Genomic DNA, 53523 nt, shown 5'->3' with positions numbered 1-53523 from the left:
GTCGGCATTTCCTCGTAGGCGACCGTCTGGGCGATGTGGTCGACATGGTCGAGATGTGCCGGCACCACGGCCTCAGCCTCTGGCTCTGTCCCTGCCCCTGTTCTTGTCCCGGCCCCTGCCCCTGCCTCGTCGTCGACGGGGATAAAATCGATCTCGGAAAAGCGGCCGGCTTCGCCTCTGTCGTCGAGCAGGTAGATCAGCCCGCCACCGACGCCGCGGATCGCCGGGATCTCCACCTCGCCGGGGCCGACCGCCTGGATGAACGGTTCGGCACCGAGCGCCATGGCGCGCGCAAGTGCTGCCTGCGCATCGTCGACGACAAGCGCCGTCGCATAGGCCGAGGTGCCGTGCACCGCAAACGAGGCGCTGGCAAAACCCCTGTCCTCGGTATTGACGAGAAGCCGGATGCCGCCCTGCTGAAACAGCGCGACCTTCTTCGTCCTGTGGATGCCGATCCTTCGAAAGCCGAGCGTCTTCAGGATCGCCACGAGATCGGCGGCATCCTTCTCGTCGGCGGAAAATTCCACGAAACCGACGCTCCTGACCTTTGCCCGGTCCGGCATCGCCGGCACCGAAAGGCTTGCCGCACCGGGGCTGCTGCGGCGCACCCGGTCGCCGAGATAGATCAGCGAGCGGTAGCCGTCGGCGGCAATCGCCCGGGCCTGTCCGCCGCGGAACTGGTCGTTGAAGATCTCCAGCGAGAAATAGCCGTCATAACCGGTTTCGGCGACGGCGGCGGTAAACTCCCTCACCGGAAGATCGCCCTCGCCCGGCATGTTGCGGAAATGCCTCGACCAGTAGAGCAGGTCCATGTCGATCAGCGGCGCATCGGCGAGCTGCACGATGAAGATCTTGTCCTTCGGGATCGAGCGGATCGAATTGATGTCGATCTTCTTCGACAGGGTGTGGAAACTGTCGAGGATGAGGCCGATATTTGGATGATCGGCGCGTCGGACGATCTCCCAGGCGTCGCGGTGGTCGCTGATATGCCGGCCCCAGGCGAGCGCCTCGTAGCCGACCTTCAGGCCGCGGCTGGCCGCCCGCTCGCCGAGCTCATGGAAATCGGCCGCCGCCCGCTCGATGCCGCCAAGCGACACCGGCGAGACATTCGAGCAGACCAAGAGAAGATCGGTGCCGAGCTCCTGCATGACGTCGAACTTGCGCTCGGCCCGGTCGAAGGTGCGCCCCCGCAGCGGCTCCGGCATGCCCTCGAAATCGCGGAACGGCTGGAACAGGGTGATCGTCAGCCCATAATCGCGAACCATCTTCCCGACATCCGCAGGCGACCCGTCAAAGGCCAGAAAGTCGTTCTCGAAGATCTCAACCCCGTCAAACCCGGCTCTCGCAATCGCCTCAAGCTTCTCAGGCAACTCACCGCTGATCGATACCGTCGCTATCGAGGTCTTCATCGCTCTCCACTCCTCCAAATCCATCCGCCATGCCCAGCGCAGCCGCTGCAATAGGCCTGCATTCGTGCAAAAATATTTTGTACTAAATAGTACGTAACATCAAACGGGAAGAAACAAAGTCTGTCGAGGAGGTGCCTCACCACCCGGTGACCCAATGCGCCCACGGTTCGATCACTGCCAAAAATGTCTGACGACCGCGGATCGCTTGAGGCTAAAGTTTTAGCTGGTCCGCCCAGGCCCGGACCATCTGCGCCATTGTGGCGAGGTGATCGGCTGTCGAGAAGCCGGAGATCGTCTTTCGCGGCTTGAGGTCGTGATCGCCATCCTCCAGCCAGAGGAATTCGATACTGTCGGATAACTGGTAGCCGGAGACCTCTTCCCGCGTGCCGAATTCGTCGCGCGTCCCCTGGCATATCAGCGCGGGCGTCTTCAGAGCCTTGAGATGCTGCGTGCGAAGCTGATCCGGCTTGCCGGGTGGATGAAAGGGATAACCGAGGCAAAGGAGCCCCGCCACCTTGCCCTTGGCATGGAGGTCGTCGGCGATCATGCTGGCGACCCTGCCGCCCATGGACTTTCCGCCGATAATCAGCCTCTCAGTATTGCCGATGTCATCGATCGCAGCCCCGTATTCCGGATTGAGGGTTTCCGCTTTCGGCGGCGGCTTTCGCTCGCCGGACGTCCGGCGGGCTCTCATGTAGCCGAACTCGAAGCGAGCGACGCGAAAACCTTGGGAGGCGAGAGCATCTGCCGCCGCAGTCATGGAGGCCGAATCCATCGGTGCGCCGGCGCCATGCGCCAAAAGGATCGTGACGCTGGAATTGCTCGGTCCCTGGATGAGAAATCGTTCCTGCATGGCGCCTCTCCCGCGATCACTCTTCAAGGCCTCATAGCAACCATTCTTCGTCGCCTGCAAGGAAATGATCGGGACCTGACTCGGCGCCTGAAGAAGCAAGCAATGTCAAACTACATCCTCCTCCCGCTCTACTGGCCTGCCGGCATTTTCTGATAGACAGTAGCGATCAGCGGGTGCAAATTTTTATGCCTAGGCGGGAGGAACCGTTTCGCGCGTTGCGCGTTTGTTATGGTTGGCATCAGGGAGGAGACACACATGCCGCAGACAAGCTGGCAAAAGCCGGTTCGCGTTGCATTCGGCCATCTCGGCACAGAGGTCATCAACGGACCTTTCGAGGCGTTGGCTTTATTGACCGATCGGTGGCCGGATATGCGCGGACCGCATTTCGTCAAGGCACGCAGCGTCTGCCGGGCCGCGCTCGACGGCCGCAGATCACCGGAGGAAGCGCGCCAGCAATTCGAGCAGGCAGTCAGTGAAGCGCAGCTTCACCTGAACTAGACGTCAAGCCGGTGAATGCCGGCTTTTTCTTTTGCTGCTCATATGCCGAGAATATCGCCCACCAATCTCGGTATCCGACCGGAAAGAGAAATCGGCGCGAACAGGATGGAAAAGCAGATGCACGGTGCGCGGCTTGCCGCGACGGGCCGATGATCCAGCGTTTCATCAGCGACAGAAACATCCCCAGCTGCAAACCGGCCCCGATGGTCGTGGAACTCGCCCTCGATCACCAGCGTCAGTTCCAGTCCCTTATGCCCATGGTGGGGAAGGGCCCTACCCGGGCGCAGCCAGAGAAGACTGGCTTCCACGTCCTTGGATTTTTCGATGACATACTGCCGGAATCCCGGCAGCCGTGTTCGCCATGGGATGTCCGCAAGATCGCCCCCCGCATAGGATTGCAGGAGGGAGGGCAGACCGGATCGGGAATATTGGGACTTTTCGCCTGTGATCACGGGCGGGCGTGAGAGGAAGATCTTTTCGAGGCTCTGATCCCGATTTGACATTGCAAGCGGTTCGCTGCCGGCCAAAACCTCACCGGCTATTCCCTCGAGCAGACTTGCAAGGCGCGCCGCCGCAGCTTGCATTTCCAGATAAGACCCGACAAGCACATCGGCCGGTTTCGGAAGAGCGCCGGCCACGTAGTGTGCGATAAGAAGGTCTAACCTCTCCAGGTTCAGCAGCATGTCCAAAGGCCAGTTCGTAAGTGAAATTCACGCTGCGCGAAAATCATGAATGACACGGTTCAGTATGGGCTTCAATCGAATTGATATACGTACGGCAGCGGTTTTGGATTACTGTTTCCGTGATATTAAAATCTCAAATCTCAGGGGACCCCCGGGCGCGGCGACCGGCCCCTCGATCGCGCGGCAACCGCCCGCCCGCGGTCTTTCATCAACCGAAGATGGATTTTACCGGGGTCCACTCTTTCCGGAAACAGAATTTCTTGCTCTCCGACGCTTGCCCGCCGAAAAGACCGGTCTTAAATCAGCATGGAACAACAAGGTAGCCCGATGACCTCCCATTCCTCCGTCCTCGACGTGATCGGCAATACGCCCCTTATCCGATTGAAAGGTGCTTCCGAAGCGACCGGCTGTGAGATTTTCGGAAAGGCCGAATTCCTCAATCCCGGCCAGTCGGTCAAGGATCGCGCGGCACTCTACATCATCCGCGAAGCGGAGAAGAAGGGACTGCTGCGGCCGGGCGGCGTGATCGTCGAGGGGACCGCAGGCAATACAGGGATCGGCCTGACGCTGGTCGCCAAGGCGCTCGGTTACCGCACGGTTATCGTCATTCCGGAAACCCAGAGCCAGGAAAAGAAGGATGCGCTGAAGCTATTCGGCGCCGAACTGGTGGAGGTGCCTGCGGTTCCTTATAAAAATCCCAACAACTACGTGAAGATTTCCGGGCGTCTCGCGGAAGAACTTGCCAAAAGCGAGCCTGCCGGGGCCATCTGGGCCAATCAGTTCGACAATGTCGCCAACCGGGAAGCCCACGTTGAGACGACCGCACCGGAAATCTGGGAGCAGACCAACGGCAAGGTCGACGGGTTCATCTGCGCTGTCGGCTCCGGCGGCACGCTCGCAGGTGTCGCCAAGGGTCTCCGGGCGAAAAAACCCAATGTCAAGATCGGCATCGCCGATCCCGAGGGCGCCGCCCTCTACGAGTATTACGCCCATGGCGAGCTTAAATCGGAAGGATCCTCCATCACGGAGGGTATCGGCCAGGGCCGCATTACCGCCAATCTCGAAGGCTTCACACCCGATTTCGCCTATCGCATTCCGGATGCCGAAGCCCTGCCCTTGATCTTCAGCCTCGTCGAGAAGGAAGGCCTCTGCCTCGGCGGATCGACCGGCATCAATATTGCCGGCGCCATCCGGCTTGCGCGCGACCTCGGCCCCGGCCACACGATCGTGACGATCCTCTGCGATTACGGCAACCGCTATCAGTCGAAGCTCTTCAATCCCGATTTCCTGAAATCGAAGGGCTTGCCGATTCCCGCATGGCTTACCCAAAAGCGGCACATTTCCGTCCCCTTCCAGACCGCCTGATACAGATGATCGAGTGACCTATGCCCGTTGAAATCCTCTATCGCGACGACTTCTACCTTTCGACGGCCGAAGCGGTGGTGACGGCTATCCACGAGGACGGCGGCATAGAACTTGACCGGACCTGCTTCTACGCGACCTCGGGGGGCCAGCCCGGCGATACCGGCTTCCTCGAACGTGCCGACGGGACAAAAATCCAGCTCGGCCAGACGAGGCACGGAGCCGCCAAGGACATCGTCATCCATGTGCCGCTCGAAGGCGAGCCGCAACTCCTCGTCGGCGAGAAGCTGACGCTGCATGTCGACTGGCCGCGCCGCTACAGGCTGATGCGCATGCACACCGCCTGCCACCTGCTTTCCGTCGTCTGTCAGTATCCGATCACCGGTGCCGCGGTCGGCGAGGAGGAATCGCGCGTCGACTTCGACATGAGCGAAACGATCGACAAGGACGAGGTGACGGCAAGGCTGATGGAACTCGTCGGCCAGAACCACCCCGTCTATGTGCAATGGATCACCGACGAGGAGCTCGCGGCCAATCCCGGCATCGTCAAATCCAAGAACGTCCGGCCGCCGATGGGCATGGGCCGCGTCAGCCTGATCTGCATCGGCGAAAACTCCAGCATTGACAGCCAGCCTTGCGGCGGCACACATGTCTCCGAAACGCAGGAGGTCGGCGCGATTCACATCGCCAAGATCGAAAAGAAGGGCAAGGAGAACCGTCGTTTCCGCATCCGGTTCGGCGAGCCCGGCACAGAGGGCTGATCTCGGCCCGAGGGAGAGTTACATGAGCGGAACCAGCCGTTTCGTCGTTTCGTCCGAATGGCTTCAGAGCCAGCTCGGCAGCCCTGACCTGAAGATCGTCGACGCCTCCTTTTATCTTGCCGCGCAAAACCGCGATGCCGATGCGGAATATGCTGCCGGCCACATTCCTGGCGCCGTCCGCTTCGACCACGACAAGGTCGCCGACCACTCGAGCGGGCTGCCGCACATGGTACCTTCGCCCGAGGTGTTTGCCGAGACCGTCGGCAAGATGGGAATCCGCGAGACGGACCGGATCGTCATCTACGACGGTCCCGGCATCTTCTCGGCGCCGCGCGGCTGGTGGCTCTTCCGCACCATGGGAGCTCAGAACGTCTTCATCTTGGATGGCGGGCTTGACGGCTGGAAGGCGGAAGGTAGACCGCTCGAAACAGTCCTCCCGAAGCCGGAAGCGGTGACATTCAAAACCAACTTCCGGGTGGATAAGGTAATCGATTTTCAGACGATGCTCTCGATCGTCAGCGACGGCTCGCGACAGATCGCCGACGCCCGTTCGGCCGGACGCTTCGCCGGAACCGAACCCGAGCCCCGCGCGGGCCTGCGATCCGGCCATATGCCCGGCGCCCGCAGCCTTCCTTCCGGTACGTTCTCCGTGAACGGCAAGCTGCGCTCCCTGCCGGAACTCAGAGAGGCGATCGAGGGTGCGGGCATCGATTTCGGCCGGCCGGTCGTGACGAGCTGCGGTTCGGGGATCACCGCAGCGATCATCACGCTTGCGCTCGAATCGCTCGGTCATGAGGACAACGCGCTTTATGACGGGTCCTGGACGGAATGGGGCAGCCGCGAAGACGCGCCGGTCGTCACCGGACCGCCCGCTTCCAAAGTGGCATAAGCCGATGGCAAGGAAGCCGGCACCGCTCAAGGCCCATGTCACGCAACTGGAAATGACTGCACCGCCGAAGGCCAGCCTGCCGGTGCCTGTCAATCTCCAGACGGCAATCATCCGCGCGACCGACATTCCGCTGCATTATTATCGTTATCTCTACCGGCAGGTGGGCAAGCGCTGGCACTGGTATAATCGGCTCAAGCTAAGCGACGAGGAACTTGCCGCGGCGATCCACGATCCGCGCGTCTCCGTCACCGTACTCTATGTCCATGGAGCGCCGGCAGGTTTCTTCGAACTGGCCAAGCAAAGCGACGAGGTCGTCGAACTCTCCTATTTCGGCCTGTTCGAACGAGCGATCGGGCTCGGCATCGGCAAATGGTTTCTGCTGCAGGCGCTCTATATCGCCTGGCAGGACAATCCGCAGAAGGTGACGGTCACCACCAACACGCTCGATCACCCGCGCGCCCTGCAGCTCTACCAGATGATGGGCTTCTCGCCGGTTTCCACCTATGAGGCGCTAGTGACGCCGATGACGGATGCGGAATTGCTCAAGGCGCTGGACGCCTGAGTTCAGGCAAGAAACGGGTGGTTTCCCGATCCGTTCGGGAGCATTCAAAGGCAGATCCAAGAAGGAGTTTGCCATGACCGTCGCCTTCATCGCCATGCCCGCCGCAGATGCCGAACACCTCTGGAACGGCGGCCTAGACGCCTACGGGCGTCAGCCCGAAACAATGGTCTCCGATGGACCCGGCTATCCGTGCCGCCATTGTCTGAAGAATATCAATGCTGGCGAGGAACTTTTTGTGCTCGCTTATCGGCCCTTCCCGGCGTTGCAGCCTTATGCGGAGACCGGACCAATCTTCCTGCACAGGCAACCGTGCGAACGTTATGCAGCCGACGAGATCATCCCACCGATGCTGTCGAGCAGCGACTACATCGTGCGCGGCTACAGCCACGAAGACCGCATCGTCTATGGCAGCGGTGCGGTGACGCCGACGGAAAGGATCGCGTCGCGTGCCGAAGAACTGCTCGCCCGCGACGATATCGCCTATGTGCATGTCCGTTCGGCGCGCAACAATTGTTATCAATGCCGGATAGATAAGGTGACAACGCCGGCTTTCGCCGATGCGGCATCGGCGATCTGAACGTGAAAGGCGCGCCGGTCGAGGTGGCAGGCGCGCCTGCTGCCGTCAGTTCTGGATGTAGCCGGGTTGATCGTCGCCGCGTTCAAGGTTTTCGGCAAAGTCGAGCAGCAGCCGAACGATTTCACTGCCCTTCTTCTCATCCGCTTCGAGCTTGCGGGCGATCGTCTCCCGCAGGTTCAGCATGGCAGCATCGACGCTGCGTGGCAAAGTCGGGCCCCCGTCCCTGCCCCGCTCGTGCCGTTCCTGCCGCTGCTTGATGCGCTCGGCGAGCTGCGAAAGCCGGTCGAGAATCGTCGCCGCGAAGCTCCGGTTCTCATCGAGAAATTTCCGGCCCTCGTCCGTGATCGCGTAACGCTTCTTGTTGCCGTCGGCTTCGGCGACCACATAACCCGCCTCTTCGAGATAGGTCAGGGTCGGATAGATGACACCCGGGCTTGGTGCATAAAAGCCGTATGTCAGATCCTCTATGTGCTTGATGATCTCGTAGCCATGGCGCGGCTCCTTTTCGATCAGCGCGAGAACCACCAGGCGCAGATCGCCCTGCATCAAAAACCGGCCGATGCGGCCGTCACCTTCGTCGCCGAAACCGCGACCACCCGGGCCGCCGCGGCCGCCGGGACCGCGGCCAAATCCGCCGCCAAAGGCACGCGCTGCGAACATTTCCTCAAAACCCCTGCGACCGCCGCGTTCGCCGCAGCCATTCCGTCCATCAAACCGGTGCTTGAACATCTTCATCTCCTTAGATCATCTTTCGATATATCTAAAGCTAGGATAGGAACGAACCGTCGTCAAGATTTGCGATATATCTAAATCATATCTTTTTTGCAAAAATGACGAAAAAGGCGCCGGACCTTTAAGTTCGGCGCCTTCAGCCCCACGATATTTGGGTATTTTAGGCTACTCGATCGGTTTAGATATATCTAATCCGATCGACCCCTCACGCTACGTTGAGGAGGCTTTCCGGTGCGAAAGCTTCGTAACCCAGGGCTTCGGCAACCGGCTTGTTGGTCACCCGGCCCTTGTGGACGTTGAGGCCGTTGCGCAGGTGCCGGTCTTCGGCGATTGCCCGCAGCCCGCGGTCAGCAAGGGCAAGTCCGTGCTGCAGGGTCGCGTTGTTCAATGCATGCGCCGATGTGACGGGCACAGCGCCCGGCATGTTGGCAACGCAATAATGCACGATGCCGTCGATTTCGTAGGTGGGCTCGGAATGGGTGGTTGCATGCGAGGTCTCGAAGCAGCCTCCCTGGTCGATCGCAACGTCGACCATGACCGCGCCCCGCTTCATGCCGGAGAGCATCTCACGGCTGACGAGTTTCGGCGCAGCGGCACCCGGGATAAGCACGGCACCGATAATGAGATCGGCGGAGAAGACTTCTTCTTCGACCGCGTCGATCGTCGAGTAGCGCGTGTGGACGCGGCCGTTAAAGATATCGTCGAGCTGGCGAAGCCTCGGCAACGAGCGGTCGATGATGGTGACGTCAGCACCGAGGCCTGCTGCCATCTTTGCCGCATGCAGGCCAACGACGCCGCCACCGATGACTGCAACCTTGGCCGGCAAGACGCCCGGCACGCCGCCAAGAAGGATACCGCGGCCGCCATTGGCCTTCTGCAGCGCAGTCGCGCCTGCCTGGATCGCAAGCCGCCCGGCCACTTCCGACATCGGCGCCAAAAGCGGAAGACCGCCGCGCTCGTCGGTAACCGTCTCGTAAGCTACGGCCGTGACACCGGACGCGAGCAGGCCCTTGGTCTGTTCCGGATCAGGAGCGAGGTGGAGATAGGTATAAAGAAGCTGACCGTCACGGAGCTGCGCCCATTCCGCCGGCTGCGGCTCCTTGACCTTCACGACCATGTCGGATTTTTCGAAAATCTCTTTCGCCGTGCCGACGATCTTGGCGCCGGCTGCGATATAGGCGGCATCATCCGCGCCGATGCCAGCGCCTGCCTTGGTTTCGATGAAGACCTCATGTCCATGCGCCACATATTCGCGTACCGCGCCGGGCGTCAGGCCCACACGGTATTCATGATTTTTGATTTCCTTCGGGCACCCGACACGCATGCAGCGTTCCTCTCTGTTCGTGGCTTTCGCCTGTTGATGTTCCCAACTCACAGCAAACCAGAGAACCTGCGGAATGTCCTTGCGAAGACGAATTGCGAAAAGCAGAATTTTCGCAGATTATTGCAAGGAACAGAATTTTTTCGGGAAAGCTTCGAATGAGCGCGCTTGATGCCATTGATCTTGCGATAATGCGGACCCTTCAGGATAACGGCCGCATCTCCAATGCGGAGCTTGCCGACAGGGTGGGGCTGTCGCCGTCGGCCTGTTCGCGCCGCCTCGACATCCTGGAAAAGAACGGGACGATCAGCGGCTACCATGCGCGCCTGTCGAACAAGGCGCTCGAGTACAAGATGATGGTCATCGTCCACATCTCGCTGTCGGGCCAGTTTGCCAAGACGCTGACCGAGTTCGAGACAGCGGTGAAACTCTGCCCCAATGTGCTGGTCTGCTATCTGATGTCCGGCGAATACGACTATATCTTGCGGGTAGCCGCCAAGGACCTGGAGGATTACGAGCGGATTCACCGCGACTGGCTGTCGGCACTGCCCCATGTGGTCAAGATCAATTCGAGTTTCGCGCTGCGCGAAATAATCGACCGCCCCAATGTGGGACTCTGAACCACGTTCCGTCGAGTTTTACGGTTCCGCCTAAACCGCCCTCAACTTTTCTCTGCTATCCCGGCTGCGAGGATTAACCGTTGAGGACGCCATGCTCAGCAAGACCATCGGCATGAAGAGCCGCAGTGCGGCTCGCCAAAAGACACGAATTTATGGGACGGTGAGGTATTACAATCAGGAAGCCAAGGGCCGTGTCGTCGATCTTTCCGCGACCGGCATGGCACTCGATCTCGGCGGGCCGTTCCATGCCGCCAATGGCAGCGCGATCAAGATCGAGAGCGAGGAACTCGGCATTCTGGAAGGTACCGTAAAATGGTGCCATCGCGGTCGCCTCGGCATTGAGTTCCGGCCAAATTCGAATGCCGCCGCCCAGGTCTCCTCCTATTTCCGTTTCTTCCATAGAGAGGTGAAGCCTGTCATCAGCCGGTGACAAGCCGCGGACGGACGGCATGGTCCGCTCTCTCGCCAGGGACGTGTTTCCCCTGTCATTTTACTGATGCAAGCGCGTGCGATTTCGCTAATCTGGTTTCAGTCAATAACCAGAGAGGGAAACGCCCATGTCGTTCTTAGCCGGCTTTCAACCCATGACCCGCCGCTCGCTCCTTGGCGGCATCGCCGCGTCGTCGGCGCTCGTGATGCTGCATCCGTTTGCGGCCCGCGCCGCCGGCAACCAGGCGCATCTGCGCATCATGGAAACGACTGACATTCACGTCCACGTCTTCCCTTACGACTATTACGGCGACAAGCCGAACGACACGATGGGACTTGCCCGGACCGCCTCGATCATCGATGCGATCCGAGCCGAAGCCGGAAACTCCATGCTCATCGACAACGGCGATTTCCTGCAGGGCAATCCCATGGGCGATTACATGGCCTATGAGCGCGGCATGAAGGAGGGCGACAAGCATCCGGTCGTCAAGGCGATGAACGTGCTCGGCTACGATGCGGGTACGCTCGGCAACCACGAATTCAACTACGGCCTCGACTTCATGTTCAAGGTACTCGCCGGCGCCGGCTTCCCTTACGTCTGCGCCAACCTGACGAAGGGCCAGCTCGCTTCGGACCCCAAGAAGGACGAGCTTTTCCTGAAACCCTATGTGATCGTCGAAAAGCAGATCCGTGACGGCTCAGGCGCCACGAGCCCGATCAAGGTCGGCTTCATTGGCTTCGTGCCGCCGCAGATCATGGTCTGGGACGCGAAGAACCTCGAAGGCAAGGCGCAGACCCGCGATATCGTCGATGCAGCCAAGGCTTGGGTGCCGGTCATGAAGGAGGAAGGCGCCGACATCGTCATCGCGCTGTCCCATTCCGGGATCGACGGCACCGGCCAGAGCGAACGGATGGAAAACGCCTCTCTCTATCTTGCCGGCGTCCAGGGCATCGACGCGGTCTTCACCGGCCACCAGCATCTCGTCTTCCCCGGCCCGAAGGATTTTGAGGGTATCGCCGGGGCAGACGCCAAGAAAGGCACGCTGATGGGCAAGCCCGCCGTCATGGGCGGCTTCTGGGGCTCGCATATGGGTCTGATCGACCTGCTTATCGAAAAGGACGGCAACAGCTGGAAGATCGTCGATTCGACCTCCGAAGCCCGGCCGATCTACCACCGCGACGAGAACCGCAAAGTCGTTGCCGACGTCAAGGACAAGCCGGAAGTCACCGCCGCCGTCAAGGAAGAACATGAGGCGACGCTTGCCTATATCCGTCGCCCGGTCGGCAAGACCTCGGCTCCTCTCTACTCCTATTTTGCGCTGGTTGCCGACGATCCGTCCATCCAGATCGTCTCCAACGCACAGACCTGGTACATCAAGGACATGCTGAAGGATGGCCAATACAAGGATCTGCCGGTTCTTTCGGCAGCGGCTCCTTTCAAGGCCGGCGGACGCGGCGGCGCGGAATATTTCACCGACGTTCCGGCAGGCGACATCGCCATCAAGAACGTTGCCGACCTCTATCTCTACCCGAACACTGTTCAGGCGGTGCTAATCACCGGCGAGCAGGTGAAGAATTGGCTGGAAATGTCGGCCGGCATGTTCAACCAGGTATCGGCCGGCTCGAAGGACGCTCCGCTGCTCAACGACAGCTTCCCGTCCTACAACTACGACGTCATCGACGGCGTGACCTACCAGATCGACCTGTCGCAACCCACCCGTTTCGACAAGGACGGTAAGCTCGTGAACCCGAACGCCAACCGCATCGTGGACCTCAAGTTCGACGGCAAGCCAATCGATCCGGCTCAAAAATTCGTCGTCGCGACAAATAATTACCGCGCCGGTGGCGGCGGCAAATTCCCCGAAATCGCCGGTGACAAGGTGATCTTCGTGGCGCCCGACACCAACCGCGACGTGATCGTCCGCTACATCGTCGAACAGGGCACGATCAATCCGTCCGCCGATGCTAACTGGTCGTTCAAGCCGCTGCCGGGCACATCGGCAATCTTCGAGACCGGCCCGAAGGCCCGCCAGTTTGCGTCCGCGGTCAAGGGCGCCAAGATCGAGGACGCCGGCGACGGCGCGAACGGTTTCGCCAAGTTCCGGCTGGTGCTGTAGGCGATAATTCCAACACGCGAAAATGCTACGGCAGCCTTTGGGGCTGCCGTCTTTCTTTCCGAACAGAACAGGCAATCAACAGGAACGCTGATGCCCCGATTTTCATTCCAGCAGGTCGATGTCTTTTCCAGCCGGCCGATGCGTGGCAATCCGCTTGCCGTGGTCGTCGGGGCCGACGATCTTTCCGACGAGCAAATGCAGGCTTTCGCCAATTGGACCAACCTAAGCGAAACGACATTCCTGATGGAGCCAAGCAAGGCCGGGGCGGATTACCGGGTGCGGATTTTCACGCCAATTCAGGAACTGCCGTTTGCCGGGCATCCGACGCTCGGCAGTTGCCATGTCTGGCTGGCGCATTCGGGCAAGTCACCATCCGGGTACATCGTCCAGGAATGCGGCGCGGGCCTCGTGCGTATTCGCCGTGACGGCACTCGCCTCTCTTTCGCGGCCCCACCCTTGAACCGGAGCGGGCCGGTCGATCCGACCCTGATTGACCGCATCGCTCACGGCCTTGGCATTCCGGCAACCCTGATCGAAGACGCGAACTGGATCGACAACGGTCCCGACTGGATCGGACTTCTGTTGCCAAGCCGCAGAGACGTACTGGCCGTTCGGCCGGACTACAGTCTGCTGAAGGGACTTCGCGTCGGCGTCATAGGCCGCTTTGACCCCGAACAGGACGGAGCCGACGCCATGTTCGAAGTGCGCGCCTTCAGCAACCGCGGTACGGAAGATCCCGTGACAGGCAGCCTGAACGCCGGCTTCGCCCAGTGGCTGATCGGCGCCGGCATCGCGCCGTCCGACTATATCGCGGCCCAGGGCACGGTGCTCGGCCGCGCCGGACGCGTGCATGTGCGGCAGGAAAGTTCCGACATCTGGATCGGCGGCGAGGTCACATCCTGCATTCAGGGCTCGGTCGAGCTCTGACGACGAGTATCGGGGCTTCAGCCGGGAAGGCTGAAGCCCCCGTGCTCATCTCTTCAGGAGGGGCGAACCAGGCCAAGTGTTCACCACTCTCGATGTAGCATATCGGAGAAACCGCTCAGGCCGCCTCGGCTTTTTGGCCGATCCGCTGAAGCAACAGCTTCAGCTCCGGCACCGGCTTCTGCTCGATGCGGCGGTATTCGCGGCCATCGCGGGTCCGCTGGACTAGTCCGGAATCGAAGAGATCGCGGCGCAGCATGGCGGCATCGCCGAAGAGATGCAGGCTGTTGAGAAATTCGCTGATCTGTCGTTCGGTAAAGTCCCGGCCGGGCGGTATCTTCGACCACAGGTACCAGAGGCAGAGTTCCTGCAGCCCCCGCCTCCCCGGCCAACGGATGAGTTGCCCTGCCTCGTCGAAATGCCGCGCGGTCTTCAATACGCGCCCTTCGTCAGGCGCAGGCCTGTCGTCCAATGTCGGGCGCCATTGCTCGATGACGTCGGCGGTAAGCGTTACCGCGCGGAAATGCTGATAGTTGCGGAAGCCGGCGGCGCGGGTCAGCAGGTTGAGCATCTCCACGTGGCTCGGTCTCTGGTCGAGTTTGTCGAGCTGCTCACGGATGGATTTGGCAAATGCCGAAAGGTCGGCGATTTGCATCGGAAAGATGGATCTCGGCATGTCTTATCCTTCAACGTGCCGTCTCTTCAAAAGCTGTCGCTGGTCGCCGGCTTGTCGACTTCGGCACGGGATAAGTGCTGATCATCTTTAAGGTTGGCAGGTTTAGCTTCCCTTGCGGGACGGCAACGCCTCGGTGAACTGCAGACCGTGGCTCCGTTATAGCAGAGCCTGGAAGCCCGTCAATTCGCTCAGGCCGACGAGGACGGCTCCGCCTCTTCGTTCGTGTCATATTTGCTGATAGAATCGCCGAAAGCCGCGCATGGGAGGAACAGGCTGATGCTGGAACACGTGAAGACGGGCGCGAGCTATGGAGAAGAACCCGGGCTGCGCTTCGCGATCATGCTCGACGGTCACGGCGGCTGCAGGACGCTGAACATCGCCCAGGCCTGCACCTGGAAACCGGAGGACGGCATCATCTGGCTGCATTTCGAGCGCGACCATCCCGCGGCGGCGGAATGGATAAACACGAAAGGCGGGTTCGACCCGCTGGTGGCCGAAGCGCTTCTTGCGGAAGATTCACGCCCGCGCGTGGAGCCGGTGGATGACGGTCTTCTGATCATCCTCAGAGGTGTCTGCGCATCTCCACCGGAAGAAGCCCAGGAGCCTGCTCCTGACATCGATCTCGTACCGCTGCATATCTGGGTCGACGAGCACCGTCTCGTATCCCTGCGGGACAGCGGCCATTACATCACGGCCTTGCGGGACATCCGCAAGGCGCTGGAAAACGGCAAAGGGCCGCGCCAGGCCGGGGAGCTTCTTGCGCTTGTCAGCGAGAAGCTGGTCCGCGACCTGGAACCCGTACTGGACGGTATGGATGAGGAGGTCGACGAACTTGACGACCTGATCTTCCAGGGCGAAGCGGGCGAGGTCCGCCAGAGGCTGAAGCTGCTGCGCCGCCGCTCCGTGCAGTTGCGCCGTTACCTGTCGCCGCAACGCGACGCGCTCAATCGCATAGAACACGACGATGCGCCCTGGTTGACGGAGCGGGAGAAGCTCCGCTTTCGCGAGGTGATCGACAAGCTGATGCGGTTCATCGAATATCTTGATGCGATCCGCGACCGCACCAGCATTCTGCATGACGACCTGTCGACCGTGATCGGCGAGCGTATTGCACGCAGCTCCAACCGCCTCGCGGCATTGGCAGCACTTCTCCTTCCACCGAGCGTCGTCGCCGGTCTCTTCGGCATGAATGTCGGCGGTATTCCCGGTGTCAACGACACCTGGGCGTTCCTGATCATCGTCGTCTTCATTGCAGCCATCTCCGCGGGCACCCTATGGCTGCTGAAGCGCATCGAATGGCTTTGAACCTGCCGCAGACTTGATATCCCATCTCCCGTCGGCCTGTTTAGCGACCTATTCCGCCGCGTCCTGCATTTCGTGCGGCGCGTCCAGACCCAACATGTCCGATAGTTCCTCATGACTCGGGCACGAGGAAAGCCGACGCTGGAAGGTGTCGATCAACCACTGACCCGCAGGCCCCGGCGGATTGGAAGCCTTGCGCATCGCATAGAGCGGGTACTCCCCCTGCTCGTATGCATCGAGCTTCAGCGCAACCAGTCTGCCATCCAGGATATCCCTGGCAACAACGGAGGCGGGCAAGCCGCCCCAGCCGAGACCGCCCCTGATGAGCTGATGCTTGGTCGCAATATCGCTGACCCGCCAGGTCTTGTAGGAAAGCACATTGAAGTCGCGGCCCTTGGTCAGTTCCGACGCGTCGGTGACGACCAACTGTATTTCCTCCCGCACATCGGACACCGTCAGCGGCCGGTTCAGCCTTGCCAGCGGATGGTCGGGCGATGCGACCGGGATCAGGAAGGAATAGCCGATCTTCTCTGCGATGATCGTGTCGTCATGCCTGAGAAGCGCACCACCCAGCCCGATATCGGCGCGACCGCTCATCACCATATCCATGACCATGCCGAGTTCGCCGACATTCAGGTTGAGTGCGACGCTCGGAAACCGCTCGCGGAACTCGCGCAATTCGCTTACCACGGCGTCGGAGGGCACCATGACACTGATCGCCAGCGAGACTTCAGCTTCAAGCCCCTGCTTCATGCTCTTGGCGCGCGCCCGCATGACCTGAAGGTCGGCCACAATACGCCGCGCGTCAGTCAGCATCGCCCTGCCCGCATCCGTCAACTTCGGTTGGCGGGCACCACTTCGTTCGAAAAGCGGCATCTCCAGCTGAGCCTCGAGGTTGGCGATCGTATAACTCACCACCGATTGGGCGCGGTTCAGCGCCCGCGACGCCGCCGAAAAGCTTCCGGTTTCGGCAACCGTCAGAAAGACCTGCAATTGGTCTAGGGTAGGATTGGCATCCATGTCATCATCCAAATCTTCGATAGATAGCTTCGATATTATCTCCGTTTTATCGATAGCCGTCCACGCCTATCTTCTGCGTCGAGAACGAGATCCACCTCGAAAACAGACCTCCCAGAGCAGTAAGGAATGCCCCCATGACCATTCTCCTCGTCACCTCCAGCCCGCGCGCCGAGTCGCTTTCCACCAAGATCGCCTCGGAATTCGTTGAGAAGCTGCAGGCCCGCAAGCCGAACGAGTCCGTCATTCATCGCGACCTCGGCACCGCCCCCATTCCGCACCTCGATATCGTCTCGACGGCCGCAATCCGCAAGGCTCCGCAGGACCGCACGCCGGAAGAGGCTGCCGCTGCCGAGTACTCCGACAAGCTTGTCGCCGAGCTGCTCGCGGCCGACACCGTCGTGCTCGCCACCGGCCTCATCAACTTCAATATCTATTCGACGCTGAAATCCTGGATCGACAATGTCGCCCGCGCCGGCCAGACCTTCCGTTATACGGAAAGCGGCCCGATCGGCCTCGCCACCGGCAAGAAGGTCTATATCGTCCTCTCCGCCGCCGGCGTCTATTCCGAAGGTCCTGCCGCGGGCATGAACCACGCGGTACCCTACCTGAAGACAGTTCTGGGCTTCATGGGGATGACCGACATCGAAGTCATCTATGTGGAAGGCACGGCATTCGGTCCGGAAGCCTTCGACAAGGCCATTTCCGACGCCACCGCGAAGACTTCGGAGCTCGCTCTCGCGGCCTAAGCCTCCGTTCCCGCCTCCGACGAGGCGAGCCTGCCGAGACGGCCGTGAACGTTGTTCCGGCCGTCATTTTTTGCCCTGTAGAGCCGCTCGTCCGCGCAGGACAGAAGCGCCTCGAGAATGAAACCGTCTTCAGGTGCCGTAGCGACCCCAAAGGATGCGGTTACCGGTTGTCCGTCCGGCCGCTTCACCATTCGGCCGATTTCGATACGCAGGCGGTCGGCAAGCATCAGGGCGCCGTTATGATCGGTATCCGGAAGGATCAGCACGAATTCTTCACCGCCGAAGCGAGACAGGTGGTCGGTCGGCCGCGAGCCGATCTGCAGCCGGCCCGCCACGTCCTTCAGGATTTCGTCCCCCTTCAAGTGGCCAAAGCGGTCATTCACGTCCTTGAACCTGTCGACGTCGACAATCACGAGGCTCAGCGCCCGGCCGGCGTCAAGGCAATTGCGGATCAGCCGCGGCGCATCCGCCTCCAGGCGGCTACGGTCCAGGACGCCGGTCAATCCATCGACTCCGCTCTTGGCGAGCAGCGCCTGATAACGCTCGCGGAAGGTCAGGTCATTGAAGATATCGGAGATCTCCCGTGTCGCCCGGGCCGGCCGCGGTTTCTGGTCGATCTTGAGGTAGATCGCAAAAAGCAGGGAATAGACGACCACCGCAACGAGCTTGGCGTACCAGCCTCCGAGGAGGACGGAGAGAGGCGCATCGAAAAGCATGTTGAGGGCTGCGTAGAAGCCGAATTGGTCGAATGTCAGAACGGCCGCACCGCTGACGGCGAACCTGAGAACGACGGAGTTGCGGAAGAGACGTCCCAGCCGCTCATAAAGCAGGATGATGCCGATCGCATCGAGATAAAGCAGGCCAGTGCCCCACACCATCAGCCACCCCATCTCGTTCAGAAAGCCGACATCGACGGCCCGGCCGGCTGGCAGGGTGGTGACGTCATGAAGCTGCACGAACTGGGCTATGCCGACCGTCAGGAGATTTCCCAGAAAGAGCCCGTAGATCGGCTGGCGCACGACTGCTGCGTCCTCCTTCAGGTAAAGGAGCAGGATCATCATCAACTTGCCGGCAAAGAAGATCGAGGAGCCAGGGGAAACGGTTCCGAAGGGAAGCTCGACATAAAAGACCGCTGCGAGGTAGGTCTCCATGAAGTGCATGACGCCGAGTGCCGTCAAAAAGACCCCGAGGCCAAGCACGCGCCGGAAATGAAGAAAGGCGGTCATCAGGGTGAAGTAGATGACCGCTTCCAGCAGGAACAATGCGAGATTGAAAACTTGCATCTTCGACCTGTATCAACCCCTGCAGATCTGAAGCCGTCGCAACGGCTGCTTTTCCCGAATGCGCCGCCCTAACCGGATTAGGTGGTTACGCATGATGAAGCAATAACGGCTTAAACGTTTCAGCCTCAAAAGCTCCGAAATCCTCGATCTGGGGCAACTTTTTCGGCATGTTGCGCAACTGGAGGGCAACGGCCGGATCAACTTCCCGAGCAATCGTCTTCATGCTCGCGGGCCTGCCAAGGAGATAGCCCTGCAGTTCGTCGCAGCCCGCATAAGCGAGGAAGAGCGCCTCCTCCATCGTCTCGACGCCTTCCGCGACAATCTTCATGCCGAGACCTGCACCGAGATCGATGATGGTCCGCACGATGACCTGAGCGCTGGTGACGGCCGCAAGATTGCTGACGAAGCTGCGGTCTATCTTGATCGTGTCGAAAGGATACCGGCTGAGATAGCTGAGAGACGAATAACCGGTGCCGAAATCGTCGAGCGCGATATGGAAACCAATCTGCTTTAGCTCGTTGAGGATTTCGACGGCGCGTCTGTCGTCTTCGATGAGAACGCTTTCGGTGATCTCGAGTTCGATGCGCCGTGGATCGGCTGCAGTCTGGTTCAGAAGTTCGGTGAGATCCGTAACGAAATTCGCATGCCGGAATTGCAGCGGGCTGACATTCACGCTGATATGGCCCTTGACGTGATCGAGCAGGCGGCAGGCCTCGGCGAGCACCCATCCACCCAACTGGATGATCTTGCCGGAAGCCTCGGCGACCGGGATGAAGTCGCCGGGGCTGATCATCCCCCGTTTGGGGTGATGCCAGCGCAGCAGTGCCTCGTAGCCCGTTATATCGCCTGAAGCTGCCTGAACACGCGGCTGCAGATACAGTTCGAACTCGCGGTGCTGCAGGGCAAGATCAAGGTCGGCTTCCAGCGCACGCCGCTTTTCGATCAGCTCGTTCATGCCGGGCTTGAAGATGTGGCATGCATTCCGGCCGGCATTTTTCGCGTGGTAGAGCGCAACGTCTGCGCAACCGATCAAAGCATCCATGTCGTGTGCATGCACGGGGCAGAGCGCACAGCCGATACTCACGCTGATGGCGACCTCCTCTCCATAGCCGATTTTGACGGGGGCGGCCGTTGCGGCAAGCAGTTGATTGCCGAATTGTTCCATTTCATTTTCGGCCGGCACGTCTGCCAGGATGACGGCGAACTCGTCGCCGCCCAGGCGAGCGACCACGGCTTCCGGCCCGGCCTGGTTGGAAAGACGCGCTGCCATTTCGCGAATGACCGCGTCTCCCGCCTGATGCCCATGAATGTCGTTGATGTCCTTGAAACGGTCGATATCGACCATGAAGACGGCGCAACCGGCGCCCTCACCTGCCCACTCTACCAGATCGGCAAGCCGTTCGGAGAAAAGGACGCGGTTGGGCAAGCCGGTCAACGGATCGTGGAGCGCGAGATGCCGCATGCGCCTCTCGGCCTCTTTCCGTTCGCGCAGGTCGACGAGGCAGCCGACCCGCACCGTTTCGCCGCGATAGCGCATGTAACGCCCGCGCGCCTGTACCGGTATCTCCTCGCCGCTTGCGAGCCTCAGCCGGATTTCGTAGGAGCGCCCGTCATCCTTCTCCATCATCATCTGGATGAGGCGCCTGTCGCCCTCGTTCAGGAAGTCAAAGATCGGCCGGCCCACCAGATCTGCGATGGGAGAGCCAACAAGCTTGGCAAGCTGGTCGTTGCCGTCGACGATCAGACCATCCCTGTGCATGACGATGGCCTCGAAGGTGGCGTTGGCGATTGCGGCGACGCGCTCTGCCTCCTCGTGGTCCCGCTTGAGCTCCATCAGCTCGCCGCGGTTGCGCTCCTCTTCCTCGATATTGTCCATCAGACGGTTGAAAAGGCCCGTCAGCTTTTCCGCCTCGTCGCCTTTCACGACCGGCAGACGCTTGGTTAGGTCGGCATTGCCCTCCAGCAGATCACTGATCGCCTCCTCCACATGTCCCACCCCCAGACGTGTGGCATGTTCGGCAATGTTAAGCCCGTCCTCCTCATCCGTTCGAGTGACCCGGATGCGCATCGTCCGGTCGGCAAACCAGAAGAAGGCATAGCCGATCCCGAACGACCAGTAGAAATTCAGGCCGACACCGACAAGTTGCACATGGAGTTGCGCCAACCTGCTGCCGGCCGGCAATTGATCCACCGGAGCCAGAAAGACAAGAAGCAGCGTCCCCGCCACGCCGGCAAACGCATGGACGCCGATCGCCCCGACGGCATCATCGATCCTGAGCTTGTTTTCGATAAAGGCATTGCCGAGGATTGCCACCGCGCCGCCCGCCGCGCCGATCATCAGGGCGCTTGCGGGGTCGAGGATGTGACAGCCAGCCGTCACCGCCACCAGCCCGCCGAGCAGGCCGGAATTCGACTTCTCCGGCAGAATGACGCCGTCCTGGTAAAAGCCGATCACATAGCCGACGCAGGCTCCCATAGCGCCCGCCAGAACGGTATTCATGATGATCGGCGCGACATCTTGCGAAGCGGCAAGCGTCGAGCCGCCATTGAAGCCGATCCACCCGATGAAGAGCAGCAATGCCCCGGTCGTAGACAGAACCGGGCTATGGCCGGTGATGCGGGTCACGGACCCATCCGCATTGAACTTGCCGATCCGCGGACCGATCACCAGGCAGGCGGCGAGCGCCACCCAGCCGCCGGTCGAGTGCACGACCGTGGAACCCGCAAAATCGACGAAGCCCATTGCCGTCAGGAAGGCGGAAGGATTGGGAAACAGCGCCGTTCCCCAGGCCCAGTGAACGAAGACCGGATAGATCAGGCCGGACATCAGAAGAGAGCCGAAGACATAGGCCGAAAGCTTCATCCGCTCCGCGACCGCGCCGGAAACGATCGTCGCCGCGGTGCCGCAGAACATGACCTGGAAGACGAAGAACGCCGCCTTCCCGGAATCCAGCTCCCGCAGGAAATAGAACTCGCTCTGCATGCCGAAAACGAAGCCGTCCGAGCGTCCGAAAGCGATCATGAAGCCGACAGCGGCGAATGCGACGACGCCGAAGACGAAATCGAGGAGATTCTTCTGCGCCACGTTGATCGAATTCTTCGATCGGACCATACCGGCTTCGAGCAGAAGGAAACCCACCTGCATCATCATGACGAGAGCGGCGGCGACCAGAATCCAGGTGAGGTCGAGCGAAGATGCCTGCGATATCCCGTCGTCAGCAAAGACCATGTCTGGAGCAAAACAGGCAATGAGCCCGCAGCTGCCGATACGCACCAAATATGAACGGGGAAACCGCATCAAAAAACGACCGCAGCAAAGGACAATCTGAACAGATGTCCAACCTACCGCAAAATCGTTTAATTTTATCTGATTGTGTATCCGCTTTCCCGCGGCCGCATGCCCGTCAGGCCGAGCGTGACTTCTCGCCATCGGCAAACAAAGAAGCACCGTTCTGGTCGATGATCTGCTGCGCCTTTTTGATCGTGTACTCGACGGCATCATCCATCGACGTGAAGACGTCCGCGCGAACGAAGGTCCGGACCAGAACCTCGCCACCCATATCCTTTTCGATCCGTCCCGCCAATCTGAACTGCGAACCTTCGCGGATCGGGGCCGGATGGATCATGCAGCCGTTGTGCTCCACCGGCTTGGCAGCCGGAGCGGACGGTTCGGCGGACTTTCCGCCGCCGGAGAAGATCGAGAGGATATTGGATAGAAACGAAGCCATGGCGGCTGCCTATCACATTCCTCCGGGCGCAGGAAGCGGCCCATCTCGGAAATGTCGCAATCGAATCTGAACAAGGCTCATATCCACCGCATCGAGTCGGAGTGAGCTTCATGAAATGGAAAATCGCCGCTGCCGCGCCGATCGCGATTGCCGCCGCACTCTGGATCGGAAACACCTCGCTCTTTTCGAGCTTTCCGCAGGATGCTCCGCTGCGCATCATCGCCCACCGCGGGCAACATCAGCTGTTCGAATCGAGCAATCTGCAGAACGACACCTGCACGGCTAGCCTGATGTTGCCTCCCACCCATGAGTTTCTCGAAAACACCCTGCCGAGCATGAAGGCAGCCTTCGATGCCGGTGCCGATGTTGTCGAACTTGACGTTCACCTGACACCCGACAAGCAGTTCGCCGTCTTTCACGACTGGACACTCGACTGCCGGACCAATGGCAAAGGCATTACCGAGCAAACCCCGATGAGCGTGCTGAAGACGCTCGACATCGGCTACGGCTATACTGCCGACGGCGGCAGGACATTTCCGTTCCGCGGCAAGGGGAACGGCCTGATGCCGACCCTCCCCGAAGTCTTCCAGACTTTTCCTGACGGCCGCTTCCTCGTCAATTTCAAGAGCCGCCGCACCGAGGAAGGCGAAGCGCTGGCCGCCATGCTCGCAACGCAGCCCGCCTTTCGTGAGGCCACCTTCGGCGTCTATGGCGGCGACGAGCCGACGGAAAGAAGCATGGCGCTGGTGACGGGGCTGCCCGGCTATTCCGCCCGAACGGCAAAATCCTGCCTCGTCACCTATCTTGCCCTCGGCTGGAGCGGCCATGTGCCGGCAGCCTGCAGCAATGGTCTCGTGCCGGTGCCCGCCAACCTCGCCTTCCTGCTCTGGGGCTGGCCAGAACGCTTCTACAACCGCATGCGCGCTGCCGGATCGGATGTCGTGCTCCTCGGGGCCTTCGAAGCGGGCGACGCCGGCTCATCGGGCATCGATGACCGGGAGGCGTGGGACATGGTGCCGGACGGCTTTCCCGGCCTCGTCTGGACGAATGTGATCGAAAAAACGCGGGTCGAGGCGGATCGCCGCGGCTTCTGCGCCCTGCCCGCCAAGCCGAAAATCTGCGGAAAATAGACTTACCACCGTTGCAAAGCGCGCCTATCCTCCCGGCATGGAGGCGCGGATGGGAAGGAGTTTTCCGGCATGGCGAATGTTTGCTTGTGTCTTCGTTGTTCTGGCGATCACATCCGGAGCTCTGCTGATGGCCGAACCGCGCATGCCCGTTGAAGGCTTTCCAGCTTTTGACGATGCCCGTCTCGGCAGCGATATCGAGGCCTATCTGGCGACCGAGGAAAGCCGATTCCGCGACCTCCGGCCAGGCGCAGCCAAGCATATCCGCTGGGCCGATCCCGCAACAAAAGCAAAGACGCCCGTTGCCGTCGTCTATATCCACGGCTTTTCGGCGTCGGCCGAAGAGGTCCGTCCCCTGCCCGACCGCGTCGCGGCTGCGATCGGCGCCAACCTCTTCTTTACGCGTCTGACGGGGCATGGGCGAGATGGCGGGGCCATGGGCGAAGCGGCGCTGGAACACTGGTTTTCGGATTTTTCCGAAGCATTGGCCATCGGCGAAGCAATCGGCGAGCGGGTCATCGTCATCGCCACCTCCACCGGCGCTTCGCTGGCTACACTGGCACTTGCCGATCCGAAAGTCGGCCCCCGCGTCGCGGCCGCAGTCTTCCTGTCGCCGAATTATGGCATCAAAAGCTTCGGAGCCTTTCTGCTCACCACGCCGATCGCGCCGCAGCTTTCTCGATTGCTGCTCGGCTCCACTCGCAGCTTCACACCTCACAACGAAAAGCATGCGGCCCATTGGACGGTGGAATATCCGACCCGTGCACTCCTGCCGATGGCTGCGCTCGTGAAACTCTCGGTCAATGCCCCGATCGAGAAAATCGCGACACCTGCCCTGTTCCTCCATTCCTCGCTCGATCAGGTCGTCCGGCCGGACAAGGTGCGCGATATCGCCGGTCGCTGGGGCGGGCAGCAGGAGATCGTCGATGTCGGCAAAACCGGCGATCCCGGCAACCACGTGATCGCCGGCGATATTCTTTCACCGGCAACGACCGCACCGGTAGCCGAGCGGATCGTCATCTGGCTGAAGCAAACCCTCGGCCTCAGATGATGAGGCTTGCGAGAATGTCGTTCTCGGTTATGTCCTGATAACCCATGCCGGCGGCCTCGAACCGCTCCACCAACTGGTTGAAGTTCTCGGGCCTCTTGGTTTCGATGCCGATCAAGATGGAGCCGAAATTGCGGGCGGATTTCTTCAGGTATTCGAAGCGGGCGATATCGTCCTCGGGACCGAGAAGATTGAGGAAATCCCGCAGCGCGCCCGGGCGCTGGGCGAGCCTGAGGATGAAGTATTTCTTCAGGCCCGAGTACCGCATCGCCCGTTCCTTGACGTCGGGCAGACGCTCGAAATCGAAATTGCCGCCCGAAACGACGCAGATCACCGTCTTGCCGGCCAATGCGTCCGGCCCCAGCACCTCGAGGGCAGCGATCGACAGGGCCCCGGCCGGCTCCAGGACGACCCCCTCGACATTCAGCATGTCGATGATGGTAACGCAGATGGCATTTTCCGGCAGGAGCAGCACCTGATCGGGAGAAAAATGCTTCAGCGCTTCGAAGTTCAGGTCGCCGATCCGTGCAACCGCCGCGCCGTCGACAAAATTGTCGAGCTTGGCGAGCGTGACGGGCTGCCCCGCCTCCAGGCTCCGTTTCAGGCTTGGAGCTCCTGCCGGTTCGGTGAAGACGAAATTTTCAGGCCTGGTGCGGTCGGCAAGGTAGCCGGTCACGCCGGAAGAAAGCCCGCCGCCGCCGACCGGCAGGATGATAATGTCAGGCGCCACGCCCTCCGGCAACTGCTCGACGATCTCGGAGGCGACTGTCCCCTGCCCCTCGATGATGTCGGCGTCGTCAAAGGGGGGTACCATCACCCCGCCGATCTCATCCACATGCGCACGTGCGGCCGCATAGCACTGGTCGAAGATATCCCCGATCAGACGGATGGTGATGAACTCGCCGCCGAACATGCGGGTCTTGTCGATCTTCTGCTGCGGTGTCGTCACCGGCATGAAAACCACGCCCGGAACCTTGAAATGACGGCAGACGAATGCAAATCCCTGCGCATGATTGCCTGCAGACGCACAGACGAAGGTCTTGTTGCTCGCGCCAGCCGCGATGGCCTTGCGGAGGAAGTTGAACGCGCCGCGGATCTTGTAGGAGCGGACCGGGGAAAGGTCCTCGCGCTTCAGCCAGATGTCCGTGCCATAGCGCCGGCTCAGGTGCTCGTTCAATTGCAGCGGCGTTTCGGGGAAGATCTCCCGCATGGCCGCCTTGGCTTCGTCCACACCCGCCTTCGTCACGCCTGCCCTAGTCACATCGGCCATCCATTGAAATTCGAGATGGGCCTCGCTATGCCATAGGCTTGCGGCTGTGACAAAGCATCTTTCCGCGGCTCCGAAAACAGGGACAACCCTTTCTTGAACGCCAGCCTTTTCCGGTCCGTCATCTATGTGACTGCGCTTTGTGCGCTTTATCTGTCTATCGCCATGTTCCTGCCGGCGCTGGTCGATCTCTACTACGGGCACAGCGACTGGCAGGTGTTCGCGATGTCCGGCTTCATGGTCGGCGGTCTCGCGGCGGCGGCGGCGCTCGCCACCCGTGGCCCTCAACCGGCCTTCACCAAACGGCTCGGTTTCCTCTTGGTCAATGTCCTGTGGGTGATGTTTTCGCTGGTCGGCGCAATTCCGCTTTTTCTGGCCGAGCACGAACTGTCGTTTGCCCAGGCGGTCTTCGAATCCATATCCGGCATCACCACCACGGGCTCGACCGTCATCGTCGGCCTCGATGACATGCCGCCCGGAATCCTGCTCTGGCGGTCGCTGCTCTGCTGGTTCGGCGGCATCGGGATCGTCGCGCTCGGCCTTTTCGTCCTGCCCTTCCTGAAGGTCGGCGGCGCCTCGATCTTCAAGCTGGAATCTTCGGAAACCAACGACAAACCCTTCGCCCGGCTTGCCAGTTTCACCCGCGCCTTCCTGGTCGTTTATGTGCTTCTCACTCTCGCTTGCGCCGTTGCCTACGACATGGCGGGAATGACCCATTTCGATGCGCTGAACCACGCGATGACCACCATCGCGACGGCCGGCTTTTCCACGCATGACGCGTCCTTCGCCTATTTCCAGAGCACGCCCATATTGGTCATCGGCGGAACCTTTCTGACAATTTGCAGCCTGCCGTTTTCGGTGATTATCCTTCTTGCCATCAGGGGTCGTCTGGATGCGGCACGCGATCCGCAAATCCCTACCTTCCTCGGCTATCTGACGGCGATCTCCATTGCCGTCGCCGTCTATCATCACCTCAGGAACGGCGTCGAACTGGATGATGCTCTGATCCATGCCTTCTTCAACATGGCATCCATCCTGTCGACCGGCGGCTTTGCGAGCGACGATTATACACTCTGGGGGCCGTTCGTCGTGCTGGTCGCTTTCTTCGCGACATTCATGGGCGGTTGTTCCGGCTCGACTGCCGGCGGCATCAAGGCCTATCGATTCGTCGTGATGCTCAATGTCGCCCGGGCGGGCCTCAACAAGCTCATCTATCCGAATGCCATCTACCCGGTTCGCTATGGCGCGCTTACCGTGGATGCGGAAACCCAGCGCGGCGTGTTCCTGTTCGTCAGCCTCTATATCTTCCTCTGGGTCGTGGGCAGCATCGGCATGACACTGTTCGGTTACGATATTCTGACGGCCACCTCTTCGGTTATAACGGCCTTGTCGAATGTCGGTCCCGGCATCGGCCAGATCATCGGCCCCGTCGGCAATTTCTCCACCATCAGCGATCCCGCGCTTTATCTTCTCTCGCTGATGATGCTGCTCGGCCGCCTGGAAATCCTGACCATGCTCGTCCTGCTCACGCCCGTGTTCTGGCGCCACTAGGCCGGAACGCGAAGGAAACGGACAGGACCACCCGGCTCGTCGTCGTCGAACACGGCACAGGAGAGCGAATCGCCGAACACACAACCGCTGTCGATATTGGTGCGGTTGCCGACCGTCACCGGATTTCCCGGAAACGGCGTGTGCCCATGGCAGAGATGCCGCCCCCAGAAATCAGAGGTATAGTCGCTGGGATAGCGTCTCCAGATTAGATCGCGCTCGTTCTGCGCCTCGAGCGGAAGGGCCTTGTCCACGCCGGCATGCACGAAGATACGGCGCTCATCGACATGAATGAGCGGAAGCCCGGCGCACCATTGGATGACCTCCTCCGGAACGCTGCCGCCGAAGGATTCCAATGTTTCCCGCCCGCCGTTGTCGATCCAGAACGAGCCCTCATCGCCGCGGACGTGATGTGCGCGGACAAGCATGTCCTCATGGTTGCCCTTCAGCGGGGTCCAGCGCCAGCCACTCTTTTTCGGCCCAGCCATGACGAGGTCGACGACTTTTTTGATGTCCGGCCCACGATCGATATAGTCGCCGATGAAGACCACATGTCCGGATGACGCCTGCGCCTCGATATGGCCGAGCATCTCCTCAAGCTGCGCAAAGCAGCCGTGAATATCGCCGATGGCAAAGGTGTAACCCAAGGCTTGCTCCCTGGAGACGGATATAGAGGGCCAGATCTGATCGGAAATGGGCGTCTGGTGCGGACGACGGGGATCGAACCCGTATGACCGAAGTCGAGGGATTTTAAGTCCCTTGCGTCTACCAGTTTCGCCACGTCCGCGCGCCTTGCTTTTCAAGCAGATAGGAGATTCAGTCAAGCGGCGGAACGCAAAACATTATTATGCATTTCTGCATTTTAGTAACGCCGTGTCCGCCTCATTCGGCTCCCATTCATTTTGCGGCCGCTATGTTGCGGGCAGCAACACATCGAGGAGACGACAGATGAGGACGACCACAATACGATATCTCGGCATGCTCGCCGTGATCGCCACCACCTTGGGCGGGGCTTCCCAAGCCTTATCCCAGGGTTTCGAGCTCTATATCGATCGCGACGGCCCCCGCTATAACGACGACCGCTACCGTGAACGGCGGTATTACGACGAGGATTATCGGGACCGGCGGTACTACAGGCCACGATCCGAGCGTTCGGGATGCTCGGTGGGTGAAGCCATGCGAAAAGCGAGCCGCTACCTTGATGATCCGCAACCGGGAAAGACCTCGAACCGTTCCATCGAGATCCGGGGCTACGGAAGCAGAGGCGAGCGGAACCGGGTCATCTTTGCCAATCGGCCGGGCTGCCCACGCATCGGATAAGTGGCGAGGATCATGAAAACAAACCCTTCGGTCAGGAAGACCGAGGGGTTAGCTTCTAGAAATCTGTCTAAGACCGCCGGTTAGCACGCCTGATGTCGGGGATCGAGAAGAAATCATCCTGCCCGGCGAACTTCGCAATTTGGGGTGCTGCTGTCCGGACAACCTACTGCTTGACGATCAAGCCCTGGCCGGTCGGAAGCGTAAGGACCACTTGGCCGTGATCGGCCGCAAATGCGTTCCACATCCGATTCTGCTCTTCATGACTTTCGAAAGCGTAGTCATCGAGAACGATCGCGGCACCGGGAACGACGCGGTCCCAGACCCTCTCGATGCTTGCCTTCTCGTAGCTCGCGGCATTCAGATCCACAGAGAGATAAGCGATCCTGTCAATCGCCACGCCGTCAAGACTGGCGGGTAACGCCCCTCGGACGAGAACCGCGTTCGGAAACGGAGCGAAATTGCGCTTGGCTATCTCGAACACATCGAAATAAATGCCCCTGTTTCGCTGTTTGCGGAAATGCTCCTCATCCATCGTCATTTCGCCGGCCGGTATTCCTTCGAAGGTGTCGAAAAGCCAGAATTTCCGATCAATCGTGCCGAAGTCGAGATATCGGCACACCGTCATCGACAGAAGACCGGCGTTGACCCCGAATTCAACGAAGTCGCCTTCAAGCTTCAATGCCCGGGAAGCCGCCCAGCAACAGGTATGAGCCCGCCATCTGACATCCGGCACCCTTCCCCGCTTTTTCCAAGCTTCCCGATTTCCCTCCTCTGCAAACGCCCATGCCGCTGCAAAGCGGGGCTCGTCCTTGAAATCGGTATTCTTGTTGTAGGTACGAAATCCATCTGCGGCGTAACCCGGCAGTGTACTGTCCCCGCTGAGGAGATATTTTAGCCGGCGACGAAGCTCGCGTGCACGCATTGGATAGACAACCCCCACCTGAAATATCGAGGATACCTATCGCGAAGCTTTTCGATTTCAATCGACCGCGCTTGCTCCTTTATCGGCTGAAACGAAAGCACAGCCTCGACTCCATCTCGGGCAGTCCTTCGGCGGCCGGACCGCTTCGCCTGAAACGGGAAAAGCGCGGTGATCGCTCACCGCGCTTTTTTTTGTCGTTGTCTTCGCGCGAATCAGGCGGCGAGCTTGGCCGCCAGTTTTGCGACATGCGCGCCCTGATACTTGGCGCCTTCGAGTTCGATTGCCGACGGCTGGCGGGAGCCGTCGCCATCGGTGATGGTGCTCGCACCATAAGGCGAGCCGCCCTTGATCTCATCGACACCCATCTGTCCGGCAAATGCATAGGGCAGGCCTGCCACGGCCATGCCGTGGTGAAGCAGCGTCGGGATGAAGCCGAGGATGGTCGATTCCTGTCCACCGTGCTGGGTTGCGGAGGACGTGAAGACGGAGCCGAGCTTGCCGACAAGCTTGCCCTGTGCCCACAGACCGCCGGTCTGGTCCCAGAAATTGCGCATCTGCGACGTGACGGTCCCGAAACGGGTGCCGGAACCGACGATGATCGCGTCGTAATTTGCAAGTTCGTCGACAGTTGCGATCGGCGCTTCCTGGTCCATTTTGTAATAGGACGCCTTGGCGACATCTTCCGGCACGAGTTCGGGCACGCGCTTCACTGTCACCTCCGCGCCTGCGGACCTGGCACCCTCCGCAACGGCATAAGCCATCTTCTCGATATGGCCATATGCGGAATAGTAGAGGACGAGAACCTTCGGCATGATCTTCTCCAATTGCGTTATCTTCTGAACGGGGCCGGATCCGGCCGGAAACCAAGCCGACATGTAGCGGCTCCGGAAACCGGATGCCAACCCCCGTCGAGGCAACGCACTGTTCAGTATTCGGAGACGCTTTTTCCCTTGCGGGTCATAAATTCGTGACGGTCGGCATTTCTTTGTCGATCCCCCAACAATTTGCTTCTGCCTCGAAGATTTTGGGCTTAGGAGTTTTCGCACCTGCAGAGGAATGCCATGCCTGAAATTTCGTCCTCGATCGTTACCGCCGCCATGCTCGCCATCGGCGACGAACTGCTGTCCGGCCGCACCAAGGACAAGAATATCGGTCATCTTGCCGATCTGCTGACGCTCTCCGGCATCGACCTGAAGGAGGTACGAATCGTCGCCGATGAAGAGGGCGCGATTGTCGAAGCGCTGGATGCGCTGCGCAGCCGGTACGATTACGTCTTCACCTCGGGCGGCATCGGGCCGACCCATGACGACATCACCGCGGATGCGGTCTCGGCCGCGTTCGGCGTCCCCTGCATCCATGATCCCGCTGCGATGAAGCTGCTTGCCGAGATGTACGAACGGCGCGGAATGGAATTCACCGAGGCCCGCCAGCGCATGGCGCGCATGCCGCAGGGAGCAACGCACATTCCCAATCCGGTCTCCACAGCACCCGGCTTCGTCATCGGCAACGTCTATGTCATGGCCGGCGTGCCGCAGGTCTTCCAGGCCATGGTCGACAACGTATTGCCGATGTTGCGCACCGGCGCGAAAATGTTGTCCCGGGCCATTCCCTGCCCCTATGGCGAAGGCGATATCGGAACGCCTCTCGCCGCCGTGCAAAAGGCGCATCCGGAGACAAGCATCGGCTCCTACCCGAAATATGACGGGCAGCGCTTTTCGACAGAGATCGTCGTGCGCGCGCGTGAGCCGCAGGCCCTCGATGCCGCCTCTGAGGCCGTCTCGGCAATGATTGCCGCAATCCGGAAGGCGAAAATCCCGACCAACCCGACGGCGGACGCCTGATCCGATTTCTCTTCATCTTGCAGATGCTTGACCAAGGTCAATGAGGACACCACCTTATCAATAGAGACTGGTTCCAACGCACGGACACCAGCCGATGAGGAGGTAACCGCCATGGCCTACAAGACCATTCTCGCCGTTCTCGACACTCCGCAGAATGCTCCTCAGATAACGGGTTTTGCGATGGCTCTCGCCGAGCAGTTCTCGGCTCACATCATCGGCGTGCATGCCGAAACGCTCGCCGCGGTTCCCCTCATTGCTCCGATGGAAATTCCCGATCCCGCCGCCGTGCAGGTGTTGCAGGAAGTGGCGCAGAAGGAAACCGCCGAAGTTGAACGGATCTTCAAGGAGCGGACGGCGCGCGAGGGTCTGTCGACCGAATGCCGCAGTTTCATCTCGACCGCCGGCTACAGCTCCACCTCGGTTCTTGAAACGGCGCGCGCCGTCGATCTGATCGTCGCGAGCCAGAGCGATCCCGCTCATGCCGATCATCGCGCCGATCTGGAGACCTTCCTTTTCGAGAGCGGCCGGCCGATGCTGTTCGTACCCTATACGATAAACGAACCCCCACCGATCCGTCGCGTGCTGGTCGCCTGGAACGGCTCACGCGAGGCTGCGCGAGCGACCTTCGATTCGCTTCCTTTCCTGAAAGCGGCGGAGAGCGTCGAAATTCTGGTGATCGATCCGCCTGACCGCGGCCATCATACGCACGAACTCGCCGGAAGCCAGATCGCGGCCACGCTCGCCCGCCACGGGATCAACGTGACGCTGACGCAGGAAACCGGCGGCGGAACGCCCACGGCAGCCGCAATCGAAAATCGCCTGGCCGATAACAGCATCGACCTCCTCGTCATGGGCGGCTACGGGCATGCCCGCTGGTGGGAATTCCTGTTCGGCGGCGTCACGCGCAGTATGCTCGACTCGATGACGGCCCTGACGCTGCTGTCGCGCTGACAATCTTGCCTTCCGGGGTGGAATACCGCTATTAGCGAGAGCCAACGCAGCTCTCGCTAACGGCAGAAAACATGTCCCTTCCCGAAAAAGCATTCCCCGTCTCCTGGGATCAGTTCCACCGCGACGCCCGTGCGCTTGCCTGGCGGCTCGCCGGCCTCAACGAGGATTTCCGCGCCATCGTCTGCATCACGCGTGGCGGCCTGGTCCCCGCGGCGATCATTTCGCGCGAGCTCAATATCCGGCTCATCGAGACGGTCTGCATTGCCTCCTACCACGACTACGTCAACCAGGGGGAAATGAACCTTCTCAAGGGTATTACTCCCGAGCTCGCCACCGACGGCGGATCGGGCGTGCTGGTGGTCGACGACCTGACCGACACCGGCAAGACGGCGTCGGAAGTGCGCGTCATGTTGCCCAAGGCCCATTTCGCCTGCGTATACGCCAAACCCAAGGGCGTTCCGACCGTGGATACTTTCGTCACGGAAGTCAGCCAGGACACCTGGATCTATTTTCCCTGGGACATGGGCTTCACCTATCAGGAGCCGATCGCCAAGGGATCGCGCGCTTAGCTGTCGATACGGCTCCCGCAAGGCACTCTCTTGTCTTCGCCAGCAGGTCGTCCCGGACAAACTGCACCCCCTATTTTTACTAGGGGGCGCTTACTTTATTATTTCTTCACATAATGAAGGAACACTGTCCCGCGTATGCTTGGCTTTGCAACGGCCACGCGGGTATGACGCCTGCCCACCAACACTCCGCATACGATGCCCAGTGATGTCAGCGGGCCGGACTCGTCCGGCAGCTCCTGATTGCGTCGAGGCCGGGAATGCGTAACTTTTTGAAGAAGATGCCGCTGACTGCGAAGCTCGCGGCGCTGATCGTTGCCGTCAACATCTGTGGCATCTCCGTGTTGGCGACCTACACCTGGATATCCGGAACGCGTCTTTTGACCAAAACGGCCACGACCCAGTGGCTGAACGACACCGAACAGCTCGCCTCATTGGTCTCGGGCGGGGTGAAATGGGGTAAGACCGCGGCGGTTCGAGAGGCCTATGCCCTGCAGCGCGAGAAGCCTGAACTGGGACTTGTTCAGTTCGCGGCCTTCAACGCCGAGCTTGCGGCCGTCGATACCTGGACACAAGACGGTCTTACCGTCGCTCTCGCCCCTGCGGAGATCGCCCAGATCATCGGCCAGAAAGCGCAGAGCGCGATTGCCGATGCGACCCGATCGTCGGATGGCTTGATCACCATTGTCGCCCCCCTCCCGCCGGATAAATCCGGCAAGATCGGCGGCTATCTATTCACGGCATGGTCGATCGCCGACATTACAGCCGACGCGCAGAACGAAGTTCTGAAATCATTGCTGATCCAGCTGCTCGTCATCACCGTAGCGGTTCTCGCTTTTCTTTTTGCGATGCGACGCCTGGTCGGCCGCCCTATCCGAACCTTGAGCGCGCGCATCAGCGATCTGCAGGCAGGAGATCTCGATTCTCCGGTCGATCATCAGCACAATGGCGACGAGATCGGCGTCCTCGCACGCGCCTTGGAAGTTTTCCGGAACGAAGCGATTACCAAGGTGGAGAAAGATCGCCTCGCTTCGGAACAGCGCCAGTCGCTTGACGAGGAGCGCGCCCGCAACGCCCGGATGGCCGAAGAGACCAGCGGTGTGCAGCGAACCGTGATGGCTCAACTCGGGCAGGCGCTCGAAAAACTCGCAGGCGGCGATTTCTCGTGCAAACTCAACGGCCTCGGGCCGGATTTTGAAAAGCTGCAACGAGACTTCAACAACATGGTCGAGGCGGTTGCTGCCGCGCTCACCGAGATTAAGGAAGCATCGCACGCCGTCGAGGATCGCTCCAGCGAACTTGCCAACGCCGCCGATCAATTGGCGAAACGCACCGAGCAGCAGGCTGCCTCGCTGGAACAGACCGCCGCAGCCCTTGACGAAGTGACAACAACAGTCAGGGCCTCCTCCCAGAAAGCCGAGACTGCTGGACAACTGGTCGAGGAAGCCCAGAAAGGCGCCCATTCTTCCGCAACGGTCGTCCGCAACGCGATCGGCGCCATGGATCGGATCCAGACGTCATCCAGCCAGATCGGCCACATCATCGGCGTCATCGACGAAATCGCCTTCCAGACCAATCTCCTGGCGCTCAACGCCGGCGTCGAGGCGGCGCGTGCCGGCGAGGCCGGCAAGGGTTTTGCCGTTGTCGCGCAGGAAGTGCGGGAACTCGCGCAAAGGTCGGCGCAGGCGGCCAAGGAAATCAAGGGGCTGGTCAATGCCTCCAATCAGGAGGTTGCCGCCGGCGTCGGGCTCGTGAACGACACCGGGGATGCGCTTTTGAAGATCGGCGACCAGATCAACCGCATCAGCGACAGCATCGTCTCGATCGTCCACTCCTCCCGCGAACAGGCCACCGGTCTGCAGGAGATCAACGGCGCGATCAACCAGATGGATCAGACCACGCAGCAGAACGCGGCGATGGTGGAAGAAACGAATGCCGCCTGCCAGGAGTTGCTCTCTCAGGGCCGCCTCCTGTTGAATTCGGCGAGCAGGTTCACAGTCGCGGAACCGGCCGTAAGCGATTTCCGGTCCTTCGCGGGCGGAAATACCGGCGCTGCCGGCCAAACCAGACGAGCGTCGTGAAAGGCGCCGCGTCCGCAGCATCCCCAACAACCGTCAACAATCCACGGAAGGGAATACTCATGCAGAAGATCATCATCGCGCTTCTCCTCGGCAGCACCATCGCGGCCATGCCCGCGTTAAGCGCCCAGGCAGAGGAAGCGCATGTCGCGCCGGTTACGGACTACGTCACGGGCAAGGTAAAACCCTGGCTCAGCGACCCGGTCGTCATTTCCGCCATCAAGGCTCAGAATGCCGCCAATGCGAAGCTCGGCGAAGCCGATATCCTGGCGCTCGACAAAAAATGGCGGGCGGAGGTGGACGGCTCCGATCATTCGACGATCGATGGCGTGCTCAACAACGCACTGTCTAAATTCCTGCTGGAAAAGAAGGAAAAGTCGGACGGCACGATCACGGAAATCTTCGTGATGGATGCCAACGGCCTCAATGTCGGCCAGAGCGACGTGACCTCCGATTACTGGCAGGGCGACGAAGCCAAGTTCAAGAAATCCTTCGGCGCAGGCAAGGAAGCCCTGTTCGTCGATGAGGTGGAAAAGGACGAATCATCCCAGACGCTTCAGTCTCAGGCGAGCCTGACAATCTCGGATGAAAGCGGAACGCCGATAGGCGCCGTCACGATCGGGATCAACATCGATTCTCTTTAATTCACCCCGCGATCCCTCCCCGCTGCGCTCGTACGACGCAGCGGGGAGAGCCTGGGGGTTCCGCCGGTCGCTTCATATCGGGGGCTTTCGCTCCACGTTGGCCGAGAGATGCCGGCCCTTACCGGCGTTCTTGCTTCCCGCTAAAACTGCGACCCGGTGCTCCGGACGATCTGCTGCCGGCAGAGAATCAGTTGCCAGTCACGCTTGCCGACGTTTCGCAACGGGCAGCAGCTATATTTTGCCAAACTTCCTGAAATAGGCTCCCTGTTGATGGATTTCGTCGCCCGCCCTCGCTGCGGCGCCAACGCCTCTTCCGCCAAGACACTGAATTTGCGGGCTTATCCATCTTTCCCCATTTTCCACAGCCGGCATACACAAGATGTTGTGGTTAAAAATCTGTCAAAAACCACCCCTTGACGGAATCGCTCAATTCAAACTTAATAGGCTCGATGTTGCGGCGGCGACTGGACCGGACATAACGAGGCCGGCTCCTCACGAAAATCGACTGTAGAATCAGGGTTCTGCGCCTCATGATGAGGCTCTGCCCCGAGGGCTGGTTGTGCGATTTTTCCCTCCAAAAAAGCGACATCCGGGGCTGGCTATAATAAGCTGTTAATACTATATTTAGTGTTTGCAGCCACGATCGCCACAAGATACAGGAAATAACATCTCCGGATGACACTCCTGTCACAATGGGACGAACGGACTGGCTGCGCGAACACCCGCGCCGTCGGATGAGAACTTTTGCGCCTCGTGCACGAGGCCGGGCGCATCAAAAATGAGGTAAGGGACCATGCGCATCGAACGTCGTTTCACCAAGCCCGCCACGGGCGCCTATGGAGAGATCGAATTCCGCAAGGCGGTCAGCGAGATCCGCAATCCCGACGGCTCCGTCGTCTTCCGGCTTGCCGACATTGATGTGCCTGCGCAGTTCTCCCAGGTCGCGACCGACGTTCTGGCGCAGAAGTATTTTCGCAAGGCCGGCGTTCCGAAGGTCCTGAAAAAGGTCGAGGAAAACGACGTCCCCTCCTTCCTGTGGCGCTCGGTCGCCGACACAGAAGCGATGAAGGCGCTGCCTAAGGAAGAGCAGTACGGTTCCGAAACCGATGCGCGTCAGGTGTTTTCCCGCCTTGCCGGCACCTGGACCTACTGGGGCTGGAAGGGCGGCTATTTCACATCCGAAGAAGACGCGGCCGCCTTCATGGACGAGCTTGCCTACATGCTCGCCACGCAGCGCGTCGCACCGAACTCCCCGCAGTGGTTCAATACAGGCCTGCACTGGGCCTATGGCATCGACGGCCCCGGCCAGGGGCATTTCTACATGGACCCGTTCACCGGCAAGCTGACCAAGTCGAAGTCGGCCTATGAGCATCCGCAGCCGCATGCCTGCTTCATCCAGTCGGTCGAGGACGACCTCGTCAACGAGGGCGGCATCATGGACCTCTGGGTCCGCGAGGCGCGCCTGTTCAAATACGGTTCCGGCACCGGTTCCAACTTCTCCATGCTGCGCGGTGAGGGCGAAAAGCTTTCCGGCGGCGGCAAGTCCTCCGGCCTCATGAGCTTCCTGAAGATCGGCGACCGGGCAGCGGGCGCGATCAAGTCGGGCGGCACGACGCGCCGCGCCGCCAAGATGGTCGTCGTCGACATCGACCATCCGGATATCGAGGAATACATCAACTGGAAGGTCAAGGAAGAGCAGAAGGTCGCCGCCTTGGTTACCGGCTCCAAGATCGTTTCTCGCCACCTGAAGGCAATCATGAAGGCCTGCGTCAACTGCGACGGCGGCAGTGGCGACGACTGCTTCGACCCCAACAAGAATCCGGCGCTGAAGCGCGAGATCAAGGCCGCCAAGAAGGACCAGGTTCCGGAAAACTACGTCGGCCGCGTCATCCAGTTCGCCCGCCAGGGCTACAAGGACCTCGAATTCAAGACCTATGACACGGACTGGGATTCGGAAGCCTATCTCACCGTCTCCGGCCAGAACTCCAACAACTCCGTCTCGCTGAAGGATGACTTCCTCCGCGCCGTGGAAACGGATGGCGACTGGAACCTGACCGCCCGCAAGGACGGCCGCGTCATGAAGACCTTGAAGGCCCGCGACCTCTGGGAGCAGATCTCCTACGCCGCCTGGGCGTCGGCCGATCCCGGCATCCACTTCAACACGACGATGAACGACTGGCACACCTCGCCGGCGGGCGGCCCGATCCGCGGCTCGAACCCGTGCTCGGAATACATGTTCCTCGACGATACCGCCTGCAACCTTGCCTCGCTCAACCTCCTGCAGTTCAAGGACAAGGCGACGAAGAACATCAACATCGCCGACTACGAACATGCCGTCCGCCTGTGGACCGTCGTGCTCGAAGTCTCGGTCATGATGGCACAGTTCCCGTCGAAGCGGATCGCCGAACTCTCCTACGAATACCGCACGCTCGGCCTCGGCTACGCCAATATCGGCGGCCTCCTGATGTCGTCAGGAATCCCCTACGATTCGCCGGAAGGCCGTGCGATCGCCGGCTCGCTGACCGCGATCATGACCGGTATCGCTTATGCGACCTCGGCCGAAATGGCTTCCGAGCTCGGTCCCTTCCCGAATTTCGAGCCGAACCGCGAGAGCATGCTGCGCGTCATGCGCAACCATCGCCGCGCCGCTTACGGCGAAGCCACCGGCTACGAGGCGCTGGCCGTCAACCCGGTTCCGCTCATCCATTCGGAAAATCCGGACCAGGATCTTAGCCGCCATGCCAAGGCCGCCTGGGACAAGGCGCTCGAACTCGGCGAAAAGCACGGCTACCGCAACGCCCAGACGACCGTGATCGCGCCGACCGGCACGATCGGCCTCGTCATGGATTGCGACACGACCGGCATCGAACCCGATTTCGCACTCGTCAAGTTCAAGAAGCTCGCCGGCGGCGGTTACTTCAAGATCATCAACCGCGCCGTTCCGGACGCGCTGCGCACGCTTGGTTATTCGGAAAGCCAGATCGCCGAGATCGAGGCCTATGCGGTTGGTCACGGCAACCTCAACCAGGCTCCCGCCGTCAACCCCGGCTCGCTGCGCGCCAAGGGCTTCACCGACGAGAAGATCGAAGCCGTCAACGGCGCGCTGAAGGCCGCCTTCGACATCAAGTTCGTCTTCAACCAGTGGACGCTCGGCGCCGACTTCCTGAAGAACACGCTGAAGGTCACCGACGAACAGCTCGCCGACATGAGCTTCAACCTCTTGGAGCATATCGGCTTCTCGAAGAAGGACATCGAAGCCGCCAATATCCATGTCTGCGGTGCGATGACGCTGGAAGGCGCGCCCTTCCTCAAGGCCGAGCATCTGGCCGTCTTCGATTGCGCCAATCCCTGCGGCAAGATCGGCAAGCGTTATCTCTCGGTGGAAAGCCACATCCGCATGATGGCGGCCGCCCAGCCGTTCATCTCGGGTGCGATCTCCAAGACGATCAACATGCCGAACGACGCGACCGTGGAAGATTGCGGCTCGGCCTACATGCTCTCCTGGAAGCTCGGCCTCAAGGCAAACGCGCTTTACCGCGATGGTTCCAAGCTTTCCCAGCCGCTCAACGCCTCGCTGATCGATGAGGACGATGCCGATGACGCGCTTGAGGAGCTGATGCAGAGCCCGGTTGCGGCCCAGGCCGTGACGATCACCGAAAAGATCGTGGAACGGGTCATCGAACGCGTCACCCGCGAGCGTGAAAAGCTGCCGAACCGCCGCCAGGGTTATACCCAGAAGGCCAATGTCGGCGGCCACAAGGTCTATCTGCGCACCGGCGAATTCGGCGACGGGCGTCTCGGCGAAATCTTCATCGACATGCACAAGGAAGGTGCCGCCTTCCGCGCGATGATGAACAATTTCGCGATCGCCATCTCGCTCGGCCTGCAATACGGCGTGCCGCTGGAAGAATATGTGGAGGCCTTCACCTTCACCAAGTTCGAGCCGGCCGGCATCGTCACCGGAAACGACGCGATCAAGAACGCAACCTCGATCCTCGACTACGTGTTCCGCGAACTCGCCGTTTCCTATCTCGGCCGCCACGATCTCGCCCATGTGGACACCTCGGACTTTTCCAACACCGCGCTCGGCAAGGGCATCCAGGAAGGCAAGACCAACCTGATCTCCACCGGCTGGACCCGCGGCTACAAGCCGACGCTGGTGGCAAACACCGGCTCCGACCGCGCCGCCGGCGAACCCAAGGGAGCTGCGACCGCCGCCCCCGCCCGGGCATCGGCCACCGTCACCTCCTTTGCGGGCTCCGCCGCCCGCAAGCTGGAGCCGACGACGGCGATCTCCACCTCCGAAATCGTCGCCTTCAAGCGCGACTACGAGGAGCGCGCCAAGGAACTGGCCGAAGAGATTGCCGAGGAAGTGCTGGAAGAGGTTGTCAGCGAAAGCCAGCAGGTCGCAACCGCGCTGTTCTCCGACAAGGCCGAAGCCGATGCGGCGGCCGCCAAGACGGAAGCCAAGAAGGTCGAAAACGAACGCCGCATGCGCTCGATCGCCCAAGGCTACACCGGCAACATGTGCTCCGAGTGCCAGAACTTCACGATGGTGAGGAACGGCACCTGCGAGAAGTGCGACACGTGCGGCGCGACGAGCGGGTGCAGCTGAGCAGGATAGAACCTCGTTGCATATCTACTACTCCGCTTTTTTTAGCAGCTAGTTGAGACTGCCGCCGCCGCGAATAACTCGTGGCGGCTCTTTTAACGTGAGATGCAGGTGACCACAGAACAAAAGCAACAACACTATATTCCCTGTTGCTACTCAAAGTTTTTCTGCAACTCAGAAGGTTATCTCTACCTAAAAGATACTTGGGATGGCCGAGTTTTCCCTGGAAAGCCGCAGAATGTTTTAAAGCAAAGCTACCTCTATCGTCAGCCCGTACATGCGGAAAAGCGATTCGACAACGCGATTGAGAACTTCTTTTCCCGGCATGTAGAGTCGAGATGGCCGGATTTAATTAAAAAGATCTCCGCTCGCGAAGATCTGACCAGAGAGGAATGGAGCAGTGTTATCGAGTTCTACCTCTCAATGAGAGTTAGAGTTCCAAACACTATTAAGTCTGTGATATTTCTACTAAGGGAGTCTGTGATTAAGGCATCAAACGCGGTTGATCAGCCTGTTCCCGATGTCTTTAGAGATGTTTTCCTAAAAAAGAGGCCAGGATTTTCCTCAAAAATTAGGTTTGGTGACCTTATGAGGGCTGGAATAATCGATGTTCAAATTGACCCTCACACCGCCATTCTATCTTTTGAAAAATTAATACGAACGAACGACGCAGTTCATGGAATAAATTCCGGCCCTCAATTCTTGCACAATGAAACCGGAGTCAGCTTTATAAGTTCCGACAATCCCTCAATATCTCATATATTTTCAAACAATATCGACGAGATCCGACCGTATTCGTTTTCTTCACACCAAAATGTCGAGTTCATACTCCCCTTAACGTCCCGAATTGCTCTTTTGTTACACAGCAAGGGCACATCCGAAACCCAACATCGACGTATTTTCAGCGAAAAAACAATTAAAAAGATTAATTCCAAGATATACGCTTATTCGGATCGCTATATATTTTCCGACAATCCAGCCACACTGTATCCCGACATCCCACCCAAAACGCTATTTCCTGTTCCTGATCCCTCCACATCATGGGTAGCAGATGGCGTGGTAAACAAAATATACTACAAATTCGGCCCGCCATTAATTGTAAGGAACAAATGGCGCTATGAATTTGAAACCTCTCCTTAAATGATCCGGAATAAGCCGAGGCTCGTTGTGAGTCACATATGGCGCTTCAGCTCTCTGGGTAATGGGAGCAGGCGTTGAGAGTAATACGCAGAACTTCATCATGCCGGGCAATCGGCTTCAACGCTCCACAGCCACACGCGACCGTAAGAGACGGCACTACTCCAGGATGTACAAGGTTCGTGGAACAAGCCAGCGAATCTTCCTAGCTTGGTCCGGTCGAACCAACGGAGGACGGAGATGGCGTATCGGAAACGTAAGGGCAAGGACACATGGCATTGGTGCCGTAATTGCAGCAACTGGCCGACATCGGACTATGAGGAGAAACCCTCGAAACCCGCGCAGGGTGAGTTGTGCAACGAGTGTCTGTCCAAGGACAAAGCTGGTACCTGCACGAAATAAGTCTTGATCCCCTCACTTGCGATTTCTCGCTTAAGACTTGAGCGAGATGTCGAAATTGCCTTCTCCCGCAGGGAAGAGAAGCCGGTGCGGACTCTTGGCGCCGTCCTCTCCCTCACGGGAGAGGACGCAAAATCACGATCCTGGTATCGGTAACTCGTGTAAGAGACCGCGACGGCCACCCCGGCCCCGCCTCACTGCGGCGGCAGGATCACGTTGCTGTCCGTCCTGCTCTTGACCGGCTTCTGTCCCGGCACATGCGACATGGTCCGCGTCGTGCTTTCCAGTTCGCCATCCCTCACGCGCGTCTTGGTCTGCGATTTGCTGAACGTGCCCTGGTCCATGGCCTGCGCCTTGGACTGTGCCTTGAGCTGATTGTCGTTCTCGTTGATCTTCGTGCGGCTCTGGGCCTTGCCGTCGGCGGTGGCAGCACTGCCGCCCGAACCGATGGATGACGTCGTGCCGTCGTCGGTTGCGCAGGTGCCGGCCGTTCCGAGCGTGCTCGCCGACGTGCCGCCGGCAGATGCGCTGCCTGCCGAACCGACCGTCCCGGCCGCCTTGCAGTCCTGCGCAAGCGATTGTGTGCCGGCCATCGCCGTGGCGATTGCAAGGGCCGCTGCCAAGGAAACCAGTTTCGTCATGGTCTTGCTCCTCATTTGTTCGGTTTGGTGATGTCGCAGGTGCCGTCGGACCGGCGCGTTACCACCGAACCGTCGGGACGGGTGACGCTTGCGGTCGAAAACGCTTGGGCGCCTGCCGTGCCCGAGACGGACGATCCGGCGCTCGACGAAGCCGAACCGCCGCCCGAATGCATCGTGGTCGTCTTGCCATCGATCGTCGTCGACGAGGTCACGCTGCCGCCGCCCGCCGTCACCGAGGAGGAGGTGCCGCCTCCAGCCGAGCTGGTGCTTTCGATCACGGTGCAGGTGGTGCCGTCCTCAAGCTTGATCGTCTCCGCCGACAAGGCCTCGCATGCGATGCAGAGCGCCATGATCAGCGGCAGAGCGAACGCGCTTTTGGTCATTAAAGATGCCGAGGTCATACCCTGTCCTCCTGAAGGAAGGCCGGCCGCCTGTCGGCAACCGGCCCATGTGTCTGCCTTAGCACTTGCCGTCGCTCTTCTTGGTCTGGCCTGGAGGGCATTCCTTGTTGCTGACGTCGTCCTGTGCCGCGCCTGCTGCACTGTTGGCCGTGCCGACGGAGCTGCCGGACGTGCCGCCGCCTGCGGCGCTGCCGCCGGTGCCCACCGAGCTGCTGGAGGTGCCGCCACCTGCCGAGGAGCCACCGGTGCCAAGCGTCGAGGCAGATCCCGATCCGCTACCGGAACCGGCTGCCGATCCACCCGTGCCCACCGAGCTGCTGGAGGTGCCGCCGCCTGCCGAGGAACCACCGGTCCCAAGCGTCGAGGCCGAGCCGCCGTCGCAGTTGGTGGTACCCGGGGTACAGTTGGTGCCGGCCGACGAACCGCCGGTTCCGACGGTGCTGCTGGAAGTGCCGCCTCCGGCACTCGTTCCACCAGTTCCGACAGTGCTGCTGGACTGCGCATAGGCAGTCAGCGTAGTGCCGGCAAGAAGGGCCGCTGCAAGGGCCGCACGTTTGACGATCTTCATCTCTATCTCCTTGATTTTCCTCTATGCTTCTGACCCGTTGCGATTGTCGAAGCTGAAGATTGAACAGGTGAGCGGTCACGATGTTCCGCCCCAGAGACTTCAGTCGGATGCGGCATCCGACTTTGGATCCAGTCGATATCGGCCAGAGGTCCCGAACCGCGGGTATTTGGTCCGACAGCGGGAACTATCGCGGATTTTCAAACCCTCAATCTTACCGCCCGGCCTCGCGGGAATACCGGGGTTTGGCCGCAATTTCATAAAAGCTACATGGAATCGACATCGGGCCTTCATGCGCCGCCGCTAATGAGGCCCCCATAAAACAGGGGGCTTGGCATGCGTCTGGAAAAGCTGACGAAGACTTTCGGCAATCGCGCCGCCGTGGACTCGATAAACCTGGAGATTCCGCAGGGGCAGATGGTCGGCGTCATCGGGCGGTCGGGCGCGGGCAAATCGACGCTTCTTCGAATGATCAACCGGCTGACGACACCGTCCTCGGGCGCCATTCATTTTGGCGATCTGGAAGTTTCGGCTCTGCAGGGCGCGGCGCTGCGCCGATGGCAGCGCGACTGCGCCATGATCTTTCAGCAGTTCAATCTCGTGCCGCGCCTCGACGTACTCACCAACGTCCTGCTTGGACGGCTCAATCACCGCTCGACGGCGATGAGCCTGCTCAACGTCTTCACCCGTGAGGAGCGGATCGCCGCGATTGCAGCTCTTGAGCGGCTCGGCATCGAGCAGACGGCGCTGCAGAGGGCTGGCACACTGTCCGGCGGCCAGCAGCAGCGCGTGGCGATCGCCCGCGCGCTCATGCAGCAGCCAAGGATCGTGCTCGCCGACGAGCCCATTGCCTCGCTCGATCCCCTGAATGCCAAGATCGTCATGGATGCGCTCCGCGACATCAACGAGCGCGACGGCATCACCGTCGTCACCAACCTGCACACGCTCGATACCGCCCGCTCCTATTGCGAGCGCATCGTCGGCATGGCGGGCGGGCGCGTGGTCTTCGACGGACCTCCTTCTGAACTGACGGCGACGGCAGTCCGGGAAATCTACGGGTCCGACAAGGAAGGCGCAGGCATCGACGAATCCCTGACATCCACCAGCATCGACGTCCGCAGCCCGGACCTGGAGCACGAATCCTCCCGGTCTGCGGCTTCCAGGGTTCTCACACCCGCAACGGCGTGAGCCGGACCAAGATCGTATGTACGCCCGCGTAAAGGGCCAGCCTCAACACATGTTCCGAAATCCGGACAGACAGGAGATGATCTCATGTTGAAGAAAGCTTTGCTTGCTGCCGTCGCACTCGCAGCACTTGCCACCTCGGCGGCTGCGGAAGACCTGAAGGTGTTTCGCATCGGCATCCTCGGCGGAGAAAACGAAGCCGACCGCCTGCGCAACTACCAGTGCATGACCGAGAAGCTTCCCGCCGTACTCGGCGTGGAAAAGGTGTCGCTGTTCCCGGCTTCCGACTATGACGGCGTCATCCAGGGTCTGCTCGGCGGCACGCTCGACTACGCCGAACTCGGCGCATCGGGTTATGCGAAGGTCTACCTGGCAAAGTCGGACGCTGTGGAACCGATCCTCACGACCGTCCAGACAGATGGCTCAATGGGCTATCATTCGATCATGGTCGCCCGCAAGGATAGCGGCATTACGAAGATCTCCGACCTGAAGGGCAAGAAGCTCGGCTTCGCCGATCCAGATTCGACCTCCGGCTACCTGGTGCCGCTCGTCACGCTTCCGGAAGCGATCGGCGGTCCGGTCAAGGGCTATTTCGGCTCCACCGGCTTCGGCGGCGGTCACGAAAACCTCGTGCTCGAAGTGCTGAAGGGCAATTTCGATGCCGGCACCACCTTCGGTTCGGGCGTCGGCAATTTCAAGGACGGCTACACCTCCGGCAACCTGCGCAAGATGGTCGACAAGGGCATCCTCAACATGGATGACCTGGTCGAGCTGTGGAAGTCGCCGCTCATCCCGAATGGCCCGGTCGTCGTCCGCACGTCGATGAACGCGGACATGAAGACGAAGTTCAAGCAGTTCATGCTGGACCTGCCGAAGACCGACGCCGCCTGCTTCTCCGCCATCCAGGGCGGCGACTTCAAGGGCTTCGCCGAGGTCAATGTCGATTTCTACAAGCCGATCATCGACGCCCGCAAGGCAACCATCGGCGGCTGATCGCAGCCTCGAACAGGACGGCCGCCTGGAGACGTCTCCGGCGGCCTTTTTCTCGACCGTCGCAACCGGGGGCAAGCGATGTCCATTTCCAACGCCAGGCCAATCCTCGGCGAGAGCGGCCGGATGATAGAGCTCCACTCGCGGCAGCTGGCCGCCCAGCGGGGTTTCTACACGCTCCTGGGCGCTCTCCTTCTGCTGTGCGTGGTGTCCGGGTCGCTCTGGTTCGCCAACGAGACGAATTCCGGCAAGTTCTTCGAGCGGCTTCCCCATCTCTTCGACTTCGTCGAGGATCTCGTTCCGCGGGACGGGATGGAGATCTGGCGAGCGCTGTTCGACCTCCCGTCCCCCTATAACGACGGCAGCTTCAAGTACAACTATCCGGAAGGGCGGGCCTATCTCGGCGAGACCTTCTATATCCCCGAATACTTCCACAAGATGGTCGAGACGCTGAATATCGCGCTCGTCTCCACCGGCATCGGCCTGCTGTTCGGCTTCGTGCTGGCATTCCTCGCGGCGCGGAACACCATGCCCAATTCCTGGGTGCGGGGGCCGGTGCGCCGCGTCATGGAGATCCTGCGCGCCTTTCCGGAAGTGGTGATTGCCGGCTTCTTCCTGGCGATCCTTTCGCTCGGCCCGATCCCGGCCGTCATCGCCGTATCGATCCATACCGTCGGCGCGCTCGGCAAGATGTTCTACGAGGTCATCGAAAATGCCGACATGAAGGCTGAGGAAGGGTTGCGTGCGGTCGGCGCCACCTGGCTCGAACGGATGTGGTTCGGGATCGTTCCGCAGGTCATGCCGAACTTCATGAGCTATTTCCTGCTGCGTCTCGAAATCAACGTGCGCGCCTCGACGATTATCGGCGCCGTCGGCGGCGGCGGCATCGGCGAACTGCTGCGCCTGTCGATCGGCCAGGGCCACGAAGCCAAGACGCTCGCGATCGTCCTCCTTCTGCTTTTGACCATCGTGGCCGTCGACCAGTTCTCCGCATGGCTTCGCCAGAAGCTTTCGGGCGATCAGGCATTCAACGCAATCTGACCGGAGGCACCATGACGATCCTCAACACCTCCGAAATGGAAGCCATCGCGGCGCGCCATCCTGATCTCCTGAGGCTAGGCTTCTGGCAGCGCTTCAGGGTGCCGGCCATCGCCCTCGCGTGCACCCTCTATCTCCTCTTTGCCTGGTGGTATTTCGCCGTCGGCAAGGTTTTGGGCGAAGCGAACTGGAGCATCGCCGGAAACTACCTCGCAGACTGGGTCTCCTACGAAATCCGGCCGCAGATCGAGATCGACGCCGACGGCGCAATGAGGATCGAATATCCGCGTTTCGACCCGATCGGCCCGAACCCCAACCCGGACTGGCTTCAAACGCGGCGCGAGACGGTGACGAGGACGATCGAAATCCCCGCGCCCAACTCAGCGAACGGAGCGGCCGCCAAGCCCTCGTCCAGCTTCATGGCGCCTGCGCCCCAGGCCGAGCAGCAGGCCGCCCAGGCACGTCCTATCCGGGAAACCCGCACCGAGGAGATCCTCACCGAGGCGGTCGTAGAGATCGGCAGCGCTAGAACGATCGAGGTTCATCCCGACCGGGTGGTGCTTACCCGAGGCTCGGAGAGCGTCGCCCTCCGCCTCGACAGGAGATCCGGCGAGGTCCGGGCGGATGGAGCACTACCCTCGTGGGTCGAACAGAGGCTGCCGGGCGGCCGCGCCCTCGCCTATTTCGGCGTGTCGGGCTGGGCGGAAATCAGTGCGGAGCGGGTGCGCGTCCGCAAGCGCTTCCTCGGCTGGGCGAACTTCCTTTTCGACACGAACTCGCCGTTCTTCGGGAAACCGGCCTCGGAGGTCGCAACGCTGATCGTCTCGGGCGAGCGCATCCAGCCCGACAGATCGAACCTTTCGCTCGCCTGGAACAACATCCTCTACAATTCCGAATGGCAGCATCTCGACGTGTGGGAAAAACTCCTGCAGACCATCGTGATGGCGTTCATCGGAACCCTGTTCGCGATGCTGGTCGCCTTCCCGCTGTCGTTCATCGCAGCGCGCAACATCTTCCGAAACCGCCCCGCAAACCAGGTCGCCAAGCGACTCTTCGACTTTCTTCGCTCCGTCGACATGCTGATCTGGGCGCTCTTTTTTACCCGTGCCTTCGGCCCCGGTCCGCTGGCGGGCATTTCCGCCATCTTCCTCACGGACACCGGCACGCTTGGCAAGCTCTATTCGGAAGCGCTGGAAAATATCGACGAAAAGCAGCGCGAGGGCGTCCGTTCCGTCGGCGCACCACCAGTCGCGGTGCAACGCTATGGCACCGTGCCGCAGGTTATGCCGGTATTCCTCTCGCAGGCGCTCTATTTCTGGGAATCGAATACCCGCTCGGCCACGATCATCGGCGCCGTCGGTGCGGGGGGCATCGGGCTCAAACTCTGGGAAGCGATGCGCACCAATTCCGACTGGGAGAACGTCGCCTATATGGTGCTGCTGATCCTTCTGGTGGTGTTCATCTTCGACGGGATTTCGAACGCGCTGCGGTCGCGGCTGATCGGCAAGGAACGCGGCTGATACATCCCCTGAACCTCGATCACTCGGCCGGCGCACGCTCCATCTCGGCGCCGTAGTAGCGGCGCCCCATCCAGAGCGCGAACTGCACCAGGATGATGAGCACGGGCACTTCGACAAGCGGGCCGATGACGGCGGCGAAGGCAACAGGCGAAGCAAGACCAAAGGCGGCGATCGCCACCGCGATGGCGAGCTCGAAATTGTTTCCCGCGGCCGTGAATGCCACCGCCGTCGTGCGCGGATAGTCGGTGTCGATCATCTTCGCCATCACGAAACTCACGGTGAACATGACGAGGAAGTAGATGGTGAGCGGGATCGCGATCAGCACCACGTCGAACGGCAGCCTGACCACGTCACCGCCCTTGAGACTGAACATCGCGACGATGGTAAAAAGCAGTGCGGCCAGCGTGATCGGGCTGATCTTCGGCAGGAAGACCGTTTCGTACCAGTCCCTGCCCCTGGTTCTTGTCAGGATCGTTCGCGACAGATAGCCGGCGAGGAACGGGATGCCGAGGTAGATGAAAACCGCTTCTGCAATCGTCCAGAACGATACGTCGACGACGCTGCCTTCGAGGCCGAACAGCGGCGGCAGAAACGTCAGGAAGATCCAGGCATAGACGCTGAAGAAGAGGATCTGGAAGATCGAATTGAACGCCACCAGCCCGGCCACATACTGGTTGTCGCCGCGTGCGAGCTGGTTCCACACGAGCACCATCGCGATACAGCGCGCAAGGCCGATCAGGATCAGGCCCGTCATATATTCCGGATAGCCGCGCAGGAAGATTACGGCGAGCGCAAACATCAGCGTCGGGCCGATGATCCAGTTCTGGACGAGCGAAAGCAGCAGCACGCGCTTGTCGGCAAAGACCTTATGCAGTTCCTCGTAGCGGACCTTCGCAAGCGGCGGATACATCATCAGGATGAGGCCGATCGCGATCGGGATGTTGGTGGTGCCGATCGACATGCTGTTGAGCATATCCGGCAAGCCGTCGAAGACCGTGCCGAGGATCAGGCCCAGCGCCATGGCAGCGAAGATCCACACCGTCAGGTAGCGATCCAGAAATGACAAACGGACTGCAGGTTTGGCAGGCTGCATTGAAGTATTTCCTTTAACGAAGATGTGCCGGAGCGGCAGCGTGGCGGATCGGCAGCGGTCTCAGGCGATCCGCCGGCCGTCGGCATCGACGACGATCTCGCCGTCCTCCTTTGCGAAGGCACCCCTTTGGGGCACGGGAAGAATGTCGAGGACTGCTTCGGAAGGGCGGCAAAGCCTGACGCCCATCGGAGACACGACGATCGGGCGGTTGATCAGGATCGGATGCTCCATCATCTCATCCAGCAGCTGAGCATCGGTCAGGCTCTCATCCTGAAGCCCGAGTTCGGCATATGGCGTGCCCTTCTCGCGGAGCAGTTCCCGCAGGCTGATCCCCATGCGGTCCACCAACTGCACGAGCAATGCCCTCGATGGCGGGGTCTTCAGGTACTCGACGACATGCGGCTCGATGCCGGCGTTGCGGATCATCGCGAGGGTGTTCCGCGACGTGCCGCAGTCGGGATTGTGATAGATGACGATATCGATCGGTCCATTCATGCGACGTCTGGCCTCTTTGCGGAGGAACCTTCCATTTGCCCTATCTCGCGAAGTTTCGCGGTGAGGCTCAAACGCTCGAGGCTTTCCACCGGAAGCGCGGCAAACGCGGCGATCCGAAGCTTCATGTAACGCAGCGCCTGGCCGAAGGCGACGCGCTTTTCCGCATCCGTACCGCCCACGGCGGCCGGATCCTCCAGCCCCCAATGGGCCGTCATCGGCTGCCCCGGCCAGACCGGGCAGGCCTCGCCGGCGGCATTGTCGCAGACGGTGAAAACGAAGTCGAGTTCGGGTGCACCCTCCGTGGCGAACTCCTCCCAGCTCTTTGACCGGAGGCCGTCCACAGGGTAGCCATGGCCCCGCAGCGCCTCGATCGCCAGCGGATGGACCTCGCCTTTCGGGTAGCTGCCCGCGGAATAGGCGTTGAACTTGCCGGCGCCGTCCTTTCTGAGAACGCTTTCGGCAATAATGGAACGGGCCGAGTTCCCGGTGCAGAGAAACAGCACGTTAAATGTGGTCTTGGTCATAGTGACACCTTCTGTGGTGGGCAGCAGCATGGGGTGAGTTCGGCGACAAGCGGCTCGCAGAGCTCGGCCCTGCCGCCGCAGCAATCCTTGATGAGATAGAGCGTAAGGTCCCGCAGTACGGCAATGTCCGACCGGTACACGATCAGTCGGCTCCGTCGCTCTGCCCGGATCAATCCGGCCCGCGCCAGCACACTCAGATGCGACGACATCGTGTTCTGGGGAACGGCGAGCAACTTGGCGACATCGCCTGCCGGAAGTCCCTCGGGTTCGTGCTGTACGAGCAAATTGAAGGCCTGCAGCCGCGTCGGCTGAGCCAGTGCCGCAAGAGCGAGAATTGCCTTTTCTTGATCCATATATCGAGATTAATCGATATATGGATATTGTCAACAGATCCGGATAAGGAAGAACCTGTTTCCCTTCACTGAAGATGGCCGCGTCCTGCCTTGACGGGCCCGAACCGAGGACGTCCCGTCGCCATGAACAGCAACAGCCCCGTATGCTTCAGAGCATACGGGGCTGTCGATTGGTGGTCCAAAAAACGTCGCCTCTTCAGATCCGGCGGATCCAGGGGCCGTTTATCAGAAGCGGTAGTTCACGCCGGCCTTGAGCACCTGGTCGCGCACATCTGTGCGCGAGGTGACGCCGGCGGTGGTGCTGCGCACATCGTTGGTCATGGTGTAGTTGTATTCGACGCGAGCCGAAAGATTGTCGGAGAGTTTCTGCTCGACGCCCGCGCCCACGACCCAACCGGGTTTCCAGCCATCCGGACCGGAGGTGCCGCCATTGTCCTTGAAGCTGGTGAGGGCAACCCCTGCAGTGCCATAGACGAGCGTATCGTTGAAACCGACACCGGCCTTCGCCTTGGCGGCCACGCGGCCCTGTTCCTTGATATTGCCGCCGGGAACGCGGCTCTTCACGTTGCCGAGATGCGAAGCTTCGATTTCCGCACCGACCACGCCGGAATCCAGGTCCATGTTGTAGCCCGCGTGAGCGCCGACGACGAGGCCCTTGTCGCCCTCGAAGGGGTTCAGCTTGCGGGATGCCATGCCGAGATCGGCACCGACATAGGCGCCACCCCAGCCGGCTTTCGGGCCGGCGGCCGGCTCATTGTAGGTCGGCGGCTCGGAATAGCTGGTCAGGTCGGCCGCAAGCACAGCCGTTGAAGAGAAAGAGGCGGTGGAAATTGCGGCGACGATCGCCAGGGCGAAAGGCTTTGCTTTCATGGTCATGTTACTCCGTACAGCACCTGCATCGGGAGATAGGCAGGCAATTACTCAGGTTACAAACTGCACGGCGGTTCGGGCCATCCCACCAGGCCCTCGTGGCCGCACCACCGGCAAGTTTCCATTAACTTTCACGAATTTATAAACACTCCCTTAACCGCGAGGCCCGTTGATGCGGATTGAGAAAAACAAACGGAATTGTGAAGCGAATACAACCGCCGATATTGATGCGGTGTTGGCAGCGTTGGCCAGAGGAGACGCGGCCGCTTCGCGCCATTAGCGGTCATGCAAACGTCATAGACTCATCTTATGATTGTATCTAGTATCGCACTACTGCGCGACCTGATTGATATCATTTTCAGATGACCACATTTTCTCGCACCGCTTCAGTAGTTGCTATCCTTTCGCTTACTCAACTTTTAGGATGGGGTGCGACTTTCTGGATGATCGCCGTGACCGGTCCTTCAACGGCCGACGATCTCCAGCTTCCGCTGTCCATCGTTATGAGTGGACCTACAGCTATGCTCATGGTGATGGCTATCATTGGTACGGATTGGCCAGAAATGTGGGCAACAAGACTAAGGGAGGGAAGTCAGTCGGCTCCACATCCGCAGACCTCAGAAGATTCATCCTTCTCGCGGCCAGCTTCGCCGCCAACGGTTTTTTCACATGGGGTTTTGCCCTCACCATCATCATCTTGTTCGAAGCCAAGGGCCTAGACCACACGTCAGCGCTTGCGGCTGCGGCATTCATCGGCATCGCCCAATGGGCTGGCCGCATGACTGACCTAGCTGGCGGACACCGCTGGTCGGGACTAGCCATGGGTCTTGCGGGCGCGGCTCTTTTTCCGGCGAGCTTTATCGTCTTGCTTGTCACCAACAGCTTTGGCGGCGCCGTTGTGTTTGCTATCCTATATGGGATCGCAAGTGGCATTACCGCAGTCGCCCGCGCCACCCTTCCGCTAGAACTCTTTCCTCCCGGTGCCTATGCGCGGTCTTCCGCCAGGATGTCAGTGCCGCTGAATTTCGCGTTTGCGACCGCACCACCTGCATTCACGGCGATTATGACCTTAACCAGTCCGCAAGGAACCCTCTGGTTGGCCCTGATCGTATCAATCTTTGCCTTTGCCACCCTGGTATATCTTGCGGTGGTTCATAGAAGGGTGACGAGCGCAATTGCTGCTTAGGGCCGGAAGCGGACATGGGTGGCATTTGCTATATTGTCCGATAGTAAAGCGGTGACATTCGTCGCCACGTGTTTCCCGCACAGCGAAAAAATCGAGAGGCGACGAAAGGTCAGCCTCGTTCGGGGATAACCAGCGCCATACGAGATCGAACGCCACCCCTTTCGCAGGAAACGGCGTTTCGACCTCGGTCCAACATTTCATCAAAAACAGCGATCCCCGTTACGCAACATTGCGCGAGGGTTCCATGTCGTGAATTGCTTTGCGGATTTCCGTGCGGAATTCCGGCGTGTCAGTGTGACCATGGACGGCAACCGCGTGCTGGACGGCGGCATTGACGAGTTCGTCCGTATTGTCTGCCGATATGGCTACGGTGCATTTCATCTCGCTCGGAAATTCCCGGCAGTCGATAAATTTGCGTCCCATTTTCGCCTCCTCAGAAAACCCTCCGGCGGAGCCGAAGGATCGGAAATTCTACTCCCATCCCAGCCAGGCAACAAACGGAAGGCGACGGGATCGGAACGCCAAAGGCTCATCAATTCGGGGTAGCCGCGACGATCTAGACACGGTCGCAAACAGGCCGGTCAGAGCCGATCTCCGGTCGGCCGCGCCCGCTCATCGGCACTCCACGCCCGAATCGCGACGGGGACGCGCCAACTTCCTAGATCTCCAAAAATCAGTTGGTTACAAAAAACTTTGTCCCCCTTCATCCC

General features: G+C 60.3%; 51 protein-coding genes and 1 tRNA gene. 28 read left to right on the top strand and 24 right to left on the bottom strand.

Annotation, left to right across the window (positions count from 1 at the left end; genetic code table 11):
- Both C5L12_RS24085 and C5L12_RS24080 read right to left on the bottom strand, forming a co-directional pair.
- A partial coding sequence (locus C5L12_RS24085; protein ID WP_105374593.1) for a sugar phosphate isomerase/epimerase and 4-hydroxyphenylpyruvate domain-containing protein occupies nucleotides 1–1409 on the bottom strand: 1409 nt, incomplete at its 3' end.
- A gap of 211 nt (nucleotides 1410–1620) precedes the next feature.
- A complete protein-coding gene (locus C5L12_RS24080) occupies nucleotides 1621–2262 on the bottom strand; it encodes an alpha/beta hydrolase family protein (protein WP_105374598.1) in 642 nt (213 codons plus the stop codon).
- A gap of 255 nt (nucleotides 2263–2517) precedes the next feature.
- On the opposite strand from C5L12_RS24080, the gene C5L12_RS24075 reads away from it, so the two are divergent.
- Nucleotides 2518–2760, top strand: coding sequence for a DUF982 domain-containing protein (locus C5L12_RS24075; protein ID WP_105374592.1), 243 nt, complete (start codon nucleotides 2518–2520; stop codon nucleotides 2758–2760).
- A gap of 38 nt (nucleotides 2761–2798) precedes the next feature.
- Here the strand turns inward: C5L12_RS24075 and C5L12_RS24070 are convergent, their stop codons facing one another.
- Nucleotides 2799–3443: a ChrR family anti-sigma-E factor gene (locus tag C5L12_RS24070; protein WP_105374591.1), complete on the bottom strand. Its 645-nt coding sequence runs from the start codon at nucleotides 3441–3443 to the stop codon at nucleotides 2799–2801.
- Nucleotides 3444–3770: 327 nt separating this feature from the next.
- Here C5L12_RS24070 and C5L12_RS24065 point away from each other — a divergent pair, with 327 nt between their 5' ends.
- The 5 genes from C5L12_RS24065 to C5L12_RS24045 all read left to right on the top strand — a co-directional run bounded on the left by C5L12_RS24065 (nucleotide 3771) and on the right by C5L12_RS24045 (nucleotide 7594).
- Nucleotides 3771–4808 carry a cysteine synthase A gene (locus C5L12_RS24065; protein WP_105374590.1) on the top strand — a complete coding sequence of 346 codons (1038 nt, stop codon included), beginning with the start codon at nucleotides 3771–3773 and terminating at the stop codon, nucleotides 4806–4808.
- Nucleotides 4809–4828: 20 nt separating this feature from the next.
- A complete protein-coding gene (locus C5L12_RS24060; protein WP_105374589.1) occupies nucleotides 4829–5566 on the top strand; it encodes an alanyl-tRNA editing protein in 738 nt (245 codons plus the stop codon).
- 22 nt (nucleotides 5567–5588) lie between these two features.
- Nucleotides 5589–6455: a 3-mercaptopyruvate sulfurtransferase gene (gene sseA / locus C5L12_RS24055; protein ID WP_105374588.1), complete on the top strand. Its 867-nt coding sequence runs from the start codon at nucleotides 5589–5591 to the stop codon at nucleotides 6453–6455.
- 4 nt (nucleotides 6456–6459) lie between these two features.
- On the top strand, nucleotides 6460–7017 hold the full coding sequence (locus C5L12_RS24050) for a GNAT family N-acetyltransferase (RefSeq protein ID WP_105374587.1): 558 nt from the start codon (nucleotides 6460–6462) through the stop codon (nucleotides 7015–7017).
- Between the two features lie 73 nt (nucleotides 7018–7090).
- Nucleotides 7091–7594, top strand: a complete 504-nt coding sequence (locus C5L12_RS24045) for a DUF1203 domain-containing protein (protein WP_105374586.1) — start codon at nucleotides 7091–7093, stop codon at nucleotides 7592–7594.
- Nucleotides 7595–7639: 45 nt separating this feature from the next.
- Here C5L12_RS24045 and C5L12_RS24040 read toward each other — a convergent pair whose 3' ends face one another.
- Together C5L12_RS24040 and ald are read right to left on the bottom strand one after the other, a co-directional pair.
- The gene (locus tag C5L12_RS24040; RefSeq protein ID WP_105374585.1) at nucleotides 7640–8323 is read right to left on the bottom strand and encodes a PadR family transcriptional regulator; all 684 of its coding nucleotides are present in this window, start codon (nucleotides 8321–8323) and stop codon (nucleotides 7640–7642) included.
- Between the two features lie 208 nt (nucleotides 8324–8531).
- Complete coding sequence (gene ald, locus C5L12_RS24035) at nucleotides 8532–9650, bottom strand: alanine dehydrogenase (RefSeq protein WP_105374584.1); 1119 nt, start codon at nucleotides 9648–9650, stop codon at nucleotides 8532–8534.
- A gap of 155 nt (nucleotides 9651–9805) precedes the next feature.
- Here ald and C5L12_RS24030 point away from each other — a divergent pair, with 155 nt between their 5' ends.
- From C5L12_RS24030 to C5L12_RS24015, 4 genes are all read left to right on the top strand, one after another.
- On the top strand, nucleotides 9806–10267 hold the full coding sequence (locus C5L12_RS24030; RefSeq protein ID WP_105374583.1) for an Lrp/AsnC family transcriptional regulator: 462 nt from the start codon (nucleotides 9806–9808) through the stop codon (nucleotides 10265–10267).
- A 91-nt stretch (nucleotides 10268–10358) separates the two neighbouring features.
- Nucleotides 10359–10697, top strand: coding sequence for a PilZ domain-containing protein (locus tag C5L12_RS24025; protein WP_105374582.1), 339 nt, complete (start codon nucleotides 10359–10361; stop codon nucleotides 10695–10697).
- 127 nt (nucleotides 10698–10824) lie between these two features.
- Entirely contained in the window at nucleotides 10825–12813 is a 1989-nt protein-coding gene (locus tag C5L12_RS24020; RefSeq protein ID WP_105374581.1) for a bifunctional 2',3'-cyclic-nucleotide 2'-phosphodiesterase/3'-nucleotidase, read from the top strand.
- A gap of 90 nt (nucleotides 12814–12903) precedes the next feature.
- Nucleotides 12904–13740 (top strand): PhzF family phenazine biosynthesis protein, encoded by an 837-nt coding sequence (locus C5L12_RS24015; RefSeq protein ID WP_105374580.1) that lies wholly within the window; start codon nucleotides 12904–12906, stop codon nucleotides 13738–13740.
- A gap of 115 nt (nucleotides 13741–13855) precedes the next feature.
- Here the strand turns inward: C5L12_RS24015 and C5L12_RS24010 are convergent, their stop codons facing one another.
- Nucleotides 13856–14413: a DUF2087 domain-containing protein gene (locus tag C5L12_RS24010; protein ID WP_105374579.1), complete on the bottom strand. Its 558-nt coding sequence runs from the start codon at nucleotides 14411–14413 to the stop codon at nucleotides 13856–13858.
- A gap of 276 nt (nucleotides 14414–14689) precedes the next feature.
- Between C5L12_RS24010 and C5L12_RS24005 the strand changes: the two genes are divergently transcribed.
- A complete protein-coding gene (locus tag C5L12_RS24005; protein ID WP_105374578.1) occupies nucleotides 14690–15718 on the top strand; it encodes a CorA family divalent cation transporter in 1029 nt (342 codons plus the stop codon).
- Between the two features lie 48 nt (nucleotides 15719–15766).
- Here C5L12_RS24005 and C5L12_RS24000 read toward each other — a convergent pair whose 3' ends face one another.
- On the bottom strand, nucleotides 15767–16735 hold the full coding sequence (locus C5L12_RS24000; RefSeq protein ID WP_105374577.1) for a LysR family transcriptional regulator: 969 nt from the start codon (nucleotides 16733–16735) through the stop codon (nucleotides 15767–15769).
- Between the two features lie 134 nt (nucleotides 16736–16869).
- On the opposite strand from C5L12_RS24000, the gene C5L12_RS23995 reads away from it, so the two are divergent.
- On the top strand, nucleotides 16870–17481 hold the full coding sequence (locus C5L12_RS23995) for an FMN-dependent NADH-azoreductase (protein WP_105374576.1): 612 nt from the start codon (nucleotides 16870–16872) through the stop codon (nucleotides 17479–17481).
- Here the strand turns inward: C5L12_RS23995 and C5L12_RS23990 are convergent.
- The 3 genes from C5L12_RS23990 to C5L12_RS23980 form a co-directional block, all read right to left on the bottom strand.
- Nucleotides 17478–18764, bottom strand: coding sequence for a GGDEF domain-containing protein (locus C5L12_RS23990; protein ID WP_105374575.1), 1287 nt, complete (start codon nucleotides 18762–18764; stop codon nucleotides 17478–17480). The two genes, C5L12_RS23995 and C5L12_RS23990, sit on opposite strands and share 4 nt — an antisense overlap.
- Nucleotides 18765–18849: 85 nt before the next feature.
- Nucleotides 18850–22038 (bottom strand): ammonium transporter, encoded by a 3189-nt coding sequence (gene amt, locus C5L12_RS23985; protein WP_245423011.1) that lies wholly within the window; start codon nucleotides 22036–22038, stop codon nucleotides 18850–18852.
- Nucleotides 22039–22168: 130 nt separating this feature from the next.
- A complete protein-coding gene (locus C5L12_RS23980) occupies nucleotides 22169–22492 on the bottom strand; it encodes an HlyU family transcriptional regulator (protein ID WP_105374574.1) in 324 nt (107 codons plus the stop codon).
- A 110-nt stretch (nucleotides 22493–22602) separates the two neighbouring features.
- On the opposite strand from C5L12_RS23980, the gene C5L12_RS23975 reads away from it, so the two are divergent.
- Together C5L12_RS23975 and C5L12_RS23970 are read left to right on the top strand one after the other, a co-directional pair.
- Entirely contained in the window at nucleotides 22603–23622 is a 1020-nt protein-coding gene (locus C5L12_RS23975; RefSeq protein WP_105374573.1) for a glycerophosphodiester phosphodiesterase family protein, read from the top strand.
- A gap of 49 nt (nucleotides 23623–23671) precedes the next feature.
- Entirely contained in the window at nucleotides 23672–24670 is a 999-nt protein-coding gene (locus C5L12_RS23970; protein WP_105374572.1) for an alpha/beta hydrolase, read from the top strand.
- On the opposite strand, the gene ilvA is transcribed toward C5L12_RS23970, so the two are convergent.
- Nucleotides 24663–25937 (bottom strand): threonine ammonia-lyase, encoded by a 1275-nt coding sequence (gene ilvA, locus C5L12_RS23965; protein WP_105374571.1) that lies wholly within the window; start codon nucleotides 25935–25937, stop codon nucleotides 24663–24665. The two genes, C5L12_RS23970 and ilvA, sit on opposite strands and share 8 nt — an antisense overlap.
- A gap of 93 nt (nucleotides 25938–26030) precedes the next feature.
- Here ilvA and C5L12_RS23960 point away from each other — a divergent pair, with 93 nt between their 5' ends.
- Entirely contained in the window at nucleotides 26031–27485 is a 1455-nt protein-coding gene (locus tag C5L12_RS23960) for a TrkH family potassium uptake protein (RefSeq protein ID WP_105374570.1), read from the top strand.
- Here the strand turns inward: C5L12_RS23960 and C5L12_RS23955 are convergent.
- Nucleotides 27482–28129, bottom strand: coding sequence for a metallophosphoesterase family protein (locus tag C5L12_RS23955; RefSeq protein ID WP_105374569.1), 648 nt, complete (start codon nucleotides 28127–28129; stop codon nucleotides 27482–27484). The two genes, C5L12_RS23960 and C5L12_RS23955, sit on opposite strands and share 4 nt — an antisense overlap.
- Before the next feature lie 55 nt (nucleotides 28130–28184).
- Nucleotides 28185–28269 (bottom strand) — tRNA-Leu (locus C5L12_RS23950).
- A gap of 161 nt (nucleotides 28270–28430) precedes the next feature.
- Here C5L12_RS23950 and C5L12_RS23945 point away from each other — a divergent pair.
- Entirely contained in the window at nucleotides 28431–28802 is a 372-nt protein-coding gene (locus C5L12_RS23945) for a hypothetical protein (protein ID WP_245423009.1), read from the top strand.
- Between the two features lie 163 nt (nucleotides 28803–28965).
- On the opposite strand, the gene C5L12_RS23940 is transcribed toward C5L12_RS23945, so the two are convergent.
- The gene (locus tag C5L12_RS23940; protein ID WP_105374568.1) at nucleotides 28966–29724 is read right to left on the bottom strand and encodes a TylF/MycF/NovP-related O-methyltransferase; all 759 of its coding nucleotides are present in this window, start codon (nucleotides 29722–29724) and stop codon (nucleotides 28966–28968) included.
- 212 nt (nucleotides 29725–29936) lie between these two features.
- Complete coding sequence (wrbA, locus tag C5L12_RS23935) at nucleotides 29937–30536, bottom strand: NAD(P)H:quinone oxidoreductase type IV (protein ID WP_105374595.1); 600 nt, start codon at nucleotides 30534–30536, stop codon at nucleotides 29937–29939.
- 249 nt (nucleotides 30537–30785) lie between these two features.
- On the opposite strand from wrbA, the gene C5L12_RS23930 reads away from it, so the two are divergent.
- The 7 genes from C5L12_RS23930 (at nucleotide 30786) to C5L12_RS23900 (ending at nucleotide 41556) form a co-directional block, all read left to right on the top strand.
- Nucleotides 30786–31565: a competence/damage-inducible protein A gene (locus tag C5L12_RS23930; RefSeq protein ID WP_105374567.1), complete on the top strand. Its 780-nt coding sequence runs from the start codon at nucleotides 30786–30788 to the stop codon at nucleotides 31563–31565.
- 111 nt (nucleotides 31566–31676) lie between these two features.
- The gene (locus C5L12_RS23925; RefSeq protein WP_105374566.1) at nucleotides 31677–32516 is read left to right on the top strand and encodes a universal stress protein; all 840 of its coding nucleotides are present in this window, start codon (nucleotides 31677–31679) and stop codon (nucleotides 32514–32516) included.
- A 71-nt stretch (nucleotides 32517–32587) separates the two neighbouring features.
- Nucleotides 32588–33085, top strand: coding sequence for a xanthine phosphoribosyltransferase (gene gpt / locus C5L12_RS23920; protein WP_105374565.1), 498 nt, complete (start codon nucleotides 32588–32590; stop codon nucleotides 33083–33085).
- A gap of 257 nt (nucleotides 33086–33342) precedes the next feature.
- Nucleotides 33343–35163, top strand: coding sequence for a methyl-accepting chemotaxis protein (locus tag C5L12_RS23915; RefSeq protein ID WP_105374564.1), 1821 nt, complete (start codon nucleotides 33343–33345; stop codon nucleotides 35161–35163).
- A 59-nt stretch (nucleotides 35164–35222) separates the two neighbouring features.
- Complete coding sequence (locus C5L12_RS23910; protein WP_105374563.1) at nucleotides 35223–35804, top strand: hypothetical protein; 582 nt, start codon at nucleotides 35223–35225, stop codon at nucleotides 35802–35804.
- Between the two features lie 793 nt (nucleotides 35805–36597).
- Nucleotides 36598–40419: a vitamin B12-dependent ribonucleotide reductase gene (locus C5L12_RS23905; RefSeq protein WP_105374562.1), complete on the top strand. Its 3822-nt coding sequence runs from the start codon at nucleotides 36598–36600 to the stop codon at nucleotides 40417–40419.
- A 108-nt stretch (nucleotides 40420–40527) separates the two neighbouring features.
- Nucleotides 40528–41556: a DUF4238 domain-containing protein gene (locus C5L12_RS23900; RefSeq protein WP_157949108.1), complete on the top strand. Its 1029-nt coding sequence runs from the start codon at nucleotides 40528–40530 to the stop codon at nucleotides 41554–41556.
- Nucleotides 41557–42146: 590 nt separating this feature from the next.
- Here the strand turns inward: C5L12_RS23900 and C5L12_RS23895 are convergent.
- From C5L12_RS23895 to C5L12_RS23885, 3 genes are all read right to left on the bottom strand, one after another.
- Entirely contained in the window at nucleotides 42147–42545 is a 399-nt protein-coding gene (locus tag C5L12_RS23895) for a hypothetical protein (RefSeq protein WP_245423012.1), read from the bottom strand.
- A 59-nt stretch (nucleotides 42546–42604) separates the two neighbouring features.
- Complete coding sequence (locus tag C5L12_RS23890) at nucleotides 42605–42976, bottom strand: hypothetical protein (RefSeq protein WP_105374559.1); 372 nt, start codon at nucleotides 42974–42976, stop codon at nucleotides 42605–42607.
- 76 nt (nucleotides 42977–43052) lie between these two features.
- Nucleotides 43053–43562: a hypothetical protein gene (locus C5L12_RS23885; RefSeq protein ID WP_105374558.1), complete on the bottom strand. Its 510-nt coding sequence runs from the start codon at nucleotides 43560–43562 to the stop codon at nucleotides 43053–43055.
- A 333-nt stretch (nucleotides 43563–43895) separates the two neighbouring features.
- Between C5L12_RS23885 and phnC the strand changes: the two genes are divergently transcribed.
- The 4 genes from phnC (at nucleotide 43896) to phnE (C5L12_RS23865) (ending at nucleotide 48292) form a co-directional block, all read left to right on the top strand.
- Nucleotides 43896–44747, top strand: coding sequence for a phosphonate ABC transporter ATP-binding protein (phnC, locus tag C5L12_RS23880; protein ID WP_105374557.1), 852 nt, complete (start codon nucleotides 43896–43898; stop codon nucleotides 44745–44747).
- Nucleotides 44748–44831: 84 nt separating this feature from the next.
- Entirely contained in the window at nucleotides 44832–45737 is a 906-nt protein-coding gene (gene phnD / locus C5L12_RS23875; RefSeq protein WP_105374556.1) for a phosphonate ABC transporter substrate-binding protein, read from the top strand.
- Between the two features lie 78 nt (nucleotides 45738–45815).
- A complete protein-coding gene (phnE, locus tag C5L12_RS23870) occupies nucleotides 45816–46775 on the top strand; it encodes a phosphonate ABC transporter, permease protein PhnE (protein ID WP_105374555.1) in 960 nt (319 codons plus the stop codon).
- Between the two features lie 11 nt (nucleotides 46776–46786).
- Nucleotides 46787–48292: a phosphonate ABC transporter, permease protein PhnE gene (gene phnE / locus C5L12_RS23865; protein WP_105374554.1), complete on the top strand. Its 1506-nt coding sequence runs from the start codon at nucleotides 46787–46789 to the stop codon at nucleotides 48290–48292.
- A gap of 19 nt (nucleotides 48293–48311) precedes the next feature.
- Here the strand turns inward: phnE (C5L12_RS23865) and arsB are convergent, their stop codons facing one another.
- The 5 genes from arsB to C5L12_RS23840 all read right to left on the bottom strand — a co-directional run bounded on the left by arsB (nucleotide 48312) and on the right by C5L12_RS23840 (nucleotide 51633).
- Complete coding sequence (gene arsB / locus C5L12_RS23860) at nucleotides 48312–49385, bottom strand: ACR3 family arsenite efflux transporter (RefSeq protein WP_105374553.1); 1074 nt, start codon at nucleotides 49383–49385, stop codon at nucleotides 48312–48314.
- A 60-nt stretch (nucleotides 49386–49445) separates the two neighbouring features.
- On the bottom strand, nucleotides 49446–49880 hold the full coding sequence (gene arsC, locus C5L12_RS23855) for an arsenate reductase (glutaredoxin) (protein WP_105374552.1): 435 nt from the start codon (nucleotides 49878–49880) through the stop codon (nucleotides 49446–49448).
- Complete coding sequence (locus C5L12_RS23850; RefSeq protein WP_105374551.1) at nucleotides 49877–50404, bottom strand: arsenate reductase ArsC; 528 nt, start codon at nucleotides 50402–50404, stop codon at nucleotides 49877–49879. The genes arsC and C5L12_RS23850 overlap by 4 nt, the downstream gene beginning before the upstream one ends.
- The gene (locus C5L12_RS23845) at nucleotides 50401–50757 is read right to left on the bottom strand and encodes an ArsR/SmtB family transcription factor (RefSeq protein WP_105374550.1); all 357 of its coding nucleotides are present in this window, start codon (nucleotides 50755–50757) and stop codon (nucleotides 50401–50403) included. Before C5L12_RS23845 ends, C5L12_RS23850 begins: the two co-directional genes overlap by 4 nt.
- A 225-nt stretch (nucleotides 50758–50982) precedes the next feature.
- The gene (locus C5L12_RS23840; protein ID WP_342588640.1) at nucleotides 50983–51633 is read right to left on the bottom strand and encodes an outer membrane protein; all 651 of its coding nucleotides are present in this window, start codon (nucleotides 51631–51633) and stop codon (nucleotides 50983–50985) included.
- Between the two features lie 340 nt (nucleotides 51634–51973).
- On the opposite strand from C5L12_RS23840, the gene C5L12_RS23835 reads away from it, so the two are divergent.
- A complete protein-coding gene (locus tag C5L12_RS23835; protein WP_245423008.1) occupies nucleotides 51974–52813 on the top strand; it encodes an MFS transporter in 840 nt (279 codons plus the stop codon).
- Nucleotides 52814–53032: 219 nt separating this feature from the next.
- On the opposite strand, the gene C5L12_RS23830 is transcribed toward C5L12_RS23835, so the two are convergent.
- Nucleotides 53033–53236: a DUF1059 domain-containing protein gene (locus C5L12_RS23830; RefSeq protein WP_105374549.1), complete on the bottom strand. Its 204-nt coding sequence runs from the start codon at nucleotides 53234–53236 to the stop codon at nucleotides 53033–53035.
- Nucleotides 53237–53523: the final 287 nt, after the last annotated feature.

The organism is Neorhizobium huautlense, assembly GCF_002968575.1.
Taxonomy (GTDB): domain Bacteria; phylum Pseudomonadota; class Alphaproteobacteria; order Rhizobiales; family Rhizobiaceae; genus Neorhizobium; species Neorhizobium huautlense.
The sequence above is the reverse complement of the archived record's forward strand: the minus strand, read 5'-3'. Positions and strand labels throughout refer to the sequence as shown.

Bases quoted from the DNA above. Each gene is read 5' to 3' on its own strand.
- sseA (WP_105374588.1), top strand. From the start codon at position 5,589: ATGAGCGGAACCAGCCGTTTCGTCGTTTCGTCCGAATGGCTTCAGAGC.
- C5L12_RS23840 (WP_342588640.1), bottom strand. From the start codon at position 51,633: ATGACCATGAAAGCAAAGCCTTTCGCCCTGGCGATCGTCGCCGCAATT.
- C5L12_RS23845 (WP_105374550.1), bottom strand. From the start codon at position 50,757: ATGGATCAAGAAAAGGCAATTCTCGCTCTTGCGGCACTGGCTCAGCCG.
- C5L12_RS23895 (WP_245423012.1), bottom strand. From the start codon at position 42,545: ATGGCCGGCACACAATCGCTTGCGCAGGACTGCAAGGCGGCCGGGACG.
- C5L12_RS23940 (WP_105374568.1), bottom strand. From the start codon at position 29,724: ATGCGTGCACGCGAGCTTCGTCGCCGGCTAAAATATCTCCTCAGCGGG.
- wrbA (WP_105374595.1), bottom strand. From the start codon at position 30,536: ATGCCGAAGGTTCTCGTCCTCTACTATTCCGCATATGGCCATATCGAG.
- C5L12_RS23890 (WP_105374559.1), bottom strand. From the start codon at position 42,976: ATGACCAAAAGCGCGTTCGCTCTGCCGCTGATCATGGCGCTCTGCATC.
- C5L12_RS23945 (WP_245423009.1), top strand. From the start codon at position 28,431: ATGAGGACGACCACAATACGATATCTCGGCATGCTCGCCGTGATCGCC.
- C5L12_RS23970 (WP_105374572.1), top strand. From the start codon at position 23,672: ATGGGAAGGAGTTTTCCGGCATGGCGAATGTTTGCTTGTGTCTTCGTT.
- C5L12_RS24020 (WP_105374581.1), top strand. From the start codon at position 10,825: ATGTCGTTCTTAGCCGGCTTTCAACCCATGACCCGCCGCTCGCTCCTT.
- phnC (WP_105374557.1), top strand. From the start codon at position 43,896: ATGCGTCTGGAAAAGCTGACGAAGACTTTCGGCAATCGCGCCGCCGTG.
- C5L12_RS24050 (WP_105374587.1), top strand. From the start codon at position 6,460: ATGGCAAGGAAGCCGGCACCGCTCAAGGCCCATGTCACGCAACTGGAA.
- C5L12_RS23925 (WP_105374566.1), top strand. From the start codon at position 31,677: ATGGCCTACAAGACCATTCTCGCCGTTCTCGACACTCCGCAGAATGCT.
- C5L12_RS24075 (WP_105374592.1), top strand. From the start codon at position 2,518: ATGCCGCAGACAAGCTGGCAAAAGCCGGTTCGCGTTGCATTCGGCCAT.
- C5L12_RS24040 (WP_105374585.1), bottom strand. From the start codon at position 8,323: ATGTTCAAGCACCGGTTTGATGGACGGAATGGCTGCGGCGAACGCGGC.
- ald (WP_105374584.1), bottom strand. From the start codon at position 9,650: ATGCGTGTCGGGTGCCCGAAGGAAATCAAAAATCATGAATACCGTGTG.
- arsC (WP_105374552.1), bottom strand. From the start codon at position 49,880: ATGAATGGACCGATCGATATCGTCATCTATCACAATCCCGACTGCGGC.
- C5L12_RS23850 (WP_105374551.1), bottom strand. From the start codon at position 50,404: ATGACCAAGACCACATTTAACGTGCTGTTTCTCTGCACCGGGAACTCG.
- C5L12_RS23905 (WP_105374562.1), top strand. From the start codon at position 36,598: ATGCGCATCGAACGTCGTTTCACCAAGCCCGCCACGGGCGCCTATGGA.
- C5L12_RS24080 (WP_105374598.1), bottom strand. From the start codon at position 2,262: ATGCAGGAACGATTTCTCATCCAGGGACCGAGCAATTCCAGCGTCACG.
- C5L12_RS23980 (WP_105374574.1), bottom strand. From the start codon at position 22,492: ATGGCTTCGTTTCTATCCAATATCCTCTCGATCTTCTCCGGCGGCGGA.
- phnE (WP_105374555.1), top strand. From the start codon at position 45,816: ATGTCCATTTCCAACGCCAGGCCAATCCTCGGCGAGAGCGGCCGGATG.
- phnD (WP_105374556.1), top strand. From the start codon at position 44,832: ATGTTGAAGAAAGCTTTGCTTGCTGCCGTCGCACTCGCAGCACTTGCC.
- C5L12_RS24005 (WP_105374578.1), top strand. From the start codon at position 14,690: ATGCTGGAACACGTGAAGACGGGCGCGAGCTATGGAGAAGAACCCGGG.
- C5L12_RS24060 (WP_105374589.1), top strand. From the start codon at position 4,829: ATGCCCGTTGAAATCCTCTATCGCGACGACTTCTACCTTTCGACGGCC.
- arsB (WP_105374553.1), bottom strand. From the start codon at position 49,385: ATGCAGCCTGCCAAACCTGCAGTCCGTTTGTCATTTCTGGATCGCTAC.
- C5L12_RS24045 (WP_105374586.1), top strand. From the start codon at position 7,091: ATGACCGTCGCCTTCATCGCCATGCCCGCCGCAGATGCCGAACACCTC.
- C5L12_RS23915 (WP_105374564.1), top strand. From the start codon at position 33,343: ATGCGTAACTTTTTGAAGAAGATGCCGCTGACTGCGAAGCTCGCGGCG.
- C5L12_RS24030 (WP_105374583.1), top strand. From the start codon at position 9,806: ATGAGCGCGCTTGATGCCATTGATCTTGCGATAATGCGGACCCTTCAG.
- C5L12_RS23975 (WP_105374573.1), top strand. From the start codon at position 22,603: ATGAAATGGAAAATCGCCGCTGCCGCGCCGATCGCGATTGCCGCCGCA.
- C5L12_RS24070 (WP_105374591.1), bottom strand. From the start codon at position 3,443: ATGCTGCTGAACCTGGAGAGGTTAGACCTTCTTATCGCACACTACGTG.
- ilvA (WP_105374571.1), bottom strand. From the start codon at position 25,937: ATGGCCGATGTGACTAGGGCAGGCGTGACGAAGGCGGGTGTGGACGAA.
- gpt (WP_105374565.1), top strand. From the start codon at position 32,588: ATGTCCCTTCCCGAAAAAGCATTCCCCGTCTCCTGGGATCAGTTCCAC.
- C5L12_RS23885 (WP_105374558.1), bottom strand. From the start codon at position 43,562: ATGAAGATCGTCAAACGTGCGGCCCTTGCAGCGGCCCTTCTTGCCGGC.
- C5L12_RS24010 (WP_105374579.1), bottom strand. From the start codon at position 14,413: ATGCCGAGATCCATCTTTCCGATGCAAATCGCCGACCTTTCGGCATTT.
- C5L12_RS23930 (WP_105374567.1), top strand. From the start codon at position 30,786: ATGCCTGAAATTTCGTCCTCGATCGTTACCGCCGCCATGCTCGCCATC.
- C5L12_RS23990 (WP_105374575.1), bottom strand. From the start codon at position 18,764: ATGCAAGTTTTCAATCTCGCATTGTTCCTGCTGGAAGCGGTCATCTAC.
- phnE (WP_105374554.1), top strand. From the start codon at position 46,787: ATGACGATCCTCAACACCTCCGAAATGGAAGCCATCGCGGCGCGCCAT.
- C5L12_RS23830 (WP_105374549.1), bottom strand. From the start codon at position 53,236: ATGGGACGCAAATTTATCGACTGCCGGGAATTTCCGAGCGAGATGAAA.
- C5L12_RS24065 (WP_105374590.1), top strand. From the start codon at position 3,771: ATGACCTCCCATTCCTCCGTCCTCGACGTGATCGGCAATACGCCCCTT.
- C5L12_RS23910 (WP_105374563.1), top strand. From the start codon at position 35,223: ATGCAGAAGATCATCATCGCGCTTCTCCTCGGCAGCACCATCGCGGCC.
- C5L12_RS23995 (WP_105374576.1), top strand. From the start codon at position 16,870: ATGACCATTCTCCTCGTCACCTCCAGCCCGCGCGCCGAGTCGCTTTCC.
- C5L12_RS24025 (WP_105374582.1), top strand. From the start codon at position 10,359: ATGCTCAGCAAGACCATCGGCATGAAGAGCCGCAGTGCGGCTCGCCAA.
- C5L12_RS24000 (WP_105374577.1), bottom strand. From the start codon at position 16,735: ATGGATGCCAATCCTACCCTAGACCAATTGCAGGTCTTTCTGACGGTT.
- C5L12_RS24015 (WP_105374580.1), top strand. From the start codon at position 12,904: ATGCCCCGATTTTCATTCCAGCAGGTCGATGTCTTTTCCAGCCGGCCG.